The sequence below is a fragment of the Ensifer adhaerens genome (assembly GCF_002007205.1).
Lineage (GTDB): Bacteria > Pseudomonadota > Alphaproteobacteria > Rhizobiales > Rhizobiaceae > Ensifer > Ensifer adhaerens_D.
In genome coordinates, this window is the sequence record NZ_LAZS01000003.1 from 1 (window position 1) to 56,218 (window position 56,218).

Annotated in this window: 55 protein-coding genes (1 of these 55 cut by a window edge); 31 read left to right on the forward strand and 24 right to left on the reverse strand. The window is 63.0% G+C overall.

What is annotated here, in order from left to right; translation table 11 throughout:
- The first annotated feature begins 276 nt into the window (after positions 1-276).
- On the forward strand, positions 277-1,005 hold the full coding sequence (locus tag XB14_RS01945; RefSeq protein ID WP_077959946.1) for a hypothetical protein: 729 nt from the start codon (positions 277-279) through the stop codon (positions 1,003-1,005).
- Between the two features lie 315 nt (positions 1,006-1,320).
- Here XB14_RS01945 and XB14_RS01950 read toward each other — a convergent pair whose 3' ends face one another.
- Positions 1,321-1,920, reverse strand: a complete 600-nt coding sequence (locus XB14_RS01950) for a TetR/AcrR family transcriptional regulator (protein ID WP_077959947.1) — start codon at positions 1,918-1,920, stop codon at positions 1,321-1,323.
- A 97-nt stretch (positions 1,921-2,017) separates the two neighbouring features.
- Here XB14_RS01950 and XB14_RS01955 point away from each other — a divergent pair, with 97 nt between their 5' ends.
- A complete protein-coding gene (locus XB14_RS01955; RefSeq protein WP_077959948.1) occupies positions 2,018-2,806 on the forward strand; it encodes an SDR family NAD(P)-dependent oxidoreductase in 789 nt (262 codons plus the stop codon).
- A 244-nt stretch (positions 2,807-3,050) separates the two neighbouring features.
- The gene (locus XB14_RS01960) at positions 3,051-3,980 is read left to right on the forward strand and encodes an aldo/keto reductase (RefSeq protein ID WP_077959949.1); all 930 of its coding nucleotides are present in this window, start codon (positions 3,051-3,053) and stop codon (positions 3,978-3,980) included.
- An 86-nt stretch (positions 3,981-4,066) separates the two neighbouring features.
- Here the strand turns inward: XB14_RS01960 and XB14_RS01965 are convergent, their stop codons facing one another.
- The 13 genes from XB14_RS01965 to XB14_RS02025 all read right to left on the reverse strand — a co-directional run bounded on the left by XB14_RS01965 (position 4,067) and on the right by XB14_RS02025 (position 18,589).
- On the reverse strand, positions 4,067-6,628 hold the full coding sequence (locus XB14_RS01965; RefSeq protein ID WP_077959950.1) for a GcvT family protein: 2,562 nt from the start codon (positions 6,626-6,628) through the stop codon (positions 4,067-4,069).
- 317 nt (positions 6,629-6,945) lie between these two features.
- The gene (locus XB14_RS01970; RefSeq protein WP_077959951.1) at positions 6,946-7,326 is read right to left on the reverse strand and encodes a cytochrome C oxidase subunit IV family protein; all 381 of its coding nucleotides are present in this window, start codon (positions 7,324-7,326) and stop codon (positions 6,946-6,948) included.
- Between the two features lie 3 nt (positions 7,327-7,329).
- On the reverse strand, positions 7,330-8,052 hold the full coding sequence (locus tag XB14_RS01975) for a heme-copper oxidase subunit III family protein (protein ID WP_077959952.1): 723 nt from the start codon (positions 8,050-8,052) through the stop codon (positions 7,330-7,332).
- A gap of 12 nt (positions 8,053-8,064) precedes the next feature.
- Positions 8,065-8,769 (reverse strand): cytochrome c oxidase subunit 3, encoded by a 705-nt coding sequence (locus XB14_RS01980; protein WP_077959953.1) that lies wholly within the window; start codon positions 8,767-8,769, stop codon positions 8,065-8,067.
- Positions 8,766-10,541 (reverse strand): cytochrome c oxidase subunit I, encoded by a 1,776-nt coding sequence (gene ctaD, locus XB14_RS01985; protein WP_077959954.1) that lies wholly within the window; start codon positions 10,539-10,541, stop codon positions 8,766-8,768. Before ctaD ends, XB14_RS01980 begins: the two co-directional genes overlap by 4 nt.
- A 155-nt stretch (positions 10,542-10,696) precedes the next feature.
- Positions 10,697-11,539 (reverse strand): cytochrome c oxidase subunit II, encoded by an 843-nt coding sequence (locus XB14_RS01990; protein ID WP_077959955.1) that lies wholly within the window; start codon positions 11,537-11,539, stop codon positions 10,697-10,699.
- Between the two features lie 238 nt (positions 11,540-11,777).
- Positions 11,778-12,164 carry a c-type cytochrome gene (locus tag XB14_RS01995; protein ID WP_077959956.1) on the reverse strand — a complete coding sequence of 129 codons (387 nt, stop codon included), beginning with the start codon at positions 12,162-12,164 and terminating at the stop codon, positions 11,778-11,780.
- A gap of 205 nt (positions 12,165-12,369) precedes the next feature.
- Positions 12,370-13,437, reverse strand: coding sequence for an ABC transporter ATP-binding protein (locus XB14_RS02000; protein WP_077959957.1), 1,068 nt, complete (start codon positions 13,435-13,437; stop codon positions 12,370-12,372).
- 11 nt (positions 13,438-13,448) lie between these two features.
- Positions 13,449-14,282, reverse strand: coding sequence for a carbohydrate ABC transporter permease (locus XB14_RS02005; RefSeq protein ID WP_077959958.1), 834 nt, complete (start codon positions 14,280-14,282; stop codon positions 13,449-13,451).
- A 5-nt stretch (positions 14,283-14,287) separates the two neighbouring features.
- Positions 14,288-15,223 (reverse strand): carbohydrate ABC transporter permease, encoded by a 936-nt coding sequence (locus XB14_RS02010; RefSeq protein ID WP_077959959.1) that lies wholly within the window; start codon positions 15,221-15,223, stop codon positions 14,288-14,290.
- Positions 15,224-15,371: 148 nt separating this feature from the next.
- Positions 15,372-16,634, reverse strand: a complete 1,263-nt coding sequence (locus XB14_RS02015) for an ABC transporter substrate-binding protein (RefSeq protein ID WP_077959960.1) — start codon at positions 16,632-16,634, stop codon at positions 15,372-15,374.
- A gap of 69 nt (positions 16,635-16,703) precedes the next feature.
- Complete coding sequence (locus tag XB14_RS02020) at positions 16,704-17,876, reverse strand: PLP-dependent transferase (RefSeq protein ID WP_077959961.1); 1,173 nt, start codon at positions 17,874-17,876, stop codon at positions 16,704-16,706.
- The gene (locus XB14_RS02025) at positions 17,873-18,589 is read right to left on the reverse strand and encodes a FadR/GntR family transcriptional regulator (protein ID WP_077959962.1); all 717 of its coding nucleotides are present in this window, start codon (positions 18,587-18,589) and stop codon (positions 17,873-17,875) included. Before XB14_RS02025 ends, XB14_RS02020 begins: the two co-directional genes overlap by 4 nt.
- Before the next feature lie 145 nt (positions 18,590-18,734).
- On the opposite strand from XB14_RS02025, the gene XB14_RS02030 reads away from it, so the two are divergent.
- The gene (locus XB14_RS02030) at positions 18,735-18,992 is read left to right on the forward strand and encodes a hypothetical protein (protein ID WP_143348189.1); all 258 of its coding nucleotides are present in this window, start codon (positions 18,735-18,737) and stop codon (positions 18,990-18,992) included.
- Positions 18,993-19,071: 79 nt separating this feature from the next.
- On the opposite strand, the gene XB14_RS02035 is transcribed toward XB14_RS02030, so the two are convergent.
- Together XB14_RS02035 and XB14_RS02040 are read right to left on the reverse strand one after the other, a co-directional pair.
- Positions 19,072-20,175 (reverse strand): M24 family metallopeptidase, encoded by a 1,104-nt coding sequence (locus tag XB14_RS02035; protein ID WP_077959964.1) that lies wholly within the window; start codon positions 20,173-20,175, stop codon positions 19,072-19,074.
- Positions 20,176-20,506: 331 nt separating this feature from the next.
- Positions 20,507-21,199 (reverse strand): GntR family transcriptional regulator, encoded by a 693-nt coding sequence (locus XB14_RS02040; RefSeq protein ID WP_077960036.1) that lies wholly within the window; start codon positions 21,197-21,199, stop codon positions 20,507-20,509.
- Positions 21,200-21,371: 172 nt separating this feature from the next.
- Between XB14_RS02040 and XB14_RS02045 the strand changes: the two genes are divergently transcribed.
- From XB14_RS02045 to XB14_RS33040, 4 genes are all read left to right on the forward strand, one after another.
- Positions 21,372-22,739, forward strand: a complete 1,368-nt coding sequence (locus XB14_RS02045) for a glutamine synthetase family protein (protein ID WP_077959965.1) — start codon at positions 21,372-21,374, stop codon at positions 22,737-22,739.
- Positions 22,736-24,049: an NAD(P)/FAD-dependent oxidoreductase gene (locus XB14_RS02050; protein ID WP_077959966.1), complete on the forward strand. Its 1,314-nt coding sequence runs from the start codon at positions 22,736-22,738 to the stop codon at positions 24,047-24,049. The genes XB14_RS02045 and XB14_RS02050 overlap by 4 nt, the downstream gene beginning before the upstream one ends.
- A gap of 257 nt (positions 24,050-24,306) precedes the next feature.
- A complete protein-coding gene (locus XB14_RS02055; protein ID WP_077959967.1) occupies positions 24,307-25,221 on the forward strand; it encodes a transglutaminase-like domain-containing protein in 915 nt (304 codons plus the stop codon).
- A 134-nt stretch (positions 25,222-25,355) separates the two neighbouring features.
- Positions 25,356-25,505 carry a hypothetical protein gene (locus XB14_RS33040; RefSeq protein WP_179119510.1) on the forward strand — a complete coding sequence of 50 codons (150 nt, stop codon included), beginning with the start codon at positions 25,356-25,358 and terminating at the stop codon, positions 25,503-25,505.
- A gap of 10 nt (positions 25,506-25,515) precedes the next feature.
- On the opposite strand, the gene XB14_RS02060 is transcribed toward XB14_RS33040, so the two are convergent.
- Together XB14_RS02060 and XB14_RS02065 are read right to left on the reverse strand one after the other, a co-directional pair.
- Positions 25,516-25,908, reverse strand: coding sequence for a YybH family protein (locus XB14_RS02060; protein ID WP_077959968.1), 393 nt, complete (start codon positions 25,906-25,908; stop codon positions 25,516-25,518).
- A 43-nt stretch (positions 25,909-25,951) separates the two neighbouring features.
- Positions 25,952-26,569 carry a TetR/AcrR family transcriptional regulator gene (locus tag XB14_RS02065; RefSeq protein WP_077959969.1) on the reverse strand — a complete coding sequence of 206 codons (618 nt, stop codon included), beginning with the start codon at positions 26,567-26,569 and terminating at the stop codon, positions 25,952-25,954.
- A gap of 118 nt (positions 26,570-26,687) precedes the next feature.
- Between XB14_RS02065 and XB14_RS02070 the strand changes: the two genes are divergently transcribed.
- The 7 genes from XB14_RS02070 (at position 26,688) to XB14_RS02100 (ending at position 33,918) form a co-directional block, all read left to right on the forward strand.
- A complete protein-coding gene (locus XB14_RS02070; protein WP_077960037.1) occupies positions 26,688-27,782 on the forward strand; it encodes a polyamine ABC transporter substrate-binding protein in 1,095 nt (364 codons plus the stop codon).
- Between the two features lie 107 nt (positions 27,783-27,889).
- Positions 27,890-28,774 (forward strand): ABC transporter permease, encoded by an 885-nt coding sequence (locus tag XB14_RS02075; RefSeq protein ID WP_077959970.1) that lies wholly within the window; start codon positions 27,890-27,892, stop codon positions 28,772-28,774.
- A 2-nt stretch (positions 28,775-28,776) separates the two neighbouring features.
- Positions 28,777-29,568: an ABC transporter permease gene (locus tag XB14_RS02080; protein ID WP_077959971.1), complete on the forward strand. Its 792-nt coding sequence runs from the start codon at positions 28,777-28,779 to the stop codon at positions 29,566-29,568.
- Positions 29,565-30,659, forward strand: a complete 1,095-nt coding sequence (locus tag XB14_RS02085; protein WP_077959972.1) for an ABC transporter ATP-binding protein — start codon at positions 29,565-29,567, stop codon at positions 30,657-30,659. The genes XB14_RS02080 and XB14_RS02085 overlap by 4 nt, the downstream gene beginning before the upstream one ends.
- A gap of 10 nt (positions 30,660-30,669) precedes the next feature.
- Positions 30,670-31,404 (forward strand): MBL fold metallo-hydrolase, encoded by a 735-nt coding sequence (locus XB14_RS02090; protein WP_077959973.1) that lies wholly within the window; start codon positions 30,670-30,672, stop codon positions 31,402-31,404.
- Between the two features lie 16 nt (positions 31,405-31,420).
- Positions 31,421-32,854, forward strand: coding sequence for an aldehyde dehydrogenase family protein (locus tag XB14_RS02095; RefSeq protein ID WP_077959974.1), 1,434 nt, complete (start codon positions 31,421-31,423; stop codon positions 32,852-32,854).
- A 218-nt stretch (positions 32,855-33,072) separates the two neighbouring features.
- Positions 33,073-33,918: a DMT family transporter gene (locus tag XB14_RS02100; protein ID WP_077959975.1), complete on the forward strand. Its 846-nt coding sequence runs from the start codon at positions 33,073-33,075 to the stop codon at positions 33,916-33,918.
- A gap of 24 nt (positions 33,919-33,942) precedes the next feature.
- Here the strand turns inward: XB14_RS02100 and XB14_RS02105 are convergent, their stop codons facing one another.
- Positions 33,943-35,121 (reverse strand): aminotransferase, encoded by a 1,179-nt coding sequence (locus XB14_RS02105; RefSeq protein WP_077959976.1) that lies wholly within the window; start codon positions 35,119-35,121, stop codon positions 33,943-33,945.
- 75 nt (positions 35,122-35,196) lie between these two features.
- A complete protein-coding gene (locus XB14_RS02110; protein ID WP_077959977.1) occupies positions 35,197-36,243 on the reverse strand; it encodes a LysR substrate-binding domain-containing protein in 1,047 nt (348 codons plus the stop codon).
- A gap of 224 nt (positions 36,244-36,467) precedes the next feature.
- Here XB14_RS02110 and speB point away from each other — a divergent pair, with 224 nt between their 5' ends.
- The 11 genes from speB (at position 36,468) to XB14_RS02165 (ending at position 46,412) form a co-directional block, all read left to right on the forward strand.
- Positions 36,468-37,529, forward strand: a complete 1,062-nt coding sequence (gene speB / locus XB14_RS02115; RefSeq protein WP_077959978.1) for an agmatinase — start codon at positions 36,468-36,470, stop codon at positions 37,527-37,529.
- A 92-nt stretch (positions 37,530-37,621) separates the two neighbouring features.
- On the forward strand, positions 37,622-38,416 hold the full coding sequence (locus XB14_RS02120; protein ID WP_077959979.1) for a transporter substrate-binding domain-containing protein: 795 nt from the start codon (positions 37,622-37,624) through the stop codon (positions 38,414-38,416).
- 61 nt (positions 38,417-38,477) lie between these two features.
- Complete coding sequence (locus tag XB14_RS02125; RefSeq protein WP_077959980.1) at positions 38,478-39,146, forward strand: amino acid ABC transporter permease; 669 nt, start codon at positions 38,478-38,480, stop codon at positions 39,144-39,146.
- Entirely contained in the window at positions 39,143-39,790 is a 648-nt protein-coding gene (locus XB14_RS02130) for an amino acid ABC transporter permease (RefSeq protein ID WP_077959981.1), read from the forward strand. The genes XB14_RS02125 and XB14_RS02130 overlap by 4 nt, the downstream gene beginning before the upstream one ends.
- Positions 39,791-39,863: 73 nt before the next feature.
- Complete coding sequence (locus tag XB14_RS02135) at positions 39,864-40,943, forward strand: ABC transporter substrate-binding protein (RefSeq protein WP_077959982.1); 1,080 nt, start codon at positions 39,864-39,866, stop codon at positions 40,941-40,943.
- 119 nt (positions 40,944-41,062) lie between these two features.
- Positions 41,063-42,100 (forward strand): ABC transporter ATP-binding protein, encoded by a 1,038-nt coding sequence (locus XB14_RS02140; protein WP_077959983.1) that lies wholly within the window; start codon positions 41,063-41,065, stop codon positions 42,098-42,100.
- A complete protein-coding gene (locus tag XB14_RS02145) occupies positions 42,097-42,951 on the forward strand; it encodes an ABC transporter permease (RefSeq protein WP_077959984.1) in 855 nt (284 codons plus the stop codon). The genes XB14_RS02140 and XB14_RS02145 overlap by 4 nt, the downstream gene beginning before the upstream one ends.
- Positions 42,948-43,748 (forward strand): ABC transporter permease, encoded by an 801-nt coding sequence (locus XB14_RS02150; RefSeq protein WP_077959985.1) that lies wholly within the window; start codon positions 42,948-42,950, stop codon positions 43,746-43,748. The genes XB14_RS02145 and XB14_RS02150 overlap by 4 nt, the downstream gene beginning before the upstream one ends.
- On the forward strand, positions 43,745-44,524 hold the full coding sequence (locus tag XB14_RS02155; RefSeq protein ID WP_077959986.1) for a carbon-nitrogen hydrolase family protein: 780 nt from the start codon (positions 43,745-43,747) through the stop codon (positions 44,522-44,524). Before XB14_RS02150 ends, XB14_RS02155 begins: the two co-directional genes overlap by 4 nt.
- 185 nt (positions 44,525-44,709) lie before the next feature.
- Entirely contained in the window at positions 44,710-45,663 is a 954-nt protein-coding gene (locus tag XB14_RS02160; protein WP_077959987.1) for a ring-cleaving dioxygenase, read from the forward strand.
- Positions 45,664-45,848: 185 nt separating this feature from the next.
- Positions 45,849-46,412 carry an NADPH-dependent FMN reductase gene (locus tag XB14_RS02165; RefSeq protein ID WP_077959988.1) on the forward strand — a complete coding sequence of 188 codons (564 nt, stop codon included), beginning with the start codon at positions 45,849-45,851 and terminating at the stop codon, positions 46,410-46,412.
- 125 nt (positions 46,413-46,537) lie between these two features.
- Here XB14_RS02165 and XB14_RS02170 read toward each other — a convergent pair whose 3' ends face one another.
- Positions 46,538-48,094, reverse strand: a complete 1,557-nt coding sequence (locus tag XB14_RS02170; protein ID WP_077959989.1) for a VOC family protein — start codon at positions 48,092-48,094, stop codon at positions 46,538-46,540.
- A 92-nt stretch (positions 48,095-48,186) separates the two neighbouring features.
- Positions 48,187-49,044, reverse strand: coding sequence for an SDR family NAD(P)-dependent oxidoreductase (locus XB14_RS02175; RefSeq protein ID WP_077959990.1), 858 nt, complete (start codon positions 49,042-49,044; stop codon positions 48,187-48,189).
- A gap of 181 nt (positions 49,045-49,225) precedes the next feature.
- Between XB14_RS02175 and XB14_RS02180 the strand changes: the two genes are divergently transcribed.
- Positions 49,226-49,981, forward strand: a complete 756-nt coding sequence (locus XB14_RS02180) for a Crp/Fnr family transcriptional regulator (protein ID WP_077960038.1) — start codon at positions 49,226-49,228, stop codon at positions 49,979-49,981.
- Positions 49,982-50,044: 63 nt separating this feature from the next.
- On the opposite strand, the gene XB14_RS02185 is transcribed toward XB14_RS02180, so the two are convergent.
- Positions 50,045-50,557, reverse strand: a complete 513-nt coding sequence (locus XB14_RS02185; RefSeq protein ID WP_077959991.1) for a Dps family protein — start codon at positions 50,555-50,557, stop codon at positions 50,045-50,047.
- A gap of 264 nt (positions 50,558-50,821) precedes the next feature.
- Between XB14_RS02185 and XB14_RS02190 the strand changes: the two genes are divergently transcribed.
- On the forward strand, positions 50,822-51,208 hold the full coding sequence (locus XB14_RS02190; RefSeq protein WP_077960039.1) for a response regulator: 387 nt from the start codon (positions 50,822-50,824) through the stop codon (positions 51,206-51,208).
- 31 nt (positions 51,209-51,239) lie between these two features.
- Here the strand turns inward: XB14_RS02190 and cysQ are convergent, their stop codons facing one another.
- On the reverse strand, positions 51,240-52,016 hold the full coding sequence (gene cysQ / locus XB14_RS02195; RefSeq protein WP_077959992.1) for a 3'(2'),5'-bisphosphate nucleotidase CysQ: 777 nt from the start codon (positions 52,014-52,016) through the stop codon (positions 51,240-51,242).
- Between the two features lie 213 nt (positions 52,017-52,229).
- On the opposite strand from cysQ, the gene XB14_RS02200 reads away from it, so the two are divergent.
- The 3 genes from XB14_RS02200 to XB14_RS02210 all read left to right on the forward strand — a co-directional run.
- On the forward strand, positions 52,230-53,480 hold the full coding sequence (locus tag XB14_RS02200) for a sarcosine oxidase subunit beta family protein (RefSeq protein ID WP_077959993.1): 1,251 nt from the start codon (positions 52,230-52,232) through the stop codon (positions 53,478-53,480).
- 73 nt (positions 53,481-53,553) lie between these two features.
- Positions 53,554-53,832, forward strand: coding sequence for a sarcosine oxidase subunit delta (locus XB14_RS02205; RefSeq protein WP_077959994.1), 279 nt, complete (start codon positions 53,554-53,556; stop codon positions 53,830-53,832).
- Positions 53,829-56,218, forward strand: partial view of a sarcosine oxidase subunit alpha family protein gene (locus XB14_RS02210; RefSeq protein ID WP_077959995.1) — the 5' portion only. Its footprint extends 568 nt past the window's final position; the window shows 2,390 of its 2,958 coding nt (coding positions 1-2,390); it begins with the start codon at positions 53,829-53,831; its stop codon lies beyond the right edge, outside the window. Before XB14_RS02205 ends, XB14_RS02210 begins: the two co-directional genes overlap by 4 nt.

Sequence of the window (56,218 nt, forward strand, 5' to 3'; positions counted from 1 at the left end):
CACGTTGGTCGCGCGCGCATCCCCCACATCGCCACCGCAGCAGTAAGTTGCTCCGCAGACGCCGGCTTAAAATTAGACCGTGTTGGCCGGCGCCGCTGCCCCTGGGAGAAGGAGCGGCGGGCGTGCGACTTGCGCCGTCGCGCGGTGTTACCCGTTTATTAACATATACAATCGATAGTTGCTTTCATCCTTGATTCCCGCAATAGCATGAGGCTGTTCGCACCAATTCGGCAGGCAGGTGCAGAAAGCGCAGCCATTGCCGCGGAGACAACACGGGTGACCACGATATCGCCGACGTCAAACGTTGCCCTGGAGATCCTCAGGCGGACCGCTGAGCCTGAGGAAAAAGCGGGGTCCACCGACAGCGCGAGCGGCATCCTCCAGGTCGCGAACGGCGTTTCCGCCGAGCCTGGCAAGGCGACCAAGCAAGCGCTCGGTGCGGTCAGCACCAGCATGCTGGAGCACACGGCAAGGTCCGACGCCTTTATCGGCCAGGCGCTGGAAATGGTGAATTCCGATCGCTTCAAAGCCAGCGATCCCAATGTCAGGGCGACGCTGAAGGAAATCCTCACCCAGCAGGGCGAGATTTTCGCGGGCCGGGTCGAAGCGGAACTGCTAAACGATCCCGATCTCAAGCATGAAGAGGCCATTGCTCTCGCGCTGACAGCGACGGTGCGCGGCAACCGCAGCCGTTTTGCCGAAACCGAGATCGTGCTCGGCTATGATCTGAAAATCGCGGCCGACCAGCTGCATTATGTTGCCGATGCCGAGGGCCATAGCTCCGGCCAGTCCCTGGCGGACGCCGCGAGCGAAGCGCGCATCGGTCTCGACATCGCACGCGGGGCGCGGATCAACGCGAAGGGCGATGCCGCGCTGGCGGAGGCCCTCAAGGCGGAGGCGGAGGCCGAGAAAATCTACAAGCGCACGCAACAGTCATTGAACGATTGGAACAGTTTCTGGACGAAGAAATTCGGCTGGGCGGACGGGCCGGTGACCGCGCGATAGAGCAACGCCGTTCGACGGTCAGATGAGGCGCGAGTGACGGGTCGCGGGGTACACCGTGTTTCCGTTTCCTCCAGGAAACGCGCCCCAACGGCCCGTTTCGGCGCGGTGCGTCCGCCACCCAACAACGCCCGCATTCCGCAGAGAAATCGCTCCGGGGCAGCTCCCACCGGCCAGGACATCCCGGCTGCGCGAGGATGCGCCTAAACGCGTCGCCATGCTTCGGTTCTGCCCTTGCGTTCTGAGCTTTCGGTTTGTCGCAGCCGCGACCGCAAGGTCGTCGTGGAATTTTCAGCGGCATGGCCCAGCTTTCCGCTCCTAGCCTTCTGCGCGGGCATTTTTCCCGGAAGGGCTGTGGCTTGCGGAGCCTTTGGGGTCGCGGTCGGTAAGCCACGCCCGTGTCTCGTCGAGGATCTCGGCCGACAGATCGGGATCGTCGGTCATCCTTGCCAGGATGAGCGCACCGATCATCGCGGCGGAACTGCCGATCGCGGCGCGGCGCCTCTGTTCGTCATCCGAGCCCGGCGCGATCTTGCCGAAGCGGACGAACTGGCGCTTGAGGACGCCGGTCATTTCCGACCGTGCAGCTCCCGGTTGGCGGCTCACGTCCGACGCCAGGGCTGCAAGCGGGCAGCCGTGGCCATAATCGTCGCGATGTTCCGGCGAAAGATAACGTCGCGCGACGGATGACAGGTCCACGGACAGAGGCTCGGTCTCTCCCTGCAGAGCGGCGAGCGTCTGTGCGATCAGATCCTCCTTGGAGGTGAAGTAGCCGTAAAAGCCACCATGGGTGAGGCCCGCCGCCTTCATGACATCGGTGACGGTAACGGACTCGAAGCCGCGTTCCCTAAACAGCCGGCCGGCCGCCTCCAGAATTGTCCGTTTGTTCTCTTCGACCTGCTTCCGGCTCACGCGCATCATCGTCTCCTGAAATTTCGATTGACATTATACATGATATCCATCATATATCCAAATACATGACGATCATCATTAATAATCTGAAGGAGCACGATCGATGAGCAGGAAGCCTAAAGTCCTTGTAACCGGTGCCTCTACCGGTATTGGTGCCGTCTATGCGGAGCGATTTGCGCATCGCGGCCATGATCTCGTTCTGGTCGCACGCAACACGGAGCGGCTCGACACTCTCGCCGCGCGCCTCAGGAACGAAACCGGCGTTGCCGTGGATGTCGTGCCGGCCGATCTGACGGACGGGCAGGACCTCGCCAAGGTCGAACAGCGCCTGCGCGAAGACCGGAGCATCGGGGTGCTGGTCAACAATGCTGGCACGTCTATCCCCCGCGGCTTTCTTCAGCAGCAGAACGAGGACATCTCGAAGCTGATCGCGCTCAACATCACGGCTGTGACCAGGCTTGCACATGCGGCGGCGCCGGGTTTTGCTGAGAGAGGCGAGGGGGCGATCATCAACATCGCGTCGGTCGTCGGGCTTGCGCCTGAGATGGGTGCAACCGTCTATGGGGCGACCAAGGCCTTCGTGCTGTTCCTCTCGCAGGGACTGAATGTCGAGCTCGCGGACAGGGGCGTCTATGTGCAGGCGGTTCTGCCCGCGGCGACGCGCACCGAAATCTGGGACCATGCCGGCGTCGATGTCGACACGCTTGCCGGCGTCATGGAGGTCGGCGATCTGGTCGATGCGGCGCTGGTCGGCTACGACCGGCGCGAGCTCGTGACGATCCCGCCGCTGCCGGATGCCGACCAGTGGAACGCGCTCGATGCGGCACGTCTGGCAATGCTGCCCAATTTTTCGCAGTCGCTGCCGGCGGAGCGCTATCGCTCGGCGGCCTGAGCCGTCCGCGCGCGGGAGCGGGCGATCGGCGTCCGCTCCGAAATCACGCGCTCACGGGAAGCCCGATGCTTGGACATTTGTCCGCTCGAGTTCCGTCAGCCGCATCGTCGATCAGCGACCGCGCCTAAACATTTGCCAAGCGTGGTCGGGCTGCTAGAGATTGAGGATCAAAGATTCGCAATGCCGGCCGCTCCCGTCCGCGTGCGAAGATCCTCCCTCGAAACGACGTTGATGGTGCGAACCGATGAAAAGATTCAATCTGGGACCAACCGACCTTTCCGTTTCCTCTGCCGTGCTCGGGATGATGCGGATTGCCGATCTCAGCGATGGCGCCATAGCCCGGCTTTACGGCAAGGCGAGGGACGTGGGCATCAATGTCTTCGACCATGCGGATATCTATGGCGGCGAGCTGAACGCCTGCGAGCGCCGCTTCGGCGATGCGCTACGGCTGAAGCCTGCCGAGCGCGAACAGATCGTCGTGCAGAGTAAATGCGGGATCCGGCGCGGCTATTTCGATTTTTCCAGGGAGCACATCCTGCAGTCGGTCGAGCGGTCGCTGGCGGCGCTGAAGACCGACTATCTCGATCTTCTCTTGCTGCATCGTCCGGATGCGCTGGTGGAACCGGAGGAGGTGGCACAGGCCTTCGACAAGTTGCAGGCGGCGGGCAAGGTACGTAATTTCGGCGTCTCGAACCACACCCCGCGGCAGATCGATCTCCTGAAGACGGCGGTGCGCCAGCCGCTGGTCGCCAACCAGATCCAGCTCAGCATCGCCCATGCCCCCTCCGTCGCCTTCGGCATTGCCGCCAACATGGCAGGCCTCGAGCAATCGATCGACCGCGACGGGGAAGTGGTCGTCTATTCGCGCATCAACCGCATGACGCTGCAGGCCTGGTCGCCGTTCCAGCAGGGTTTCTTCGGCGGTGTCTTCGTCGGCGACGAGACGAATTTCCCGGAGCTCAACCGGGTGCTGGACGAACTCGCGGGCAAGTACGGGGTATCGGCTTCCGCGATCGCCTATGCCTGGATCGCCCGCCATCCGGCCAACATTCAGGTGGTGCTTGGAACGACAAGTCCCGAGCGTTTGGCCGATATCGCGCCGGGCGCCGACATCACGCTGTCGCGCGAGGATTGGTATCGTCTCTTCACGGCGGCAGGACACGTTCTGCCCTGACCGCACGCGCTTGATGTTCCAATCAGAAGAAAGGCCCGCTCGGATCCGAGCGGGCCTTTCGTTTTTGAACGTCGTGCGCCGGCTGATCAGGTGCGCGGCTTCAGGTTCTCGGGGTCGTAGAGCGGCTTGTAGCCGATACCGACGACTTCGACCGGATAGGTTTCGGCGAAGTACTCGACGTTGAGCTTGCGGCCGACCTGGCAATGGGACCATGGCAAGTAGGCAAGCGCGATGTTCTTGCCGATCGTCGGGCCAAAGGCGATCGACGTGGTGTAGGAGCGGCGGCCGAGTTCGTCGACCAGAACCTTGCCGGTTTCCGGATCGATGACCGGCAGGGTGCCGACCGGATAGCGCTTGACGCCATTCCTGTCGGTGTTCTCGGTCAGCACCAGCGTGCAGAGCATGGCCGGCTGGTGCTCACGCGCCTTGTACTCGAGGTGCTTGGCCCTACCGCGGAAGTCGACGTCCTTGACCTTCGGGCGGGCAAGATCCGCCTCGATCAGGTTGTACTGGGTGAGAAGATCGGCGTTCTGCAGGCGCAGGCTCTTTTCCATGCGGCGCGAGTTCGCATAGGTTTCGACGCCGAAGGCCATGACGCCGGTCGAGCGCAGAGCGTCCCAGACGGCGAGACCGTCCTCGTACTTCATGTGCAGTTCCCAGCCCTGCTCGCCGACATAGGAGATGCGGAAGGCGGTGACCTTTTTGCCGGCGACCTCGATCGGCTTGATCGCGGCGAAGGCGAAGTTCTCGATGTCGAGACCCGAGGGATCGGCAACCACCTTCTTGAGCGTCTCACGGGCGTTGGGACCCCAGATGCCGATCGTGATGAACTTTTCCGAGACGTCGGTGATGGTGACGTCGAGGCCGCGGTCCTCGGCGACACGACGCATATATTGGAAGTCGCGCGGACCGGCGTCGGCGCCGTTGACGAGGCGGCAGCGGTCGGCCATGCGGAAGACGGTGAAGTCGGCCCGCACCATGCCCTCGTCGTCGAGGAAGTGGGTGTAGATGCCCTTGCCGATGTTGCCGTCACCGCCGATCTTGGCAGCGCAGAGCCACTCGAGAAGCTCGACATGGTCAGGGCCTTCGATGTCGACCATGTGGAAATGCGAGAGGTTGACGATGCCGCAATCCTCGCTCATGGCCAGATGCTCGGCGTTGGAGACGCGCCAGAAATGGCGGCTGTCCCACTCGTTCTCGCGCACCGGAACGCGGTCGCCGTACTTCTCCAGCAAGTGCTCGTTGGCGGCGTAGCCGTGGGCGCGCTCCCAGCCGCCGAGTTCCATGAAATAGCCGCCGAGTTCCTTCTCGCGTTCGTAGAAGGGCGAGCGCTTGACGTTGCGGCCCGTCGCATAGGGCTCGCGCGTGTGCACGGCCGGGTAATAGATCTTCTGCGCCGCCTCGAAGCAGCGGCCCTCGATGAATTTTTCCTCGAGCTGGTGCGGATAGAAGCGGGAATAGTCGATCGAGGCGTGGTCGATTTCGGTGCGCCCGTCCGTCATCCAGTCGGCGATCAACTTGCCGTAGCCGGGGCCGTCCTTCACCCAGATGGCCACACAGTACCAGAGGCCGCGCACCTTCTGGCTCTCGCCGCAGGAGGGGCCGCCGGCGGCCGAGACCTGCAAGAGGCCGTTGAAGGAATGGCCTTCATTGTAGCCGAGCTCGCCGAGGATCGGTGTCAGTTCCATGGCGCGCTCGAGCGGCTCGATGATCTGCTCCATGTCGAGGTCGCGCTGCGAGGGCGACAGGCGCGCCTCGTGCTTTTCGAGAATGTTGCGCGGATGGCAGAGGCGCGGATTCGTGGTCTCGTAATAGCCCCACTCGATCTGGCCGCCCTCGGTGGTCTTCGGGTCGCCGGTGTCGCGCATGTAGGCCGAGTTGCCCTGGTCACGCAAAAGCGGGAAGCCGATCTCCTTGCCGGTGCCTTCGAATTCGTTGTACGGGCCGAAGAAGGTGAGCGGATGGTCGACCGGCATGACCGGCAGGTCCTCTCCGACCATTTCGGCGATGAGGCGGCCCCAGATGCCGGCGCAGACGATGACATGATCGGCCATGATCGTGCCGCGATGGGTGACGACACCCTTGATGCGGCCGTTCTCGACGATCAGCGACTTCGCCGGCGTGTTGCCGAAGACCTGCAGCTTGCCGGATTTTTCGGCCGCATCGACGAGCTTGCCGGCAACCGTCTGCGACCGCGGGATGACGAGGCCGGCATCCGGGTCGAACATGCCGCCCATGACCTGATCTTCCTCGATCAGCGGAAACATCTTCTTGATTTCGGCCGGCGAAACATAGTGGGCGCGGGTGCCGAAGGCCTTGGCGGAGGAGAGCTTGCGCTTGATCTCTTCCATCCAGACGTCGTCGCCGGTGCGCGCAACTTCCAGGCCGCCGATGCGGGCGTAGTGGCCCATCTTCTCGAAGAAATCGATGGAGTACTGCGTCGTCCAAACCGAGAGGTAATCGTGGCTGGTGGTGTAGCAGAAGTCGGAGGCGTGCGCCGTCGAGCCGATATCGGTCGGGACACCCGACTTGTCGATGCCGACGATATCGTCCCAGCCGCGCTCGATCAGGTGATGCGCGATCGAGGCGCCCACGATGCCACCCAGCCCGATGATTACGACCTTCGCCTTTTGCGGAAACTCTGCCATTGATTGCGACCCTAGTTGGATTGGAAGCCGGATTTTAAGGCGTGATACATCACGACTAGAGCCTGTCTACGACATAATCATCAAACTGCACGACCAGAGCCGGGCAATCTTTTGGTCGCGCAACGAGAGCTATCGAGACGGTCATGCCACTGATTTCGTGAGAAAAAGCCCAAAGGATGTTCGATGCGACTTCCTTTAGCATAGGCAGCACGCGGCCGTATCGGAATGCGTCATCGCGTCGGGAAAGAATGTCCGACCTTAGGCTTTGTCCAAGGACGACAGTCAGCGGGTATGTCGCATGTCTTGGGCACCACGTCCTAAGGTGCGGCGCCGAAGAAGGTCAGGCGACTGAAGAGCACGTAGTTTGATTCCGAGACCATCAGGGCAACGAACACCAGCACCAGGAGCGGCGGCAACAGGATCGCGTAGATCAGCGCCAACCGCTCCCAGGCCATGTGCATGAAGATCGCGACGATGAGCCCTGCCTTCAGCATCATGAAGATCAGGATCAGCGACCATCTGAGATAGCCCTGCAGCCCGACGTAATCGACGAGGTATGAGAAGGTGCTGAGCACGAAAAGCAGGATCCAGACGGCCAGGTAGAGGCCAATCGGGTGCTGCTGGTGCGTTTGTGCCGGTGCTTGTGTTTGGGCTTGCGGTGCTGCGTGGGTGTGTACCGTCGTTTCTGTCATGGCCATGCCTCACCACAGATAGAAGAATGCGAAGATGAAGACCCAGACGAGGTCGACGAAATGCCAGTAGAGGCCGGTGATTTCGACGATCTCGTATTGTCCTTTGCGGCTCGTGAAGAAGCCGGCTTTGCCGGTGTCGAAGTCGCCGCGCCAGACCTTGCGGGCGATGATCAGCAGGAAGATGACGCCGATCGTGACGTGAGTGCCGTGGAAGCCGGTGATCATGAAGAAGGTCGAGCCGAATTGGGGAGCACCCCAGGGGTTGCCCCAGGGCCGCACGCCCTCGCTGATCAGTTTGGTCCATTCGAAGGCCTGCATGCCGACGAAGGTGGCGCCGAACAGGGCGGTTATCAGCATGAGAAGCGCGGTTTTCCGGCGGTCGTGGCGATAGCCGTAATTGACAGCCATCGCCATCGTGCCGCTGGAGGTGATCAGCACGAAGGTCATGATCGCGATCAGGATCAGCGGCACGTCCGAGCCGCCAATATGCAGCGCGAAGACTTCACTTGGATTGGGCCACGGCACAGCGGTCGACATGCGCGCCGACATATAGGCGATGAGGAAGCAGCCGAAGACGAAGGTGTCGCTCAAGAGGAAGATCCACATCATCGCCTTGCCCCAGGAGACGTTCTTGAACGTCCGCTGGTCGGAGGCCCAGTCGGAGGCGAAACCGGCAAGGCCCGCGGGGCGGTGGAGCGGCTCTCTGACAGGCGAATGTGTCTCGGCGGACATGCCTTGGCTCCTTCAAGTCAAGAGGGACCGGCAGAGCTCGACGAAGTCGTTGGCCCAGCCGGAAAAGAGCGCGAAAAGCACCAGCCATACGGCCAGCATGAAGTGCCAGTAGGTGGCGCAGAGCGTGATCGACAGCACGGCCTTTTCGCCCATCGGGCCGGCGCGCGTTTTCACGATCACCCGCGTGAGCGCGATGAGCCCACCGAGGATGTGCAGGCCATGCATGCCGGAGATCATGTAGAAGAAACTGTTGGCCGGATTGTCGGCGAGGACAAAACCGGCGTCCGTAAGCTCGCGCCAGGCGAAGACCTGGCCGGCGAGGAAGGCGAGACCGGTTGCAAGGGCGGCGATCAGCGCCGTGCGGCTTGCCTCGTCACGGTGCTGGTCGGCCGTTGCCCGCGCCGCATGGAGAAGCAGGCTGCCGAGAGCGAGAATGGCGGTGTTAAGCCACAGGATCTTCGGCATTGGCGTCGACCACCAGTCGGTGGAGGCCATGCGCATGAAATAGGCGCTGATGAAGAGCGAAAAGAGCGCGGCGACGACGGCCAGAAAGACGCCAAGACCGATTTTCGCGGGCGCCATGGGAGGCCGGTCGTGTGGGCGGAGGTCGTGGGCGTGGCCGACCTCCAGCCACGGTTTCGAGAACAGCCGCTGTCGGCTGAGCCACCAGCCGGCGATCGCGAAAATCACCGCCAGGAAGGCGAGCGTGACGTTCATGAGGCCCCCTCCGGCGCATGGCTCGTTGCGCCCGGCTGGTTCTGCGGAATGAAGTCTTCCGCCGCTCCGGGCACGCTGTAGTCATAGGGCCAGCGATAGACGACCGGCAGTTCCTTCCAGTTGCCGTGGCGCGGCGGCGTCTCCGGCGTCTGCCATTCGAGCGTCGTTGCCCGCCAGGGGTTGCCGCCGGCCTCGCGGCCGTGGCGGATGCTCCAGATGAGATTGAAGAGGAAGACGATCTGGGCGGCGCCGACGATCAGCGCCATGATGGTGATGAACTCGTTGAGCGTATGGGCGGAAGCCGGCACGAAGGCGGTCTCGCCCATCTCATAGTAGCGGCGCGGCATGCCGATCAGCCCGAGATAGTGCATCGGGAAGAAGATCAGATAGGCACCGACGAAGGTGACCCAGAAATGGAGCTGCCCCATCGCCTCGTTGAGCATACGGCCGGTGATCTTCGGATACCAATGGTAGATCGCGCCGAAGATGACGAGGATCGGCGCGACGCCCATGACCATGTGGAAATGGGCGACGACGAACATCGTGTCGGAGAGCGGCACGTCGACGACGACATTGCCGAGGAAGAGGCCCGTCAGCCCGCCATTGACGAAGGTGACGATGAAGGCGAGCGCAAACAGCATCGGCAGCGACAGGTGGATGTCGCCGCGCCAGAGGGTCAGCACCCAGTTATAGACCTTGATCGCCGTCGGCACGGCGATGATCAGCGTCGTCGTGGCGAAGAAGAAGCCGAAATAGGGGTTCATGCCGCTGACATACATGTGGTGCGCCCAGACAATGAAGGAGAGCGCGCCGATGATGACGATCGCCCAGACCATCATGCGGTAGCCGAAGATGTTCTTGCGGGCGTGGGTGCTGATCAGATCCGACACGATGCCGAAGGCGGGCAGTGCGACGATATAGACCTCCGGATGACCGAAGAACCAGAAGAGGTGCTGGAACAGGATCGGGCTGCCGCCACCATGCTGCAACTGTTCGCCCATCTCGACGATCGCCGGCATGAAGAAGCTGGTGCCGAGTATACGGTCGAACAGCATCATGACGCAGGCGACGAAGAGGGCGGGGAAGGCGAGCAGTGCCATCACTGTGGCCGTGAAGATCCCCCAGACGGTAAGCGGCATGCGCATCAGCGTCATGCCGCGCGTGCGGCCCTGCAGCACGGTGACGACATAGTTGAGCCCACCCATGGTGAAGCCGATGACGAAGAGAATGAGTGACGACAGCATCAGCACGATGCCCCAGTCATTGCCTCCCGGCGTGCCCGACATCACCGCCTGTGGTGGATAGAGCGTCCAGCCGGCGCCGGTCGGCCCGCCGGGGGCAAAGAAGCTTGCGACCAGCACCAGCACGGCAAGCAGGTAGAGCCAGTAGCTCAGCATGTTGGCATAGGGGAAGACCATGTCGCGCGCGCCGAGCATCAGCGGGATCAGGTAGTTGCCAAAGCCGCCGAGGAACAGCGCGGTCAGGAGATAGATCACCATGATCATGCCGTGCATGGTGATGAACTGGTAGTAGCGCTCGGCATCGATGAAGGCGAAGGCGCCGGGAAAGCCGAGCTGCAGCCGCATCAGCCAGGAGAGGACGAGCGCGACCATGCCGATCGCGATCGCGGTCGAGGCATATTGCACGGCGATGATCTTGGCATCCTGGCTGAAGACATAGCGCGTCCACCAGCTATGCGGATGATAAAGCTCCACGTCCTCCACTTCCGCGGGGCCAATCTGTTCGCCCGTGCCATGCCGGATATCGACCATCTGCGAGAACCTCCCAACACCGGATCATCTCGATCCAACGCTTGAAACACGCAATTCCGGACGTCGAACGATGGAATTGCTTTCGCTCACGAGCGGGATGCAGGCGGAAAACCGCGCACACTTACCTTATCCCGCTTTGGCCGTCGGGGCGCCTCCTATTGCGCCGGGGCGGCATTTCCTGCCTGCGCCGTTTCCTTCGTTCCTGCCTTCGCCTGCAATTGCTGGAACGTCGTCTGTTGCGAAAGCCAGGTCTGGTAGTCGGCCGCATTGTCGACGATGACCGTGCCGCGCATCTGCGGATGGCCGGTGCCGCAGAGTTCGGCGCAAAGCACCTCGAACGTGCCGGTGCGCGTCGGCGTCAGCCAGAAATAGGTGACCATGCCCGGCACCATGTCCATCTTGGCGCGGAATTCCGGCACGTAGAAATCATGCAGCACGTCGACCGAGCGTAGCAGCATCTTCACCGGCTTGCCGACCTCCAGGTGCAGCTCGCCGCCTTCGATGACGACGTCGTCGAGGGCTGCCGCGTCGTTGCGGTTGAGACCGAGCGAGTTTTCCGGGGTGATGTCGCGGGTCTCGGAGGTTCCGAGCTTGCCGTCGGCGCCGGGCAGCCGGAAACTCCACAACCATTGCTGGCCGACGACTTCCACTTCCGCTGCACCGTCAGGCACGGTGACGAACTGATGCCAGACGAAAAGACCGGGGGTCAGCATGGCCGCGACGCCGAGCGTGGTGCCACCCGCGAGCCACCCCTCGAGCTTCCTGTTTTCCGGTTCATAGGCCGCCCGGTTTCCCGGGCGATGGCGAAAACGAAGGACGCAATAGGCCATGAAAAGCACGACGGCGACGAAGACGACGCCGGTAATCCAGAAGGTAATGATCAGCGTATTGTCTATGTAATTCCAGTTGGACGCGATCGGCGTCCACCACCAAGGGCTCAACAGATGGAACAACACCGACCCGACGGCCACCAAAACCAGAACAACTACCACGGCCATTTCTGTCCCTCCTCGCCGCTGGCGGCTGTGGGCATGAATACGCAATCCGTAGAGCCTGCTGCATGTTCGCTTTAATCGCAGCCGATCAAAGAAAAACATGCAGGAATTCAAAGTTCTACAGCGACCTTTGCGCGTCCGATAAGACGCGCGGCGCTGTACCTGCAATTATTGCACGAACGTCGAATAGTCGCAATTCGCCGCCTCCGTGCGGGCGACGGTTGCCTTTAGTCTTCGCAGGCTACTGCGAATACTGCTTCAGATAGGCGATAAGATCAGAGATCTGCGTGTCGTCCTTCAACCCCGCAAAGGCCATCTTGGTGCCCTTGATCTTGGTCCGGGGATTTTGAAGGTAATCGCGTAGATGGGCCTCGTCCCAGACGAGGCCAGCCTTGCCGGCATTGATCATCGCCGGGGAGTAGCTGAAGTCGGCATGGGTGCCGGCCGTTCGCCCGAACAGATGGTTGAGCGACGGCCCAACCTTGTTGGTATCGCTGTCAGCCACGTGGCAGACGGCGCATTTCTTGAAGACGGTGGCTCCGGCTGCGGCATCGCCCTCTTGCGCGAGGGTCGCGAGCGGACAGAGCATCGTTGTCGAAAAGGCAAGGGCAACAACAAGTTCTCGCATGACACTTCCTCAAAATCGCCGGGCGCAGGCAAGGAAGGCTATCGTCAATCTGTCGTTTTGGCGGTGCTTGCTTCTCTTAATTTGGCGCCACGGGCGGTTGATACTTGCGACACCGAAACGGTACGCCTCGTCCTCAGGAAGTCAACCGCCGCGGCCGGCAGGTCGCCGGCCGCGCCTAAATTTTCACCAGAGATGGTGACGGCGATCAGACGCGATTGCCGTCGGCGTTGAAGAAATGCAGGCGCTCGACCGGCAGGCGCACCGGAAGCGTGCCCGACGCGTTCAGGAACTTTCGGTCGTTGGTAAAGGCCTTGAAGCCGGCGCGGCCGAAGGAAAGATGCAGGATGATGCCGAAACCCGTCGGCTCGACCAGGTCGACATTGGCGTTCAGCGCATCCGGACCATCGACGCCGATCTCGACATGCTCCGGGCGGATGCCGAGCGTCGCCTTGGCGCCGCCGACCAGGGCGGGATGCGGCTCAGCCGGGATGGTGACGCCGCCTTCCGTCTCGAAGCGCGGGGCGGTGCCGTTCAGGTAGGTGCCCTCGAAGAAATTCATGCCGGGCGAGCCGATGAAGCCGGCAACGAAGAGATTGGCGGGGCGGTCGTAGAGATCGAGCGGGCTGCCGACCTGCTGCACGAAGCCGCCGTTCATGGCAACGATCCGGTCGGCGAGCGTCATCGCCTCGATCTGGTCGTGGGTGACGTAGATCGAGGTGGCGCCGAGGTCCTTGTGCAGCTTCTTGATTTCGGCGCGCATCTGTTCGCGCAGGCGCGCGTCGAGGTTCGACAGCGGCTCGTCGAAGAGAAAGGCTTTCGGCTCGCGCACAATGGCGCGGCCCATGGCGACGCGCTGGCGCTGACCGCCGGAGAGCGCACGCGGCCGGCGCTCCAGCAGCGGGTCGAGGCCGAGCTTGGCGGCAGCACTTGAGACGACGCTTGCGATCTTCTCCTTCGCGGTTTTGCGGAGCCTCAGGCTGTAGCTCATGTTCTTGGCGACCGACATGTGCGGATAGAGCGCGTAGGACTGGAACACCATGGCGATGTCGCGGTCCTTCGGTGCCAGTTCGTTGACGCGTTTTCCGGCAATGCGGATCTCGCCCGAGGTGACGCTTTCAAGCCCGGCGATCATGCGCAGAAGCGTGGACTTGCCGCAGCCGGAGGGGCCGACGAGCACGACGAATTCGCCGTCGCCGATCTTCAGGTCGACATCGTGCAGGACCGGGTGGATGCCGTAGGATTTCTGGATATTGGCGATATCGATGGAAGCCATGAGAACAATCCTCAGCCTTTGACCGCGCCGGCCGTGAGGCCCTGGACGAGATAACGTTGAATGAGCAGGAAGAAGAGGCAGGCGGGGATGAGCGCGAGCACGCCGGCGGCCATCATCTGCCCGAAGTCGACGGAGAACTTCGACACGAAGGACAGAAGCCCGACGGGGAAGGTCGCCTGGTCGTTGCCGGAGATCAGCATCAGCGAAAAAAGAAGCTCGCTCCAGGCGGCGGTGAAGACGAAGCCGAGGGTGGCGGCAATGCCGGGCAGCGTCAGCGGCAGGATGATCTGGCGGAAGGCGACGAATTGGGTCGCGCCGTCGATCATCGCAGCTTCCTCCAGATCCTTCGGAATGCCGTCGAAGAAGGACTGCATCAGGAAGGTGGCAAACGGCACGTTGAAGGCGGTGTAGACGATGACGAGGCCGGTCAGGCTGTTGGTCAGGCCGAGCGGCGACAGGATCTTGAAGATCGGCGCCACCAGCATCACCAGCGGAAACATCTGCGTCAGAAGCATCAGCGCCACCAGCCAGTACTTGCCGCGGAAATTGAAGCGCGACAGCGCATAGCCCGAGAGCGAGGCAAGGACAGTGACGATGACGGCGGTCGAGCCGGAAACGATCAGGCTGTTCTTGAAGAACACCGGAAAGGCGCTGTGGCGCAGCACGAAATCGAAATGCTCCAGGCTGGCGCGCGACGGCCACATTCGAATGCCTTCGGAATAGAGCAGGTCGTTCGGAGTGACTGCGACCTTCAGCAGCCAGTAGAGCGGGAAGAGCGCAAAGGCGATATAGGCGAGAATGGCCAGCCGGTGTGCGATCGTGAGGAGAAGAGGTTTGGCGCGCATCGGTCTCAATCCTTGCTCAAGAGCCATTGCCGCAGGATGACGATCAGCATCGAATAGGCGAGCAGCAGTGCCAGAAGCACGAGCGCGATCGCCGAGGCGTAGCCGAAATCCAGCCGCTTGAAGGCCTGGGTGAAGATGTAGCTGGCGACGATCTGGGTGCGATCGGCCGGCCCGCCGTTGGTCATGACGATGATCAGGTCGGCGAAGTTCGAGATCCAGACGGTGCGCAACAGGATGGTGATGGCAATGGTCGGCGCGAGGAAAGGCAGCGTGATCGAGAGAAAGCGCTGAACCGGACCGGCGCCGTCGATGCTGGCGGCCTCGTAGAGGTCGCGGGGGATCGCCTGAAGGGCGGCAAGCAGGGTGATGGCGAAGAAGGGAATGCCCCACCAGACATTGGCGACGATCGGTCCCCACATGGCAAGCTGCGGGTCGGAGAGGATGTTGTGTGGCTCGCTCATGATGCCGAGGCCGAAGAGCCAATGCGGCAGAGGGCCGACGACCGGATTGAACAGCCAGGCCCAGTTGAGGCCGGCAAGGAAACTCGGCACCGCCCACGGAAGAAAAACGAGCGCCTGGGCGAGGCCGCGGCCGTAGAACGGCTTGTCGAGCAGCAGCGCGAGGATCAGGCCGAAGACGAACTGGAAGAACACCGATGCGCCCGTCCACCAGAGGGTATTGCGAAGCGCCCGGTAGAAGGCCTGATCCTCGGAGAGCGCCCGGAAATGATCAAGCCCGATATAGGCACCGGAAAACGGGTTCAGGAGCTGGATATCGCGGAAGGCATAGGAAACGCCAAGCACCAGCGGCACCAGCATCACCGTGACGATCAGGATCAGGGCCGGCGCGCTATAGAGATAGGGTGCGGCGGCATCGGCGATGCGCTTCTTCAGCGGCGTCCTGCTTTTAGGCAGGCCGCTTTGTCGGGCGACGTAGGTCATCGATCGAAATATCCCCTGTGCGGTCGCCGGTTTCTTCGACGTACCTCGTTTTCGTATGCAAGAGCGGAGTACGGGCGGAGACCGCGCACGCGTCATTCCGCTTGAGATCATGAGGGCCGATGGCGGCGAACCGCCACCGGCCAAAGGCTTACTTCTTGCTGGCGAGGAACTTCTGCTGCGCCTTGGTCAGGTAGTCGGCCCACTGGTCGGCGAGTTGCTGCGGCGTGATATCGCCGAGCAGGGCTTCCTGGGTCGTCTTGATGGCGAGCGAATCCTTGAAGAAGGCGAATTCCTCGAGGTAGGTCGGCATGACCGTCAACACGACGTCCTTGTCGGCGAGTTCGTCGAACCAGCCCTTGAACTGAGCGCTGGCATAGAAGGGATCCTTCTCGGCGGACTTGTGTACCGGAAGCGCCCCCGTACGCTTGTTCCACTCGATGTTGCCTTCCGGCCCTTCGAGCGTCTCGATCAGCTTCCAGGAGAGGTCCTTGTTCTGGCTTGCCGACAGCATCGACCAGCCGGCAAAGCCGATGGTGGTAAACGCCTTTCCGCTCGGGCCCTTCGGCATGGTGGTGACGCCGAAGTCTTCCGACTTCATGCGTTCGGCAATGGCGATCAGCGCGTCCGGATCCTGGTCGAGGAAGGCGCAGGTGCCGCTGTAGAAGCCGGCGACGATTTCGTTGAAGCCCCAGTTGACGCTGTCCTTCGGCGCCAGGCCCTTTTTGTAGAGGTCGATCACCCAGGTCAGACCCTTGACCCAGCCTTCGCTGTTCATGGTCGAGGTGCCGTCCTCGTTGAAGAAGGTGTTGCTGCCGGCCATGGTCGCGCCGAACATTACCCAGCCGTTGAGTCCACCAGGTCCGCCGCGCAGGCAGTAGCCGGATTTGCCCGGAAGCTTGGAGACGGCTTCGGACGCCTTGACGAAGTCGTCCATGGTCTTCGGCGGCTCGTTGATGCCGGCTTCCGACAAGAGCTTCTTGTTGTAGAACATGGCGCGCAGGTAGAAGCCGTAGGGCAGCATATAGGCGGTGTCGTTGACGTCGCGGCCGAGTTCGAGCGCGCGCTCGGTGAGGCCACCGGTGTGTTCCCATTTGGCGAGGTAGGGTTCGAGGCTTTCGAGCATGCCGTTGTTGGCATAGAGCGACAGCCAGGTGTCGGGCATTTCCATCACGTCAGGCAACTCGCCGGCCGAGACCATGGTGGCGAACTTCTGGAAGGCTTCGCCCCAGGGCAGCGAGATGATCTCGACCGTCGTGCCGGGGTTGGCAGCTTCGAACTTGGCGACGATCGACTTCAGCGTCTCGGTGCGCTCAGGGCTGGTGATGACCTCGACCAGCTTCAGCTTGGTATCGGCCAGTGCGCTTCCAGCCATCAGGGTGGCAAGAAGCGCGGCAGTGATCAGTTTCTTCATTTCTGTTCCCTCTTTTCTTCGTTGGTTTTGGTTCAAAGTGGGTAGAGCGGGATCTCAATCCCGCTCCTGTCAGCCAATCGAAGCGACGGCGAGCGCCGCTTCGAGATCGCTCCAGAGGGCCTCCGTTCCCTCCAGGCCGACATGGAGCCGTACCGACCGCGGCGAGATGCCGAAGGCGGCCGCGGAATTGGGCCGGGCTTTCTGCGACAGCACGACTTCGCCCGGCACGATGAGGCTTTCATGTCCGCCCCAGGAGACGCCGAGCTTGAAGAGTTCGAGATGATCGGCGAAGCGCCTGACGTCGACGCCCTCGCGGAAGATGAAGGAGAAGAGGCCCGACGTGCCGGAGAGCCCGGGCGGCAGCGTGTTGCCGAGCCCGGGGTGGCAGACTTTTTCGACCAGCGGGTGGGCCTGCAACCGGCGTGCGACTTCAAGCGCCGAACGCTCGTGCGACTTCATGCGGATCGGCAGCGTGCGCAGGCCGCGGATCAGCAGCCAGGCATCGAAGGGCGAAAGCTTGCCGCCGAGATAGGGGTAGGCCTCCGAGCGGATGCGGCCGATCAGTTCCTTGGAACCGGTGACGACGCCGGCGACGACGTCCGAGTGGCCGCCGAGATACTTCGAAGCCGAATGAATGACGAGGTCGACGCCGAGCGCGATCGGCTGCTGGAAGATCGGGCTTGCCCAGCTGTTGTCGATCGCGGTGATGATGCCCTGGTCTTTGGCAAGCCGCGCAAGGGAGGCGACGTCGTGGGTGTCCATCACCCAGCTCGTCGGGCTTTCCATGTAGAAGAGCTTGGCTCCGGGCAGCGCTTTCGCGACCGCTTCCTCGTCGCGGCCGTCGACATAGGTCACCTCGATCTTCATGCGCTTCAGATGCGTGCCGAAGAGGCGGAAGGCGTCGGGATAGACATGGTTGACGGCAACGATCCGGTCGCCCGGCTCGACAAAAGAAAGCACGGTCGACGAGATCGCCGACATGCCGCTGGCAAAGCCGATCGCATCCTCGCCGCCTTCCAGCTTCGCCAGCATCTCCTCGAACATGCGCACGGTCGGGTTGAGGCCGCGAGTATAGATCGGCCGCACGCGCTCGCCTTTGTAGGAGGCGACCATGTCGTCATAGTCTTTGAAGGTGAAGAGCGAGGTCTGCACGATCGGCGGCACGACGGCATCGAAGGCGTGGCCTTCGTCATGCGCGACGATCAGCGAGGCGTGGTCGAACGGATCGAGGCCGTTGGTCATTTGGACATTTCCTTGATGTCTTCCTCGACGATCGCGAGGATTTTCAGCGTTTCTTCGCGCGCGGTGTCAGGGTCCTGAGCGGCGATCGCGTTGAAGAGAGTGCGGTGGAACGGGAAGGAACGACGGGCGAAATCCGTGCGATCGAAAGGATGGTCCCAGAAGCGTTCGAAGGCCTCGCGCATCTGTTCGAGCAACTGCCGGAACAGGGGATTATGGGTGGCATCGTAGATCGCCAGGTGAAAGGCGAGGTCCTCCGGACCCGATGTGCCCTTGGCGATGTGCACGCGCTCCATCTCGTTGAGCTTGATTTCGATGACCTCGAGGTCTTCGTCGGTGCGCCGGCGGGCGGCGACCATGTTGGCCTCGACCTCGATGCCGCGGCGCACTTCGAGCGTCATCAACAGCACGTCGCGCAGGTGCGCAGTGTCGAGGGTGAGCGGCATATGGACGGTCGCGCCCGAGATCGTGCGCAAGAGATAGGTGCCGCTGCCCTTGCGCGCTTCGACCACGCCGAGCGCCTGGAAGTGGCGGATGACCTCGCGGATGGTGGAGCGCCCGACGGCAAGCGCTGTCATCAGTTCGCGTTCTGCCGGCAGACGGTCGCCGGGTTTCAGGCCTGAATGCTGGACGTAGTCGGCGAGCGCGGCAATGACCTGCTGCGCCCGGTCGGCGGGCGGCAATGGCAGAAGCGCTGCTCTGGCTTGTTCAGTCATTCAGCCTCCCCCTCGGCGCCAAATTGGTCTGACATCTGATCAATATGATCAAGGCAAAGGAGGTGGTCAAGCGAGAACTTATAAAGCCCCGCGTCGGTTGACCTCTCCGTGGGCAGGCGTAGACAGGGAGGCAAGGAGCTTGAAGATGTTGAAATCAGGAACTGTGTTTGCCGTCGCCATGGTCGGCGCGTTCTTTGCTTTGGTGGCGGTCGTGGGCGACGCGGAAGCGCAGATGCGCACTCGAAAGGGCGAGTACTATGAGGGGATCCAGCGCAAGCCCTATGGCTACTACTGGATCTGGCCGCCGGTCGAACAGCGGGAGCCGGGATACAGGCAACGTCCCGGCAAGGATGGTCCGGCCGGCAACATGACGACGAAACCCCGCAAGCGGCCGACCCAATAAGCTTGCTGTGCTGCCAAGCGAACCGGCCAAAGAGTTGCGGCGCCCGAGGGCGCCGCAACATTCATCAGACCTGGGTTGATCAGGCCTTGGCGACGTGAACGTCGCGGGAAAGCGACGAGAGAACCTCCGGCCCGTTTTCACGCAGGATGACGATGTCTTCGAGGCGGATGCCGAAGCGGCCGGGAAGATAGATGCCGGGCTCGATCGAGAAGACCATGCCTTCTTCCAGCACGGTTTCAGACGTCGCGGTGATGTAAGGCGGCTCGTGGCCGTCGATGCCCATGCCATGGCCGGTGCGGTGGACGAAGTACTCGCCATAACCGGCATCCGAGATCACCTTGCGGGCGGCAGCGTCGACATCCTTGGCAAGCACGCCGGGACGGGCGGCTTTCAGCGCCGCTTGCACGGCCCTTTCGACGATGGTGTGGATCTGGCCGTAACCTTCGGGCGCGCGGCCGACGACCGCCATGCGGGTAATGTCGCTCGGGAAGCCCTGCTTGCGGCCGCCGATATCGATGACGACGGCATCGCCTTCCTCGATCACCCGCTCGCTCGCCGAATGATGCGGGAAGGCGCCGTTGCCGCCGGCGCCGACGATCCAGAAGGCCGGTGCCGCATCTTCGGACGCGAAGTGCCCGCGGATCTCGGCGGCCAGTTCCTTCTCGGTCATGCCGGGGCGGATCTTCGCAAACGCTGCCTGCATGGCGCGGTCGGCGATACCGGCGTTCATCTTCAGAAGCGTGTATTCGCTTTTGTCCTTGCGCATGCGGAGCGCGCCGAGCGTCGCCGGGGTGAACTCGCGCGCGGTATCGGCGGGCAGCGCATCGATCAAGAGCAGCGCGAAATCGGCGCGCATGGTTTCGTCGAGAACGACGCGGCCGGGGGCTTCAGCACCGACATCGGCAAGGGCGGAAGCCAGCGCTTCGGTCGGGCCAGCGTCATCCGCCCAATTGCGGAAAGCGATGTCAGTGTGCTCGCGCGTGCCTTCGGCGTTGAGCGCCGGCATCAGAAAGGCTTCCTTTTCAGTGCCGATCAAAAGCAGGCAGGGGCGTTCGTCCGGATGTGGATGATAGCCGATCAGCCAATCCATGTGCGATCCCGGCGCCAGCGCGACGAGGCCGACACAGCTTTCGGCCATCTTGCGGCGGAGCGCTGCAAAACGGCTGTTGGTGAGTTCCGACATGATGTTTCCAGTTCTGGTTTGAGGAATGAAATGCGCTCACCGCTGGCGCACAGAGATGTGTGCGCTCATCGGCAGACGATTGGGTGGCCGAAGGGGCCGGCAGGAAGCAGTGTTTACGGGGAATGCTTGGGACCGGCGCAGGTGCTGCCCCGGGACGTCGCTCTTTGGCTCTTCAAGCGGACTCCTCCCCCTCGAATGCACAAGCACAGGGCCGGGAGGCTGATCTTTTCCCCGTCGCTATGCGTCTGTATTTGCACGACTTTGGTGCCGCGTCGTAGCGTTGTCAATACGGAATTTTAGTCACACTAAAATTTATGGCGCCGACGATTGCTCAAGCGGCCAGCCGTAGAAGGCGTGCGACAGCCTGCTGGTCGAAGCCACCGATGCCTTCGCGGATATCGGCGGCGATCGCGTCGGCAACGGCACCCTCGTCCCGGCGCCTCAGCGCGTCGATCGCCTCGCGATGCCGGTCGACCACATAGAGCTCGGTAACGTGTTCCATGGCGATGCCGAGGATGGGGCCGAGCTGCAGCCAGACGCTCTCGATCAGCGGCATGGCGACTGGATCGGGGTTGGCGGTGTAGATCATGCGGTGGAACGCCTGGTTGGCAATTAGCGCCGCCACTTTGTCACCCCCACGGATCTCCGTCTCGATGCTGTCGTCGATCGCCGCGATCTTCTCGATCTGGCGCTCGGAAAGATGGGTGATGGCCCGGCGGGCGGCATGGCTTTCGAGCGCGATGCGCAGCGAGATCAGTTCCTCGAAACGGGCGGGCGTGATGTGCGGCACGACGATGCGGCGGTTTTCGAGGAATTGCAGCGCGCCGATGGAGGTGAGCTGGCGCAGTGCCTCGCGCACCGGCGTCGGGCTGCTTTCCAGTGCTTCGGCGAGCCCGCGGATGGTGACGGAGGTGCCGGGGCGGAAGGCGCCGACCATGATCGCCTGGCGCAGCCGGTTGAAGGCGTAGTCATGCGTGGTCATGCCGTCGGGTCGCGCAAGTGGCGGTAAGACGAGGGGTTTCAAGAGCGCAAGTCCTTCTGCCAGATCATCGCGGAAGAGGGCGCGCGCGGAATCCGCATACACTTTCCTTCGTCCCGCTCTAGGTCAAACGTCTGATAGCATTGCTCACGCTTGACTCCAATTCCTGAATTATGTCAACTTTCTGAAAATGTGATCACAAAAAGAGATTTGCGATATGTCGCTCGACGCGGAAGATCCCAGCGCATTCAAGGCATGGCTCGAGCAGAACGGGCCGATCGAAAGCATCCAGGCTGTCGTCTGCGACCTCAACGGTATCATGCGGGGCAAACGCGTGCCGGTGGAACAGGCGGGCAAGGTGCTCGGCGGCGGCATCCGCATGCCGCTCTCGATCGTCGGCGTCGACGTCTGGGGCGAGGACATCATCAACAGCGAGCAGGTGTTTGCGAGCGGCGACCGCGACGGCATCTGCGGCGTCACCGGCCGCGGCGCGCTGCCGGTCAACTGGACTTCGCGGCCGAGTGCCCTGGTGCCGCTCTGGCTGCAGCTCGAGGACGGCAAGCCGTTTCTGGCCGATCCGCGCCAGGCACTGGCGGCGGTCGTGCGCGAATACCAGGAGCTCGGTCTTCGTCCCGTCGTCGCGACCGAGCTGGAGTTCTATCTGATCGATCCTGAGCCCGACAGCGCGGTGCCGCCGATCTCGCCCTATACCGGCAAGCGGCTCGATTCCGACGCGATCCTCTCCATCGACGAGCTCGACGATTTCGGCGAGTTCTTCTCCGACGTCTACAAGGAATGCGCCCGGCAGAACGTGCCGGCCGATGCGGCGATCGCCGAGAACGGCATCGGCCAGTTCGAGATCAATCTGCTCCACACCGACGATCCCTTGAAGGCGGCCGACGATGCCATCTTCTTCAAGCGCATCGTCAAGGGTGTGGCCCGCAAACACGGGCTCGCGGCAACCTTCATGGCCAAGCCCTACGGCACCCGTTCGGGCAATGGCCTGCATATCCATTTCAGCCTGCTCGACGGGGAGGGCAACAACGTCTTCAACGATGGCAGCGACGAAGGCTCGTCGATCCTCAAGAACGCTGTTGCCGGCCTGTTGCGTGGCATGGCGGAGACGACGCTGCTGTTTGCGCCGCATTTCAATTCGTATCGCCGGCTGCGGCCGGATACGCATGCGCCGACGGCTGTGTGCTGGGGCTACGAGAACCGCACCTCGGCGATCCGCATCCCCGGCGGCAATCCCGCCGCGCGCCGCATCGAGCATCGCGTTGCCGGTGCGGATGCCAATCCCTATCTGGTCATCGCCGCGATCCTCGGTGCCGCCTTGGTCGGCATCCGCAACAAGTGGAAGCCGCCGGCGCCGGTTTCGGGTCGGGCCTATGCAGCGGAGAAACTGCCCAAAATTCCCTCGGAATGGGGGCAGGCGGTCGATAGCTTCGAGGCAGGACCGATTGCCGCCGAAATCTTCGATCCCGTGCTGCGCTCGATGCTGATCGCCTGCAAACGCCAGGAGATCGCGGGCTTTGCCGAGCAGGTCACGGACTACGAATTCAGCGCCTATCTGGAAATCGTCTGATGCTTACCAAACAGAAATCCTATGCCGGTGACGGCCGCTATCCGACCAGCTACTACGCCGCTTCGCGCAACATCATCCGCACGCCCGTCCGGCTTCAGGGCCGGGTCGAAACTGATGTCTGCGTCGTCGGTGCCGGCTATTCCGGCCTGTCGACGGCGATCCACCTGGCCGAAAAAGGCTACAAGGTCGTCGTTATCGAGGGCGCGCAGGTCGGTTGGGGTGCCTCGGGCCGCAATGGTGGCCAGGTCGTCAACGGCCTCAACGCCAGCCTGTCGACGATCCAGCGCCGTTATGGCGACGATGCCGCGCGCTTCATCGGCGGGCTGGTGCAGGAGGGCGGCAAGATCATCCGCCGGCTCGTCAGCCAATATCAGATCGACTGTGACCTGAAGCCCGGCAACATCTATGCCGCCTATACGCCGGCGCATATGAAGGAACTGGAGGCCAAGCAGGCGCTCTGGCGCAAATATGGCATGGATGATCACCAGCTTCTCGACCGCGAGGCGCTCGCCAAGCTCGTCAGATCGGATGCCTATTGCGGCGGCATGCTCGATACGACTGGCGGCCACATGCATCCGCTCAATCTCGTGCTCGGCGAGGCGCGCGCCTTCGAAAGCATAGGCGGCACGATCTACGAACAGTCGCCGGTGACGCGGGTCGATCACGAGGCGGCGCGGCCAACCGTCTACACTGAGAGCGGCGAGGTTTCCGCGCGCATCGTCGTGCTCTGCGGCAATGCCTATCTCGGCGACGCGGTGCCGAAGCTCGTCTCGCGGGTCATGCCGGTCTCGACGCAGATGATCACGACGGCACCGCTCGGCGAGGAATTGGCCCATTCCCTGATCCCGAGCGACATGTGCGTCGAGGACGTGCGCTACATTCTCGATTACTTCCGGCTCTCGGCCGACAAGCGCATGATCTTCGGCGGCGGCACCGTCTATGGCGGAACAGACCCGGCCGACGTCGTTGCCAAGCTGAAGCCCAATCTCGAAAAGGTGTTCCCGGAGCTGAAAGGCGTGAAGATCGACTATGCCTGGAGCGGCAACTTCGCTCTCTCCTTCACCCGCGTGCCGCAGATGGGGCGCATCGGCAGTAATACCTATTTCGCCCACGGCTACAGTGGGCATGGTGTGACGGGGTCGCATCTCTTCGGACGCACGCTCGCCGAGGCGATCGATGGCGACAGCACCCGCTACGACGTCTTCGAAAGGCTGCCCTGGTATCCGTTCCCGGGCGGGCGCATGTTCCGGGCGCAATATTCGACGATCGGTTCCTGGTGGTACCAGTTCAAGGATGCTGTCGGGCTGTAGGCCGGACGCACAGCATCGCAGTCGCAGGGAACCCGTGCGGGGCGAGCGGCGTTTTGGCGACGATCGAGATATCGTCGCGCTGCCCGATGCGCTAGTATCGGGCTTGACGTCGGCCCGCCCGGTTACGGGCGGGTCTGCAGATTTGCTGGCACTGGGACCGATTGCGGTCCCTACGACGGATACCAAGGGGGCGCCGCGCTTTTGGCGGGGCAGGGCAGGCGGGAAGGATTGCTTCCCGTCGAACTTGGAGGTCTGAGATGTTCGTGCGCTTTGGCTATGAAATCGGCATTCGCTGTCCACAACCAACACCGATGATGACCTACCTTTCCGTGGTGAAGGAACGACGGCCGGGGCTTCGCCGCGAGCATGGGCCATTGCCATCTCCCTTGGTGACGATGGAAGAGATTACCGACCCGCACGGCAATGGCTGCCTGCGGATGACCGTGCCTGAGGGAGACTTCAAGCTCACCTACGACGCGGTCATCGAAGACGATGGCAGGCTCGATGCCTCCGATCCGCTGGCTGATGCGGTGCCGGTGGAAACCCTGCCGCCGGCAACGCTGCCCTATCTGGCGGCCAGCCGCTATTGCGAGACGGACCGGCTGGGCGCGCTCGCCTGGCGGCTCTTCGGCGACGTGCCGGCCGGCTGGGACCGGGTGCAGGCGATATGCGACTATGTGCATGAGCGGCTGGTCTTCAGCTACGGCTATGCCCAGGCAATGCGCACGGCGCTCGAGACGCACGAGGATCGCGTCGGCGTCAGCCGCGACTACGCCCATCTGGCGATCACCTTCTGTCGCTGCATGAACATGCCGGCGCGCTATGTGAACGGGTACATGGCCGACATACCGGAAAGCGAAAATCCGGCGCCGATGGATTTCAACGCCTGGTTCGAGGTCTTCCTCGGCGACCGCTGGCATACGTTCGACGCCAAGAACAACCAGCGGCGAGCCGGGCGGATAGCGGTCGCCCGTGGCCGCGATGCAGCCGACATTCCGCTGATCCAGACCTTCGGCAAGCACGAACTGACAGCCTTTACCGTCTGGACCTGCGTCGAGGCTGACAGCGCACTCAAGGGTTCTCACCGCGCCTCCGATGTCTCGCTCCTGACCCCGTGGTTCAGCGAGACCTGGTCGAAACACCTGCAGGACCGCGACCGCAATCGGCATTGACGACGACGTCCCGCCGAACCGATTTTTTACGACATACGCATTTAGCGAAAAATAATATCTATAAACTCAATCGAGAATATAGGAGAACAGAGGAAAGCGGGTTACGGTCCGCGAACGAGAAACGGAGAGACGCGATGAACGCTTCGAGACCGATGATCCAGACCCGGTACGCGCTTTATGCATCTGCACCTCAGCGCCGGTCGCTCGTCCATCTGGTCCCGCATGCGATTGCCATCGTTGCGGCCTTTTCCTTTGTGAGCGCCGTCGTCTTTGGCGCCTTCTGACCTCTCGATATCAGCCGTGGCGCGACAGATGCTCGTGCACGGCCATCCATTCCCCTGACACCGTCCGCTTGAAAACGATCGTCTCGCGCTCGTCCGCCATTGCCCGCGAGCCGTTGAATTCCAGGTCAGTCTCGACACGGTGGGTAAAGACCGCGACATCGCCCACCGTCTGAACATGCCGTTCACTCGACCGGCAGGCGCGTACGCGAAAGCCATCCCGCTCCTCCCAAAGCGACCATTCCGCCTCGTATTCCGCCCGGCTTTTCAGTGGCCGGTCGAGCGTGTGGAAGATGAAGGTGGCATCGGGTGAAAAGGCCGAGAAATAGGCGGCACGGTCGTGCCGGGCAAAAGCATCGACAAGGCGGTCGGCAGCGGCGAGCACCGCCTGTTCGAGATCTGACATCAGGTTCCCTTGGTGTGTTCGTGGAGGGTACGTTTCGTGACCGTCAGCGCGCTGCGATCAGCGTCGCCAGCGGCCGGTTCTGGCGTGAAACCCGCGCCTTCAGATCGTCAAGCGTCATCGGCTCGCGCTTGGCGAACTCGGTGAACATCGTGTTGAGATTGTTGAAGAACATCTCGCCGACCGCCTCGGCATCGATGTCGATCGCGACGACGCCCTTGCCCTTCAGCTTGAGGATCAGGGTCGAGACCTGCTCGCAGAGCCGGCCGTCAAGTTCGGTATAGCGTTTGCTGAACGGGCTTTCCGGCTGCTGGATGGCGATCGCCATGGCGGTGCGCCACATCTCCTTGCTCAGATAATAGAGCGAGTGGTCGTAATAGACGCCGATCAAGGCATCGAGCGCGCCCATGACCGAAGCGGGCGGGGTTTCGACGATCGCCCGTCCCGCGGCAAGCACTTCCTCGACTTCCATCGAGACGGTCGCAAGCAGGATATCGCCCTTGTTTTCATAGTAGTTGTAGAAGGTTCCGACCGAGATCTCGGCGCGCTCGGCAATGTCCTCGATGCGCGCGCTGTCATAGCCGACGTCGCGAAAGAGCGCGGCGGCGGCATCGAGAATACGCCGGTTCCGATCGGCCTTTTGCCGTGCGCGCAGTCCCGTCATCTGATGTTTCCCCGAATTATGAATTGGTTCAAAATTGAGATTGACTTAAAAAATGAATTCATTCAATCTTTTTTTGAAGACGCCGAAACGAGCGTCAAAACAAGAGGGCAACAGCATGATGCAGTCAGTTCGTGACGGTGCGCGCCTGCGCCGTTTTTTCTCCTCCACGGCCGCAATCGCGATCGCCGCGCTTTCCACAGTCGCAGCGCCCGCACCCGCTTTCGCCCAGGAAGAGCTCAATGCGCTCGTCTGGTGCGACCACACCGATCCTGCGCTTCTGGAACCCTTCGAGAAGGCCAATGACGTGAAGGTCAACGTCAAGGTCTATGAGGGCACCGGGGCAGGGCTGTCGATCCTCGATCAGTCGCAGCCGGGCGACTGGGACGTGCTCGTCATCGACGGCGTCGATGTGCACCGGGCCATCGATCTCGACCTGCTCGCCGAAATGCCGGCCGATGCGCTGCCGACGGCAGACATCTTCCCGGAAGTGCGCATGGAGGCGAACAACACCAAGGACGGCAAGACCTACGCCGTCACCGAGAAGTTCGGCTACAACACGATTTCCTACGACAAAACCAAGGTCGACCCGAAGGACATGCAGGACCTGTCGGTCATCTGGTCGGACAAGTACAAGGGCCGCATCGCGCTCTATGACTACTATCTGCCGATGATCGGCCTCGTCGGGCTTGGTCTCGGCAAGAAGACCTCCGAGCTCACCGAAGCCGACATGCCGGCGATCAAGGAAAAGCTCGCGGCGATGCGGGCCGTGTCGAAGCAGGTGAGCGACGTCGTCTCCTCGCAAACGGCACTTGCGACCGGCGAAGTCGACATCCTCGTCGGCGGCGGCGAGTGGATCACCGCGGTTCTCTCGGCCGACAAGCCGAGCCTCGACTGGACCATTCCCGAGCAGGGTGCCGTGCGCTGGGCTCAGTCGATCGGCGTCATGAAGGATTCGACCAAGCAGGATCTGGCGCTGAAGTTCGTCCAGTACATCTTAAGCCCCGAGGGCCAGGCGCGGCTTGCGACCTCGTCCTGCTACTGGGCGATGCCGGCCAATGCCAAGGCGGGCGAGCACATGAACGACCAGCAGAAGACGGCACTGCGCTTCAACGAGCAGGCCGAATACCTGAAGAAGACGCAGCTCTATCCGATCCCGTCGGCCGAACTCGACCAGCAGTTCCAGGACGCCTGGACGGAAATGCTGCAGCAGTAACGACGAGGGCGGGCGCGGCTAGCGCTGCGCCCGCCTGACCTTCGTTGTGGGCCGCTGCGGCGGCGCAAGGGCAAACCATGCCCGCAAACCTTGAGCCCGGGATAGCCATGGCAGACGCCGGAACCTTGACATCCGCGACAGCGCTTGAAGATGCGGACCGGCGCAAGGCCTGGGGCTTCGTCGCCCCGGCGCTGCTCTGGACCATCGCCTTCTTCGTCGTGCCCTTCGCCTTCATGGGGGCGATGAGCCTCTGGAAGCGGGAAGGGCGGGATCTCGTCCGCGTCTGGAACCTCGACAACTACGCGCGCTTCTTTTCCGAAAACGCGCTGTTCCAGGGGCTCGTCAACTCGCTGGAAATCACCGTCATCGTCACCGTGATCTCGGTGCTGCTCGCCTATCCGCTTGCCTGGATCATCGCCGAGCGGGTGCCGAAGCGGCTCCAGCGCATGGCGCTGATCCTGGCGATCCTGCCGTTCTGGACCTCCTACGTGGTGCGCTCCTATTCCTGGCTGCTGGTGCTGTCGAAGAACGGCGTGATCAACCAGCTGTTCATGAACGTCGGCCTGATCTCGGAGCCATTGCAGCTTGCCAGTACCCGCACGGCGACGGTGATCGGCTTCGTGCACTTCTTCGTCATGCTCCTGACGCTGACGATCTATTCCAACCTGATCCAGCTTTCTCCGAACTACCGCCGCGCGGCCGCCGATCTCGGCGCCAATGCCTTCCAGACCTTCTGGCACGTGGTGCTGCCGCTGACGCTGCCCGGCATCATGACCGGCGCGTTCCTCACCTTCGTGCTCTGCATCGGCGACTATGTCACGCCGCAGATCCTTGGCGGCAACAACGAGCTGGTTCTGCCGCAGATCATCATGCTGCAGCTCGGCCGCCGGGCGGATTTCCCGATGGCGGCGGCGCTGTCGATCGTGCTGATGCTGGCCGTCACCGTCGCCTATCTCGCCTGCGCCCGCTGGCTGAAGATCGAGAGGGCCTGACCATGCTGCGCCAGATCTCCGCAAGCGTTCTCTCCTGGACCTATCTCGTCTTCGTCTACGCCTTCATCTTCCTGCCGGTTGCCGTGCTGGTGCTCTTCTCGTTTCAGGATGGCCGCCTTCCGGTTCCGCCGTTCAACGGTTTTTCGCTGCAATGGTACGAGGCGGTCTTCGCCGACCGCAAGCTGATGGCGGCACTCGGCAACTCGATGGTCGTGGCACTCATCTCCTCGGTCATCTCGGTGCTGCTCGGGTTCCTCGCGGCCTATGCGCTGGCGCGCTACAAGCTGCCGGGCTCGGCGTTGCAGCGCGGCCTGCTGATCGCGCCGATGACGGTCAGCTACCTGATCATCGCGCTCGGTCTCCTGTCGCTGATGAATGCGCTGCATATCCCGCTGTCGCTGTTGACCGTCTGCATCGGTCATGTGGTGATCAACCTGCCGCTCTGCTTTGCCATCATCTATGCCTCGATGGGCGATCATCACATCAACATCGAGCGGGCGGCGCGCGACCTTGGCGCCAACGACTTCAAGGTGATGGCTCTGGTGACGGCGCCGATGCTGATGCCGTCGATCCTCGCTGCCTTCTTCCTCTCCGTCACCTTCAGCTGGGACGAGTTCATCATCGCCTTCCTGCTGTCCCGCTTCGACGTGACGCTGCCTGTCGAGATCTGGAGCATGCTGCGCTCCGGCCTCAACCCCAAGACCAATGCCATCGGCTCGCTGGTGTTCCTCGCCTCCGTCGCCGTACTCCTCTTCCTCGAGCTTTCCCTGTTCGGAAGGACGAAAAAACAATGACCGCTTCCGTCACCATCGAAAACGTCAGCAAGATCTTCGGCGCCTTCACGGCACTGGATAACGTGTCGCTGGATATCCGGGCCGGCGAGTTCATCGTGCTGCTCGGGCCGTCCGGCTGCGGCAAGACCACGCTTTTGTCGATCCTTGGCGGCTTTCAGTCGCCCAGCGCCGGCCGGGTGACGATCGCCGGGCAGGACATGACCTATGTGGCGCCGGCCAAGCGCCCGACGACGACGATGTTCCAGGACTATGCGCTGTTCCCGCATATGCGCCTCGTCGACAATGTCGGCTTTGGGCTCAGAATGCGCGGCCTTGCCAAGGCCGAGCGCGACGAAAAGGCGCTTGGTTTCCTCGATCTCGTCGGGCTGAAGGCATCGGCCGGCAAAAGGCCGCATGAGCTTTCAGGCGGCCAGCGCCAGCGTGTAGCACTCGCCCGCGCGCTGGCCGTCGATCCGGACGTGCTTCTGCTCGACGAACCGCTCGGCGCGCTCGATCTCAAGCTCCGGCGCCAGATGCAGGATGAGCTGAAGGCCATCCAGAAGCGGGTCGGCACGACCTTCGTGCACGTCACCCACGACCAGGAGGAGGCGATGGCCATCGCCGACCGCATCGTGGTGATGAACCAGGGCCGGATCGAGGATTTCGGCCCCCCGTCGGAGATTTACATGCGGCCGCGCTCGCTGTTTTCGGCGGGCTTCATGGGCGAGGTCAACTTCGTCTCCGGTCGCGTCGCGGCGACAGATGCAAACTCCGCTCGCGTCGAGACGGCACTCGGCAGCCTCGCGCTGCCGGCCGGCAATTTCACCGCATCCTCGCCGAAGGCGGGCGACCGCATCACGCTCACCATTCGGCCGGAGCACTTCCGTGCCGACGACCGGGCGGAAGGACCGACCGTGGCGCTCGGCGAGGCACGTGTCGCCGGCAGCGCCTTCTTCGGCACGCATTATCGCTGCCATCTGCAGCCCTGCGCCACGGACAGCCGTGCGCTGGTGGCGCATCTGCCGCAATCGGCAAGCGTGCGCGAAGGCGAGATCGTGCCACTTGCCGTGCGCGCAGCCGACGTCGTAGCCTTGCCCGCCACAGGCGGATAAGCGTAGCACCATGCAGAGAATTGCTCCCAAGGACTGGTATCGCGTCAGGCGGCTCGACGACGACGTCACCGCGATTGACGAGCCCTATATCCAGGAATTCTACCGCTGCAACATCTGGCACGTGCGTGGTCGCGATCGTGACATGCTGGTCGATAGCGGCATGGGTGTGGTGTCGCTTCGGCAATGGGTGCCGCTCGTCACCGAGCGGGCCTTGGACGCCGTCGCCAGCCATACGCATTTCGACCATATCGGCTGCCATCATGAGTTCGACTGCCGCTGCGTGCACGTTGCCGAGGCGGAACTTCTCGCCCATCCGACGCGCAAGAACACGCTGGCCGATCCTTATGTTGCCGACGAGATCTTCGATGCGCTGCCACCGGAGCCGTATCTCTCCACCACCTATGCGGTAAAGGCGGCGCCGGCGACGCGGCTGTTGGAAGACGGCGACCATATCGATCTCGGCGACCGGGTGTTCGAGGTGATCCACACGCCGGGCCATTCGCCGGGCGGCATCGCGCTCTTCGAGGCGAAGACCGGCATCCTGTTCTCCGGCGACATTCTCTATGACGGGCCGCTGATCGAGGACACCTACCATTCCAATGCCGACGACTATCTGGCGTCGATGGAACGGCTGCTGAAGATACCCGCACGTATCGTTCACGGCGGACATTTTCCGAGCTTTTCGGGCGAGCGTTATCGCACGCTGATCCGCAACTGGCTCGCGGAAAAACAAAAGACAAACTGACGGGAAGGAGGAGCGAATGCTCGACAAACGCAAGTTCTACATCAACGGCGCCTGGGTGGATCCCATCGTTGCCAACGACCTCGAAGTCCTCAACCCGGCGACGGAAAAGCCGGTTGCCGTGATCTCGATGGGCACGGCCGCGGACATCGACCGCGCCGTGGCCGCCGCCAAGAAGGCCTTTGCCACCTATAGCCAGACCAGCGTCGAGGAACGCCTGGCGCTGCTCGAAAAGCTGCTCGCCGTCTACAAGCGTCGCTATGACGAGATGGTCGACACCATCACCATGGAACTCGGCGCGCCGAAGACCATGACCCGCGAACAGCAGGCCGATGTCGGCGTCGGTCACCTGCAGGGCTTCATCGATGCGCTGAAGCGGCTGAAGAGCCGCGACCGGCTGCCGAACGGTGACGTCATCCTGCGCGAGCCGATCGGTGTCTGCGGCCTGATCACGCCGTGGAACTGGCCGATCAACCAGATCGCGCTGAAAGTGGTGCCGGCGCTTGCGACCGGCTCGACCTGCATCCTGAAGCCGAGCGAATTCACGCCGCTCAACGCCATGCTCTATGCCGAGATGATCGATGAGGCGGGCTTCCCGGCCGGCGTCTTCAACCTCGTCAATGGCGATGGCATCAACGCCGGTGCTGCTCTTTCGAAGCACCGCGACATCGACATGATGTCGTTTACCGGCTCGACCCGGGCCGGCATTGCCGTCAGCAAGGATGCGGCCGAGACGGTCAAGCGCGTGACGCTGGAACTCGGCGGCAAGTCGCCGAACATCGTCTTTGCCGATGCCGATCTCGAAGACCGCGTCACCGGCAGCGTGCTCGAATGCTTCAACAATTCCGGCCAGTCCTGCGACGCGCCGACCCGCATGCTGGTCGAGCGTAGCGTTTACGACCAGGTGGTCGAGATCGCCAAGCGCGTCGGCCGTGAAGCAAAGGTGGGTGACCCCACGCAGGAAGGCGGCCATATCGGGCCGCTCGTCAGCCACATCCAGTTCGGCCGCGTGCAGGCGCTGATCGAGGCAGGCATTGCCGAAGGTGCGCGGCTGCTCGTCGGCGGTGCCGGCAAGCCCGAGGGCTTCGAGACCGGTTACTTCGTCAAGCCGACGATCTTTGCCGACGTCAACAACGACATGCGCATCGCCCGTGAGGAGGTCTTCGGACCGGTGCTCGCGATCATCCCCTTCGATACCGAGGAGGAAGCGATCGCTGTTGCCAACGACACCAACTACGGTCTTGCCGCCTACGTACAGACGGGTGACCCGAAACGTGCGGAGCGTGTTGCCGCGCGCCTGCGCGCCGGCATGGTGCATATCAATGGCGGACCGCACCGCTACGGCAGCCCGTTCGGCGGCTACAAGCAGTCGGGCAACGGTCGTGAAGGTGGCATGTTCGGCCTTGAGGACTTCCTCGAAGTGAAGACCGTTCACGTTCCCGACGCTGCCTGACAACTGAGTTATCGCGTCGGTCAGACGGAGAAATCGGCGGCCGCCCTGTTTGTGCAGGGCGGCCGCTATTGTTCGGGTGGGCGATTTATTGCGACTGTCGCCGATGTCGGTCTTCTGTTAGCTGCCTTGTCGAGGGCGCGACGATCGCCCGCCAGCAGAATAGCGACATTGCCGTGACCCCAGCACCCGCCACCGGTTCCTCCCACAATCGCCTTGCCATGGCCGCACTTCTGATCGGCGGCGCTGCGATCGGCGGCTCGCCGATCTTCGTGCGGCTGTCGGAGGTGGGGCCGATGGCGACCGCCTTCTGGCGCGTGGCGCTGGCCTTGATCCCGCTTCTCGCCTGGACCTGGTTCCGCCCCGAGGGCGCCGGCGGGCGGCGACCGGAAAAGCTCTCGGAATATGCGCTTCTGATCCTGCCCGGCGTGTTCCTGGCGATCGATCTTGCCGCCTGGCATTATGCGCTGACCAAAACATCGGTTGCCAACGCCACGCTGCTGGCAAACCTCGCTCCTGTGTTCGTGACGCTTGCCAGCTGGCTGCTTTTCCGCGCCCGCATCAGCGTCATCTTTGCCATTGGGCTCGTGACGGCGGTCGTTGGCGTCATCACCCTCAAGGGAGGGCCGATGGCGCTTGGTGACGGCAATTTGCTGGGCGACGGCGTCGCCGTTGTCGCCGCGATGTTCTATGCCGGATACATCCTGGCGATCGGCCGGCTGCGCAGCCTGTTCAGCACCATCAGGATCATGGTCTGGAGTACGGCCTCGGCTGCCATCTGCATGCTGCCGATCGTGCTCTTGTCGGAGCCGACGCTGTTGCCGCCGACCGCCTTCGGCTGGGCGATGCTGTTCGGTCTTGCCTTCGTCAGCCATGCCGGCGGGCAGGTGGCGATCACCTATGCGCTTGCCTATCTGCCGCCCGCTTTTTCCTCGTTGACGCTGCTCTTGCAGCCGGTGGTGGCGGCAATCCTCGCCTGGATCGTGCTTGCCGAGCCCGTCGGCCTGATGCAGGCGATCGGCGGCGCGATCGTACTTGTCGGCATCCTGATCGCGCGGCGCGGGTAACGCCGCGCGCTTGGGCCGATGTGATCAGAGGCCCGGTGGCGTAAAGTTTGCCAGGCGCTCCTCGAGCTTGCGGATCGTATCGGCGTCGGCGTTTGCAAAGGCAAAGCGCAGGTAGTTCTCCTGGCCCTCGCCGAAATAGTCGCCCGGCAGGCAGACGACGCCGGCAAGCTTTGCCAGCTTCTCGGCGATGAACTGCGAGTCGATGTCGGGGAAGGGGTGGCGGACATAGGCGAAATAGGCGCCGACCGCCTGCAGCTTCCACTTCGGCAGGCGGCTCATCACATCGCGCAGCGCATCGGCGCGTGCGGCAATCTCGGCGCGGTTGGCCTGGCGCCACTCGACAAGCGCCGGGATGGCCTTGGCAACGGCGGCCTGGGCCGAACGCGGCGCGCAGATCTGCAAATTGTCCATGATCTTCGTCACCTGTTCGATGACCTTGGGGCCGGCGGTGATCGCGCCGAGGCGATGGCCGGGAATGCAGAAGGATTTGGAGAAGCTGTAGAGGCCAATGAAGCTGTCCTGCCAGCCTTCGCTCGCCAGAAGCCCATGCGGCGCGACCGATGCATCGGGCAGGAAGTCGCGATAGGTTTCGTCAAGGATCAGCCAGACGCCCTTGGCACGGCAGACCTCGTGAATACGGGAGAGCAGCTCCGGCGGATAGACGGCGCCGGTCGGGTTGTTGGGCGAGACGAGCGCGAGCGCGCGGATGCCGGGATGAAGTGCTGCGGCGATCGCATCGACCTCGGGCAGGAAGCCGGCGCCGGCGTCACAGGGCACGAGCTCGACGTTGATGCCGAGCATCGACAGCGTCGTTTCCTGGTTGAAGTAGTAGGGGTTGGTCATCAGGATCGTATCATCAGCACCGGCAATCGCCATTGCCGCGCAGATGAAGGCCTGGTTGCAGCCCGAGGTGATGTGAATGTTGTCGGCGGTGACCGCAGCACCATAGAGCCCGGCGACGTGGCCGGCATAGGCGTCGCGCAGTTCCGCTTCACCCTCGATCGCGCCGTAACCGGTATAGGCGGTGGAGGCAGCGGCTTCGCCGAGCCATGCCAACATGTCCGGGTGGGCGGGATAGCCGGGCACCGCCTGCGACAGGTCGATCAGCGGACCACGGGAGCCGTCGTAGGATTTCGCCCAGGCCAGCACCGAAGGCACGGGCGGCGGCGAGAGCTTTTCGACGAGCGGGTTGAAATGCGGCATGGCGGGTGTTCCTGCGTTAGATAGTTTCAAGCGGGATGCGGGCGGAAAACCGTATACACTTTTCCTCATCCCGCTTCAGGCCTTGGCTTTACGTTTCTGCGGACGATCGGTCCGGCGGTCACGACTTGGCGCCGAGACCGGCTGAAAGCCGTTCTTGTCCGATTTACGATCTGTCGGTTCGGATTTCGAGGTGCGGCTGCGAATAATCGTGCGCGCCGAGGTCTGCAGTTCCGGCATCGGGTCGCTTTCGAGTGTCGCGAACATCCAGTCGATGAAGATGCGCACGATCGGTGCGGCCAAAACCTCGTTGCGGCAGGCGACGAAGAAGGCGTCGTTGGCAGGCACCGTCAGGTCGAAGGGGGCGATCAATTCGCCGCGAGCGATCAGGCTGCCGGCGGTAATGGTGTCGCCGAGCGCCACGCCCTGGTTGTGCAGCGCCGCTTCGGTCGAAAGCCGCGCGTCGCTCATGAAATGCTGCCGCCCGCGCTGCACGTCGCTGGCATCGGCTGCGGCCAGCCATGTGTTCCATTCGCGGCCGTCGTCACCGTGCAGCATCACGTGGTCGCGCAGGTCGCGCACTGAGCGCAAGGGCCGCATGTTGAGCAGCGTCGGGCTCACCACCGGGAAGAGTTCGAGCCGGCTCCAGAGCTTGGCCCAGGCGCCCGACCAGTTGCCGTCGCCATAGATCAGGCAGACGTCGACATCGGGCGAATGCAGATAGGCCTCGTCATTGGAGGCGATCAGCGTCAGGCGCACGTCCGGATAGTGCTCCGTGAAGAGATGCAGCCGCGGGATCAGCCAGAAGGAAAGCAGCGCCGGGACGCAGGTGATGCGGAGTTCGCCGCTCGTCGTCGGCCGCGTCATCGCCGCGGTCGCCGCGGCGATCTCGGCAAAGGCGTGGGTGACGGCCGGCAGCAGCAACGCGCCTTGCGGCGTCAGCTTCAGCCGCTTGCCGCCGCGTTCGAACAGGGCAGCCTTCACCGAGAGTTCAAGTGCGCGGATCTGGTGGCTGATCGCTCCGTGGGTGACGTTGAGTTCACGCGCGGCTGCCGAAACGGAGCCCCGCCGCGCTGTCGCTTCGAAGGCACGCAAGGGGTTGAGAGGAGGCAGGCGGCTGGACAAATCGAGACGTTCCGGCGGTTGCTGTCATGTGAATTTTTCTCACACGAAACGCTATAACAATGTCAATTGATTTTCTAGGGGAATTGCCGCCTAATATTCATCAACAAAGGCGAAAACGCCTGGGGAACATGAACGCGCCGGACGAGCCGGCCCCTTCCACGGACAGTTATCTGTGGCGCCCTTGCGCGCATGCCTCAGGCTATGGAAGACGGAGGATTGAATCGATGGCCTGGAACGACAACAAGCTTGCCGAACTGAAGGCGAAATACGGCGAAAGCCATGGCGGCGAGCTGTTCGATCCGACTTTCCGCAAGGTCGCCGACAAGATCTTCAACAAGAGCGGCACGCGTCTCGCGCCCTATTCCGGTATCCCGACCTTCCTGACGGCGCCGCACATGCCCGTCGATGCCGAAAACCCGGATTTCGGCAATCTGCAGGTGGCGATCGTCGGCATTCCCATGGATCTCGGCGTCACCAACCGCCCGGGCTCGCGCTTCGGACCGCGGGCGCTGCGCTCGATCGAACGCATCGGCCCCTACAACCACGTGCTCGGCTGCACGCCGGTACAGGAGCTGCGGGTTGCCGATATCGGCGACGTGCCGTTCCAGAGCCGCTACCGGTTGGAACTCAGCCATGAGGACATCGAGAAGCGCATCAACCAGATCGTCGATGCCGGCGTGCTGCCGCTGTCGGTCGGCGGCGACCACTCGATCACCCACCCGATCCTCAAAGCGATCGGCAAGAAGCGCCCGGTCGGTATGATCCACATCGACGCGCATTGCGACACCGGCGGCGCCTACGACCTCACCAAGTTCCACCATGGCGGCCCGTTCCGCAACGCGGTGCTCGACGGTGTGCTCGACCCGACCCGTGTGGTGCAGATCGGCATTCGCGGCTCGGCCGAATATCTCTGGGAGTTCTCCTACGAGTCCGGCATGACCGTCATCCACGCCGAGGAAGTGACCGGCCTCGGCATTCCCGCGATCATCGAGAAAGCGAAGAAGATCGTCGGCGACGGCCCGACCTATCTGTCCTTCGACATCGACAGCCTCGATCCGTCCTTCGCACCGGGTACCGGCACGCCTGAGGTCGGCGGTCTGACGACCCGCGAAGTGCTGGAATTGATCCGCGGCCTCAAGGGCATCAACCTCGTCGGCGGCGACGTCGTCGAAGTGGCGCCGCAATATGACTCGACCACCAATACGGCCCATGCGGGTGCGCAGGTGCTGTTCGAGATCCTGAGCCTCATGGTCTTCAGCCCGGCGATCAGGGGCAAGTCCGCCTGACGCAAGGCAACAGGTTCGTCGGCTGCCGGACCGGAAACGGCGGCCGACCACCAGACTGCACAATCACAAAGCTTCCGGGTAGGGGAATTCCAATGACGATCCATTCGAAACTGAAGACAGCCTTTGCCGCCGCCCTGATGCTGGGGGCTGCCGCCGGCGTCGCCAAGGCCGACGCGCTCGCCGACATCAAGTCCGCCGGCCAGATCAATGTCGGCATCTTCTCCGACTTCCCGCCGTTCTCCTCGGCCAGCGCCGATATGAGCATCAAGGGTTATGACGTCGACGTGGCCCAGCAGATCGCCGACAATCTCGGCGTCAAGCTCAACCTCGTCAGCGTCACCGGCCAGAACCGCATTCCCTATCTCAACGACAAGCGCGTCGACATCCTGATGAGCGTCGGCTTTTCCAAGGAGCGTGCGGAAGTCATCGACTTCGCCGCTGCCTACGCGCCTTACTACATCGCCGTCATCGGCCCGGCGGAACTGAAGGTCGCCGGCAAGGAAGACCTTGCGGAGAAGACCATCGCGGTCAACCGCGGCACGCTCGAAGACACCTCGCTCACCGAGGCGGCACCGGCCAATGCCGACATCCAGCGCTTCGACAACTACAATGCTGTCATCCAGGCCTTCATCTCCGGCCAGACCCAGCTGATGGTCGTCGGCAACGACGTTGGCGCCCAGGTGCTCTCCCGCCAGGAGGCGCTGAAGCCGGAGCAGAAGTTCCAGCTTCTGACGTCGCCGTCGCATATCGGCCTCAACAAGAACGAAGAGGGGCTGAAGGCGGCGGTCAACGACGTGGTCGCCAAGATGCTCGCCGACGGCAAGTTGAACGCGAGTTCGGAAGCATGGCTGAAGACCCCGCTCAACCCCGAGAACCTCAAGGACTAAGAGAGCTTGATGGAGGCGGGGAGCGATACTCCCTGCTTCTCTCTTGAGGAAGGTTGCGACGATGGGTTACGGCCTCAGCTTCGGTTGGCTCAAGGACGCCGCGGGCGCGATTGCCCATGGCGCGGCCATGACCGTGTTCCTGATTGCCTGCACGACGGTGCTCGGCATCCTGATCAGCATTCTCTTCGCCGCCGCCCGCCGCAGCCGCTATGGCGTCTTGCGCAAGGCGGTGGCCGTCTATGTCGAAGTCATCAGGAACACACCGTTCCTGGTGCAGCTGTTCTTCATCTTCTTCGGGCTGCCGAGCCTCGGGATAAGGCTCGATCCGATCGTTGCCGCAATCCTGGCGATGACGCTGAACATGGCGGCCTATACGACCGAGATTGTCGGGGCCGGGCTCGATGCGGTGCCGAAGGGTCAGAGCGAAGCGGCGTTCGCGCTCGGGCTCAAGCCCCGGCAGGTCTTCGTCAAGATCATCCTGCCGCAGGCGCTGAAGGTGATCTTTCCGGCGCTCACCAGCCAGGTGATCATCATGATGCTGGAATCGGCGGTCGTATCGCAGATCGCGGTGCGCGAACTCGCCCATGAGGCCGACCTTCTGCAGGCGCGGACCTTCCGCTCGTTCGAAACCTATTTCGTCGTCACCTTGATCTATCTCGGCCTGTCGATGGCGGTCCGGCGGCTGTTCGTCGCCGGCGGGCGCCGCGTGCTTGGAGCGGGCGTGTCATGATCGAATTCACCTTCTGGGACATTCTGCGCAACCTGATCTTCGCCAGCCGATGGACCGTGCTCCTGTCGGCTGTCGCCTTTGCCGGCGGTGCAGCGGTCGGGCTTGCCATCCTCGCCGCGCGCATCTCCGAACGCCGGTCGCTGCGCCGCTTCGGTTCCGGCTATATCGCGCTTTTCCAGGGCACACCGCTGCTGATGCAGTTGTTCCTGATGTTCTTCGGCCTGCCGATGCTCGGCTTTCGCATCGAGCCGTGGACGGCGGCAGCCCTCGGATTGACCTTCTACGCCAGCGCCTATCTCGCCGAGATCTGGCGCGGCGGGGTGGAAGCGCTGCCGCGTGGGCAATGGGACGCGGGGGCGAGCCTTGGGCTTCACCGCCTGCAGGAACTGCGGCTCGTCATCCTGCCGCAGGCCTTCGCCATCACCCGGCCGGCCGCCGTCGGCTTCCTCGTGCAGTTGATCAAGAGCACGGCGCTGACCTCGATCATCGGCTTCGAGGAGCTTCTCAGAACCGCGAATGCGATCAATAATGCAACCTTCGAACCTTTCACGGTCTATGGGCTGGTCGCGGTGATCTTCTTCCTGCTGTGTTACCCGCTGACGCAATATTCGCGCATGCTGGAGCGCAAAACAGCCGCGCACTGAGACTGAAAATGTGCAAGAAATCAAACAGAACAGGGAACAAGGCGGATCACCGCCGAAACAAAGGAGAACGAGAATGATCACCACTTCCATCAAGCGGCGCACGCTGCTCGGTGCCGGTCTCGCCGGCGCCTCCATGCTGGCGATGCCGTCGATCCTGCGCGCGCAGGACAAGTCGCTGAAGGTCGGCGTCTACGGCGGCTACTTCAAGGATTCGTTCGACAAGAACATCTTCCCGGAATTCACCAAGGCGACCGGCATTGCCGTCGAGTCGATCGCGGAACCGACCGGTGAAGCCTGGCTCGTCCAGCTCGAACAGGCCGCCCGCGCCGGCCAGGCGCCGGCCGACGTCTCGATGATGTCGCAGGTGGCCATGCTGAAGGGCCAGTCGACCGATCTCTGGACGCCGCTCGACACCGCCAAGATCAAGAACGCCTCGAACCTGCTTGACCGCTTCGTCAACAAGTATCCTGACGGTCGCATCGCCGGTATCGGCGCGGTTTCCTGGTACATCACGCTGGTGACCAACACCGATGTCTACAAGGAAGCGCCGACCTCCTGGACCGCCTTCTGGGATCCGGCGAACGCCGACAAGCTCGGCCTTCTGGCGCTCGTCTCCAACTCGTTCCTGCTCGAAGTGACGGCCAAGACGTTCTTCGGAGGCACCAATGCGCTCGACACCGAAGAAGGCCTCTTGAAGGCGTTCGACAAGCTGGCCGAAGTCAAGCCGAACGTCCGGCTCTGGTACCGCGACGAGGCTCAGTTCGAACAGTCGCTGAAGTCGGGCGAAATCCCGATGGGCCAGTACTATCACGACGTGACGGGACTTGCCGCGGCCGATGGCCATCCTGTGCGTTCCACCTTCCCGAAGGAAGGCGGCATTCAGGATTCCGGTTGCTGGGCACTGTCGCGTGCCTCGCAGAAGTCGGAGGAAGCGCATATCTTCATCGACTACATGTGCCAGCCCTCGATCCAGGCGACGCTGTCGCGCAAGGTCGGAACGTCGCCGACCGTCAAGCGCGAGGTTACGGATCTGACCGACAAGGAATTCGCAGCCGTCTCGTCCGACATCGAGCCGATCGTTCCGCGCTACGATCTCTACCAGACCAAGTCGGATTGGCTGAACCAGAAGTGGACCGAGCTGATCGTCGGCTGATCCGGCCAGCTCCCCGGCCTCCGGGGAGAGCCACAAATCTAACGACGGGGAGGGGCTTTTGCCGCTCCCCGCCCGAAACCCTCCCATGAGGCGGAGGGGACCATCCTCGCGGAGACACAATGTCCGGACTTGCCCTTCAAAACGTCGTCAAGGAATTCGGAGCCTTCAGGGCCGTCAACAATGTCGACCTGACGGTGCCGCACGGCACCTTCGTCTGCATGCTCGGACCATCCGGCTGCGGCAAGACCACGCTGCTTCGGATGATCGCCGGTCTCGACCTGCCGACCGGCGGTGCGATCCGGCTCGACGGCGAGGACATTACCCGGCTTCCGACGCACAAGCGCAATCTCGGCATGGTGTTCCAGTCGCTGGCGCTGTTTCCGCACCTGACTGTCGGCGAGAACATCGCCTATCCCCTGCGCATCCGCGGTGCGGCAAAAGAAGACCAGAAAAAGCGCGTCGACGAGCTTCTCGCGATGATCCATCTTTCCGGCTATGCCGACCGGCCGGTCGCCAAGCTCTCGGGGGGCCAGCGCCAGCGCGTGGCGATCGCGCGCGCGCTGTCGATCTCGCCGAAACTGTTCCTGCTCGACGAGCCGCTGTCGGCGCTCGACGCCAAGCTGCGCGAGGCGATGCAGGTGGAACTGCGCCAGCTTCAGCAGAAGCTCGGCATCACCACCATCGTCGTCACCCACGACCAGCGCGAAGCGATGACCATGGCCGACACCGTCGTCGTCATGAGCGGCGGCGAGATCCGCCAGGCCGCTTCGCCGATCGAAATCTATCGCCGCCCGGCCGACAGTTTCGTCGCCGACTTCATCGGCCAGACAAACCTGCTTGAGGTTCAGGCTGACAGCGCCGGCCGCGCCGAGGTTCTGGGGCAGGCGATACCCGGTCTCGCCCTGCCGGCGGGCGCCAACAAGGGCACGCTCTCGGTGCGTCCCGAGGACGTGCATCTGACCGCGCCCGGCGCCGGTGCGCTGACGGGCAAGGTCACTTTCGTCCGCGATCTCGGCGGCACGATCGAAACCTTCGTCGATATCGCCGGCCACCAGATCGTCGCCGTCTCAACGCCGCGCGCCCGCCCGGATGTCACCGTTGGCCAGGAGGTCGGTATTGCGCTCACTCCTGATGTCTGCGTGGTGCTGAAGAAATGAGACGCGAACCGCCCCAGAGCCTTGGCGACTACCTGCCGCTCCTCTTTCCCGCAGCGATGCTGACGATCTTCTTCGTCGTGCCCTTCGGCACGATGATCGCCGTCAGCTTCTTCCAGCGCCAGCAGGGCGGCTTCTATACGCCGGCCTTCGTCTTCGACAATTACGCCCGCTTCCTATCGGTCTTCTTCGGCGGCGTGCTCGGCTTCTCGCTGATGCTCGCCATCATCGTTGCCATCTGCTGCGTCGTGCTCGCCTTGCCCTTCACCTATATGCTGACGCGCATGGCGCGGAAGGTACAGGTCGTGTGGCTGGTGGCGCTCCTGTCGATCCTGTCGCTCTCGGAAGTCATCATCGGCTTTGCCTGGTCGACGCTGTTTTCGCGCACGGCAGGGATCACCAACATCCTCGTTGCGCTCGGCATCATGGAGCAGGCCAAGGCCTTGACGCCGAGCTTCGGCGCGGTCTTGACCGGCATGGTCTATCAGGCCTTCCCCTATACGGTGCTGGTGCTTTTCCCGGCGCTCGTGCGCCTCGATCCGACGCTGACGGAAGCGGCCCGCACACTCGGCGCCTCGCCGCTTCGCGCCTTCTTCACCGTCGTCGTGCCGGCGCTGCGCAACACGATTACCGCGACCCTGATCATGGTCTTCATCTTCGCGCTCGGCTCCTATCTGCTGCCGCAGCTTCTCGGCCGGCCGCAACACTGGACGCTCTCGGTGCTGATCACCGACCAGGCGATCTACCAGTCGAACATGCCGTTTGCCGCCGCCATGGCCGTGTTCCTCGTGCTCGTCACGCTCGGCCTCGTAGCGCTCACCGTGATTGCCGGACGCAAGGGAGAAGCGGCATGACCTCGATGTTCCGCAAGGTCTATTTCTTCCTGATCGGCCTGTTCCTGTCCTTGCCGCTGATCGTCGTCGCCGGCGTTTCGGTCAACCAGAAACAGACGCTCGCCTTTCCGCCACAGGGCTTTTCGCTCTCCTGGTATGGCGAGATCTTCCTCAATCCGGAATGGCGCAACGCCCTTTTCGCCTCGGTGACGCTGGCCGTGCTTTCGGCGGCGCTTGCCGTCGCCATCGCCCTGCCGCTCTCCTGGTTCCTGTGGCGGCGCATTGCTCCCTGGGCCAACATCTTCCAGCTTCTCGGTGTCGCGCCGTTTACGCTGCCGCCGGTCATCACCGCGCTCGGCATGCTCACCTTCTGGGCGACCGTCGGCTTCTATGGCCAGCCGTGGACGGCCGTCGTCAGCCACGCGATCTTCTTCGTGACGCTGCCGCTGGTGACACTGTCGCTCGGCTTCACCTCGATCGACCGTTCTCTGGTCGAGGCCGCCTCGACCATGGGGGCCGACGAGCGCACGATCTTCCGCACTGTCGTGCTGCCGCTGATCCTGCCTTACATCGTGTCGGGCTATGCCTTCGCCTTCGTGCTGTCGCTCAACGAATACATCGTTGCCTACATGACCGTCGGCTTCACGATGGAAACGCTGCCGATCAAGATCTTCAACGCGCTGCGCTACGGCTATACGCCGACCATGGCTTCGGTGACGGTGCTCTTCGTTACGACCGCCGCGGTCATCTTCAGCCTCGTCGCCCGCTTCGGCGACCTGCCGAAGCTGCTCGGCGCTATGTCATCGGATGGAAAATGATGAAGCTCGCCGCCCTCCAGATGCAATCGGCGGCGGGTGACGTCGTCGCCAATCTCGACCGCATCGCCCGTGCCGCGGCGGAAGCTGCAGGACAAGGAGCGACGCTGCTCTTGACGCCCGAGCTCGGCGTCACCGGCTACGGCGCCGGGGAAGCCTTAACGGCGCTCGCCGAAGCGCCGGACGGCGCGATCGTTCAGCGCCTCAAGGCGATTTCCGCTGAGACCGGCATCGCGCTCATCGCCGGCTTTGCCGAGCGCGACGGCAACGACGTCTATAACAGCGCCGTCTATGTCGATGGCGATACGGCGCCGGTCGTCTATCGCAAGTCGCATCTCTACGGCGACTATGAGCGTTCGATCTTCAAGGCGCCGGAGCCTTCGACCCGGCTCTTCCAGCATCGCGGCGTCACCTGCGGCATGCTGATCTGTTACGATGTCGAGTTTCCGGAAAACGTCCGACGGCTGGCCCTGGCAGGCGCGGAAGCCGTGCTGGTGCCGACGGCATTGCCGGCGGGCTGGTCCGGCTCCTTCATCGCCGAGCACATGATCCAGACGCGCGCCTTCGAGAACCAGGTATTCGTCGCCTATATCAACCATTGTGGTTCAGACCCGCTGTTTTCCTTTGCCGGGCTGTCGCGCATTGCAGCACCCGACGGGCAGGTGCTTGGCAAGGCGGGACCGGGGCAGGAAGCCGTGCTTCTCGTCGACATCGACCCCAAGGCCTATGCGATCTCCCGCCTTGAAAACACCTATCTCGGTGATCTGAATAGGCGTTGAGCCTCTGCCGATCGACCACGCCGCATTGGTCGCGGCCGCTTTGAGAACGGTGCGGGTTCAGGAACAGGTTCGCCTGGCGATTGTTCATTCGGTGAGAACGTTCCGTTCCTTATTGATCCACTGTCGGAAACGATAGGCCATCCCATATTGGGCTCAACAGCAATGCCAACGCATTGGAGGCAATCATGAGCTTGCAACTGACTGGGATCCACCACCTCACGGCAATCACCGCAAACGCGCCGGAGAACCTGCGCTTCTACACCGAAGTGCTCGGGCTTCGGCTGGTCAAAAAGACCGTCAACCAGGACGACACCACCGCCTACCATCTCTTCTATGCCGACGGGCGCGCCACGCCCGGCACGGACTTGACCTTCTTCGACTGGCCGGTCGGGCCGGAAGGGCGCGGCACGCACAGCATTTCGCGCACGGGCCTGAGGGTCGGCAGCGCCGAAACCGTTCGCTGGTGGAAGGACCGCTTCGACGAACTCAAGGTCACGAGTGGAGAGGTCACCGAGATCGATGGCCGCACCTCGCTTGATTTCGAGGATGCCGAAGGCCAACGTTTCCGGCTGGTCGACGACGGCGGGCTTGCGCCCTCGCACCCCTGGGAAAAGAGCCCGGTGCCGGCCGAGCGCCAGATCAAGGGCCTCGGACCGATCACCATCAGCGTGCCTGACGTCACGAACACCGAACTCGTCCTGACGCATGTGATGAACATGAGCAAGGCCCGCACCTATCCGTCGCCGGACGGCGAGGGGGAAGTCAACGTCTTCACCATGGGCGAGGGCGGTCCTGCGGCCGAACTGCACGTGGCCGTCCAACCGGGATTGCCGATCGCGCGTCAGGGCGCCGGTGCCGTGCACCACGTCGCCTTCCGGGCGCCTGATAATGCGGCGCTGACGGAGTGGACGGAACGGCTCAACGGCTTCCGTTTGCCGTCGAGCGGCGAGGTCGAGCGCTACTATTTCCGTTCGCTCTACTTCCGCGAACCGAATGGCGTTCTCTTCGAGATCGCGACCGATGGTCCCGGTTTCGCGGTCGACGAACCGATGGAAACGCTTGGCGAGAGCCTGTCGCTGCCGCCGTTCCTGGAGCCAAAGCGGGCCCAGATCGAGGCCCGGCTGAAGCCGCTCGTCTAACAGTCTGGTCGGAAGCAAAAGCCGGGGTTCGTCCCCGGCTTTTTTGTCTCTATCCCCCTGATCCCGTTGGACATCGGTTTGCCGCGGACCCATCATGACTGTGTTGCGTTATCTATAGCTGCCGCATCCCGCCTCGCCCATCGAGGCGTGCGCGCGGGGACCTGGAATATTAAGGAGCAGATCTTATGACGAAAATCCTCGGCATTTCCGGGAGCCTGCGCAAGGCGTCGTTCAACACCGGCCTGATGCGGGCGGCCGCGGAAAATCTGCCCGACGGCGTCGAATTCGACACCGCGACGCTGCACGGCGTTCCGCTCTATGACGGCGACGTCGAGAAGGAGAGTGGCATCCCCGACGCCGTGACGGCGCTGAAGCAAAAGGTGATGGCCGCCGATGGCGTCATCCTGTTCACGCCGGAATATAACAATTCCATCCCCGGCGTATTCAAGAACGCGATCGATTGGCTAAGCCGGCCGCCCTCCGATATCGCCAAGGTGTTTCGCGGTCGGCCTTTTGCGCTTGCCGGCGCTTCACCCGGCAACTTTGGCACGATCCTCAGCCAGAACGGCTGGCTGCCGGTCATGCGTACGCTCGGCGCCGAGCTCTGGTCGGGCAAGCGGCTGATGCTGCCCAAGGCGGACACGCTTTTCGATGTAGCGGGGACGCTGACGGATACGGACGCCCGCGACCGGTTGGCGGCCTTCGTCAAGGCGTTTGCGGATTATGCAGGGGCGGCAAAGAACGTTTGAGGCGAGGGCGGCGTAAGGGCCGCATTGCGCAGAGTGGCCGTGGGGGGACGCTCGGGTCAAGCCCGAGCATGACGGAGAGAGGAGGCGGCTGTTTCGATCCTCAGGGATGCGAAGCCGCCGGCCCCTTAGGGGCCTTTTTCCACCAGCCACTGCTGAATGGCCGCGATATCCGGCGCGCCGATCTCGTGGCCCATATCGAGCTCGACAGCCGTCAGATCCATACCCGTGCGTGACAGCTCCGCCTGCAGTCGTGGTGAGAATTCGCCATAGCTGTCGTGTTTGCCCGTCAACAGCAGCACCTTGGTGCCCGAGAGCTCCGGCGGTGGAACGTCATCGAGGACCAGTATCGAGCGCATCAGCACGACGTTGCGGATGAGCCCTGGATGCAGCAGCATCAGGGCCACCAGAAGGTTGGCGCCGTTGGAGTAGCCGATGAAGACGGTCTTATCGAGATCCATGCGATAGCCGTCGCGGGCACCCTCGACGAACGCAGCAAAGGCCTCGGCTTCCGACCGCACGTCCTTCTGGTCGAAGGTCGTCGGTGAATAGCGCCGGAACCAGCGCGGCGTTCCCTCCTCGTTCGACCGGCCGCGAATGCCGACAAGCGTCGCCTGCCTGTCGACCTGATGGGCGAGGTGGAGAAGCTGCGTTTCGTTGGCGCCGCTTCCGTGCAAGAGCATGAAGGTGCGGTCATCCAGTACGTCAGGGTGATAGAAGCGGTGCACGAAGGGCAGGTCGCGCTCGGTCAGCCGCGGTTCTCCCGGCAGGGCGAACTGCGGCATGGCCAGCAGCATTTCTTCGCGTGCGGCGCTGAAATGCGCCGGCACGAAGAGTTCTGTGCCGAGCGTTTCCTTCGGTTCGTCCACCATGAAGCCGGGCTTGTCGCTGGCCAGTTCGTAGAGCGACCCACCGGGTTCGCGGACGTAGAGCGAATAGAAGTATTTGCGGTCATGCGCATTGATCGCGCCCGCGCCATCCCGTTGCAGGTCCTCGTGCACCCGTTCCACGGCGGCCCGCTCGGACGCGCGGAAGGCGATGTGATCGATCGTTCCGGTTCCGGGCGCAGACGTCCAGAAGCCGCTCGCATTGCGCACGTCGATGGTGTCGCCGGAGTCGGAGGTGAGCCGGCGGATCGCGTCGGTCGCGCCGGTTTCCGTATAGCCGAAATGGGACGTCAGGAAGCGAACGGATTCCTCCGGCTTTTCGGTAAGGATCGTGGCGCCGCGCAGGCGACGGATCGCGTCTTGCTCGGGGATATCGCGCGTGCTCCATGGGGCCGCACCCGAAACCGCCTCGGTGCCGACGAGCTTGACGATGACGCCGTCCGGATCCTTGAGCCGCAGCACCGGCTCGCCGAACTCCTGCGCCGGCCCTGATGTCGCGATGTTGAACTGCAGCGCGCGGGTCAGCCAGAAGCCGATGCTCTCCGGCCGGATCCCGAAGGCGATCTCGCTCGGCTGGCCGTGACCCACCCGGCCGCGGCCGCCGTCCTCCCACATCAGGAAGGTGACGAGCGATCCGGGCGAACCCTCGGCGTCGCCGTAGAAGAGGTGCAACTGGTTGGCGTCCTCATAGCCGCCCGTGCGCTTGACGAGGCGCAAGCCAAGAAAGCCGACATAGAAGTCGACGTTGGCCTGGACCTTCCGGGCAATCAGGGTGATGTGATGGATGCCGCTCGTCATTCTTAGTCCCTCATTATCGTCGTCCCACAAAACACGATGTGTCCGGCCAGCACCAGAAGGGTCGCCGAGAACGCAGTGTCAACGTAGGAGGATCAATCGCCATCCTTGTCGAGGAATGCCTTGAAGGCATCCGCATATTTCGGATGCCAGCGAGACAGCGGCGGCCGGTTCTCGACGATGTCGCCGGCGGCCCAGAGGATACGCCGTTCGTCGGTGGCACGGGGCACGTCGTTATCCGGGCAGAGAATGTAGAAGTCGCCGCGCGCCAGGCTTTCCATCATGAAGCCGACCGTCTGTTCCGACGTCCAGGCGCCGGCGGGCTTTTCCGTGCGGCCACCGGCCGTCAGCCCGGTGTAGACGAAACCGGGGATCAGCAGGTGCGCGTGGACCTGGCTTCCGGCGGTGTTGCGCAGCTCGTGCTCCAGCGCCTCGGTAAAGACCTTCACGCCCGCCTTGGAGACGTTGTAGGCCGGGTCGCCGGGCGGCGTGGTGATGCCCTGTTTGGAGCCGGTATTGATGATGATGGCCGGTTTGCCGTGGGCGATCATCCGGGATGCAAAGACGCGCGAACCGTTGATGACGCCCCAGAGATTGACTCCGAGCGTCGCCTCCCAGGCGGCCAAGGGGCCTGATATCGCGCTGCCGGGCTGGATGCCGGCATTGTTCATGAGCACATGCACGTCGCCGAACCGCTCGCGCGCGCCCCGTTCAAGTGCTTCGAGGTCTTCGAGGCGGGAGACATCCGTGGGGATTGCCGTGACGTGCTTGCCGCTGCCGGGCGAGGCGGCTGCGACCTCGGCGGCTGCCTTTTCCAGCTTCTCGCCTGCGAGGTCGGCGAGCACGACGTGCATGCCGAGCGAGGCGAAGTGGCGTGCCGCAGCAAAACCGATGCCGGAGGCAGCACCTGTGACGACGGCGAGATTGTTCGGGGCGAAGGCAGGGTGCGACATGACGAAACTCCTGTAGCGGGATCGCGTGCAAGAGATAGGGCGCATGGCGCCGGCTGTCCATTGTTGCAGCAGTGATAGCGTCAATGAAAAACCTAGCGTTTTCAAGACTGTCCCTTGTCGCTTGGGGCGTCGGCGCTAGTTGCAGTTGTTGAACGGCTGGATGCATGCCGCGGATGGAACGATGAACGAAACGACGACCCGCAACGAAAAGCGCACCCCGTGCGAAAACTGTCCCTTGCGAAAGCTCGACCATTTTCGCGCTTTCACCAACGAGGAACTGGCCTTCGTTTCGCAGTTCAAGACCGGCGAACTTGCGGTCGATGGCGGTGCGACCATTCTCGTCGAGGGCTCGCACAGCGCCCACCTCTTCACAGTGCTTTCCGGCTGGGGCTTTCGCTACAAGATGCTCGACGATGGCCGCCGCCAGATCCTCAATTATGTGATGCCCGGCGATCTGATCGGGCTGCAGGGTAGCCTGATGGGCGAAATGCAGCACTCGATCGAAGCGCTGTCGCCGGTCACCCTCTGCGTTTTCGAACGCGGCAAACTCAACCGCCTGTTCGCCAACTATCCCGACCTTGCCTATGATCTGACCTGGATCGCGGCGCGCGAGGAGCGCATTCTGGACGAAAATCTTCTGAGCATCGGCCGCCGATCCGCGCTGGAACGGGCCGCCTATCTCATCGCCTTCCTCTACCAGAGGGCGGAGGTGCTCGACCTCTTCAACAACAGCCGCGTCGCCATTCCGATCAGCCAGCAGCACGTGGCCGACACGCTGGGCCTTTCGATCGTTCACACCAACAAGACGCTGAAGAAGCTTTCCGAACGGGGCCTGATCCGCTGGGCGGAGAAGGGCTGCAATGTCCGAGACATCGACGGACTGCTCGCGATCTCAGGCTGGGAAGGGCTTCGCGAACCCAAGCGGCCGTTCATCTGACGTGCCCTGTCGAAGCCGATCGATGCGGCGCCGCGGCCGCATCGATTTCAAGGTGCGGGGAGATCAGGCGGCAACGATCGCCCGCAGCATCCACAGGGCCTTTTCATGGAAGTCGAGCCGTTCCGTTAGCATGTCCGTGGTGACGAGGTCACCATTGTCGTCTGCCTTGATGCCGGCGTCGCGCATGCGTCGGGCCGCTGCTTCATGGTCAGCGATCAGGTCGGCCACCATCTCGGCCGCCGTCGTGTGGTTGACCGAGGCGGCGCTGGGGGCGAAGGTTTTTGCTTCGGCGAGCTTCGCCGGCGCGAGGTGGCCAAGCGCGCGGATGCGCTCGGCAATGATGTCGGTCGCCTTGAACAGCGCGTTATAGTGCTCTTCGGTCAGTTCGTGCAGCGGCTTGAACAGGGGGCCGACGACGTTCCAGTGGTAGATGTGGCTCTTGATCACCAGCTTGTAGGTGTCGGCGAGGATATCGGAAAGCGCGGTGGCCATCTGCTGGCGATAGGTTTTCGTCAGGCCGATGTCGAATTCTTCGTCCCTGACCTTGGGCTTCAGCACGGCGGCAGTCTGTTTCATTCTTCTGCTCCAGTTCTGTCTCGGGAATGTCGAGCGGATGCGGCCGGGGCCACGCCGCATGAGTTGAACGCCGCGACGAAACGGTTGTTCCCGATCCCATCGTGACGCGCACATGTCTTTTTTAAATGCCAGGCAGGCCATTGGAGCCTAAGCTCAGCCGTTCCGTTGCCTCAGCGGAGATTCCGGGACTCTGGACGGCATTCCGCCTGGAAATGCGCCTACAGCGACGATGACTGCCGTCGCTGTGCGTGAAAAATGGAGTGCATTGACATGGCCGAGCTTCCTCCGTCCGTCCGGACGGTCCTCGTTCTCGAGGACAACTTCATCATCGCCATGGACGTCGAGGAAATCCTCGCTTCTCTCGGAATATTGCACGTTACGATCGCCGGAAATGCGAACCAGGCATTGGAACTCCTAGCGCTCCAGGCCTTCGATTTCGCGATCCTTGACGTCAATCTCGGCGATCACACGAGCTTCGTCGTCGCCGATGCCTTGATTGCCCGCGGCATGCCGTTCGGCTTTACCAGCGGCTACGGCGATCCCGAGCATTTCCCGACTTATCTCAGGCACGTTCCGCGGATCGACAAGCCCTTCAACGAGAAAACGATCGGCCAGTTGATCGCTGCAGGATCCGAGCCGAGAGACGCTTAGGCACCCGCGCGTCCCGCGCGAAGCGACGCGTTCATGGCTTGCCGCGCGAGACGAACCAGGGATTGGCGAAGTCGCTGTCGTCTTTCTGGTTGCGCTTGCCGTAGGTCAGCGGCGTGCCGTCCATCGTCAGCGTTTCGCCGCCCGCGGCCCTGAGGATCGCGTCGCCTGCGGCAGTATCCCATTCCATCGTCCGGCTGAAGCGCGGATAGACGTCGGCCACGCCCTCGGCGAGCAGGCAGAATTTCAAGGACGAGCCGACCGTCCGGTAATCGGCGATGCCGTGTTTTTCGAGGTAGTCGATCGTCTCGGCGCTGTTGTGCCAGCGGCTGGCGAGCCCCACCATGCGATCCCCGCAGCTGCGGCAGCCGATGATCGTTTCTTCGGTCAGGCGAAAGCTGCCATCAATAACCGACTTTACCGCCTTGCCATGGTGTGCCGCATAGAGAATGCCAAGCGCCGGGGCGTAGACGACGCCCGCGACGGGCGCGCCGTTTTCGATCAGCGCGATGTTGACGGTGAAGTCGTCGTTGCGGCTGATGAATTCCTTGGTGCCGTCGAGCGGATCGACAAGGAAAAACGACTTGCCTGAAATCTCCGGCACGAAGCCGGCGGACACCGCCTCTTCGGCGACCACGGGGATGTCCGGGAAGGCGGAGGCGAGGTCCGCCAGGATGATGCGTTCGGCCGTCGTATCGGCATCGGTGACCGGTGAACAGTCGGGCTTGTGGGTGACCTCCGGCCCGGCATTGTAGATGTCGAGAATGGCCCGACCCGCCGCTATTGCCGATTGTTGCAGTATCTCCAGCATTCGCCCTGTCTTTCGGTACGTCATCAGGCCCATAGCATATTGAGTGGAAGAATATAGCCATGCTTTTGACATGGCGGGCGGCTCTTACGCTTGGCCGCAGGTCATCTGCCGAGCCGGGTGTCTCAAGGTTTTTTGCACCTGCGACAGGCTTGCGTCTTTGCTTCCGCCCTTCGGCTGTGCAAATGTGCCGCCGCAACTCACCTGGATGCCTTCATGCGTTATTCCGCATTCTCGATCGTCAGGAACGCCCTTTCCGGAAACCTGAACTGGAAGCCGCAATGGCGCCAACCGCAACCGAAATCCCACTATGACGTGATCATCATCGGCGGCGGCGGCCATGGGCTTGCGACCGCCTATTATCTCGCCAAGGAATTCGGCGTGAAGAATGTCGCGGTGCTGGAGAAGGGTTATCTCGGTTCCGGCAATGTCGGCCGCAACACGACGATCGTGCGCTCCAATTACATGCTGCCCGGCAACGAGCCTTTCTACGAGTTTTCGATGAAGCTTTGGGAAGGGCTGGAGCAGGATCTCAACTACAATGTAATGCTGTCGCAGCGCGGCGTCATCATGCTCTACCACAGCGACGCCCAGCGCGACGCCTATGTTCGTCGCGGCAACGCCATGTGGATGGAAGGTGTGGCGGCCGAGCTGATCGAGCGCGAGCAGTTGAAGAAGATGATCCCCTTCCTCAACTACGACCACGCCCGCTATCCGATCCTCGGGGGCCTGTTGCAGCGCCGCGCCGGCACGGCGCGGCACGACGCCGTCGCTTGGGGTTATGCCCGCGGCGCCGACCGGCACGGCGTCGACATCATCGAACATTGCGAAGTAACCGGCATTCGCCGCGAAAACGGCATCGTCACCGGCGTCGAAACGACGAAGGGCTTCATCGGCTGCGGCAAGCTGGCGCTGGCGGCGGCCGGCAATTCCTCGCGCGTCGGTGAAATGGCCGATCTGAAGCTGCCGCTCGAAAGCCATGTGCTGCAGGCTTTCGTCACCGAAGGGCTGAAGCCCTGCATCGACCATGTGATCGTCTATGGCGGCGGCCATTTCTATATCTCGCAATCGGACAAGGGCGGCCTCGTCTTCGGTGCCGAGATCGACGGTTACTCGTCCTATGCCCAGCGCGGCAATCTCGCGACCGCCGAGCACGTGATGGAGGAGGGGGTGACGATGATCCCGGGTCTCGCGCGCGTGCGGGTGCTTCGGGCCTGGGGCGGCGTCATGGACATGAGCATGGACGGCTCGCCGATCATCGACCGCACCTCGATCGACAATCTCTATCTGAACTGCGGTTGGTGCTATGGCGGCTTCAAGGCGACGCCGGCGTCCGGTTACTGTTTCGCCCACCTGATCGCCAGGAACGACACCCATCCGGTGGCGCGCGCCTTGAGGCTCGACCGCTTCGCCCGCGGCTATGCCGTCGACGAGGCCGGTGCCGGGCCGCAGCCCAACCTTCACTGACACTGCGCGGCCGCTCGCCGGCCCGCATGGAATGAACAGGAAGCCGACCCGCGGCTTCAGGACACGGAAGACCATGGCAAGCCTGATCACCTGCCCGCATTGCGGACTGCGACCGAAGGAAGAATTCGCGATCCGCGGCGACGCTTCGCGCGGACGCCCCGAACCGATGGATTCGGACGAGGCCTGGCACGACTATGTCTATGTGCGCGCCAACCCGCGCGGCCGCACCCTGGAACATTGGCATCATGTTGCCGGCTGTCGCCGTTTCCTCGTGGTCGAGCGTGATACGGCCACACACGAGGTCTATTCCGTCGTCGATGCGGCCGAGTTTGCGCGGAGGGCCGCGCAATGACGGGCTATCGTCTTTCCTCCGGCGGCCTCGTCGATCGCAGCAAGACGCTGAGCTTCACCTTCGATGGGCGGCCGTTGCGCGGCTTTGCCGGAGATACACTGGCTTCGGCGCTGCTTGCCAACGACCAGCTGCTCATCGGGCGCAGCTTCAAGTACCATCGGCCGCGCGGCATCGTCAGCGCCGGGCCTTCCGAGCCGAACGCGCTCGTCACCATCGGTTCCGATGCGCGCACCGACCCGAATACCAAGGCGACCGTGACGGAACTCTATGGCGGGTTGACCGCCAAAAGCCAGAACCGCTGGCCGTCGCTCGGCTTCGACGTCGGCGCCGTCAACGGCATGCTGTCGCCCTTCCTCGGCGCCGGCTTCTACTACAAGACCTTCATGTGGCCGAAGCAGTTCTGGGAGCGGGTCTACGAACCCTTCATCCGCCGCGCCGCCGGCCTCGGCCGCGCAGTGCTGGAACGTGATCCGGAGACCTATGAGAAGTCCTGGGCCTTCTGTGATTTGCTCGTCGTCGGTGCCGGTCCCGCCGGCCTGATGGCGGCGCTGACCGCCGGCCGCGCCGGCCTTCGGGTCATCGTCGCCGACGAGGATTTCCGGCTCGGCGGCTCCCTGCTTGCGACCGGCGAGACCGTCGACGGCGCGCCGGCATCGGTCTTTGCCGACCGCACCGTCGCCGAACTGCAAGCGCTGCCCAACGTCACTCTGCTTTCGCGCACCACGGTCTTCGGCTGGTATGACGACAACGTCTTCGGTGCGGTTGAACGCGTGCAGAAACACATCGCTGAACCGTCTTCGAAGCTCGTGAGCGAGCGTGTCTGGCGCATCGTTGCCAAGCGCGCGCTGATGGCAACCGGTGCCGAGGAACGCCCGCTGGTGTTCGGCGGCAATGATAGGCCCGGCGTGATGATGGCGGGAGCCATGACCACCTATGCCGAGCGCTATGGTGTGGCCGCCGGCAAGCAGATCACGATCTTTACCAGCGGCAGCGCCGGTTACCGCACGGCGCGGGCCCTTGCGTCCAAGGGCGTCGCCATCGCGGCGATCGTCGACGCCCGAGCGGAATCCGCCGATCAGGCGCCTGATGGCATCCGGGTCATCCGCTCGGCTTCCGTCGTCGACACCAAGGGCCGGCAGCGCCTCAAGGGCATCGTCGTCGAACGCTCCGGCTTCGAGGAACTGATCGTCTGCGATGCGCTGGGGATGTCCGGTGGCTTTAGCCCGGTGGTGCATCTTGCCTGCCAGCGCGGCGCAAGACCGGTCTGGTCGGAGGAATTGAAGGCCTTCGTCGCACCCGATGTCGGTGGCGGCCTGCGTGCCGTCGGCGCTGCAAACGGTGTCTACACGCTCTCGAGCTGCCTGTCCGATGGTGCGGAGAAGGCCGCAGCGATTGCGGCCGACCTCGGTTTCAGAGCCAGCTCGGCCGCAGCACCGGTCGTCGATGGCGAAGAGGCCACGTCCTTTTCAGCGCTCTGGTATGTGCCCGGCGCCAAGTCGAAGGCTTTTGTCGATTTCCAGAACGACGTGCATGCAAAGGACCTCGGTCTCGCACTGCGCGAAGGCTTCGGCCATGTGGAGCACGCCAAGCGCTACACCACCAGTGGCATGGCGACCGACCAGGGCAAGCTTTCCAACATCAACGCCGTCGGCATTCTCGCCGGTATGCGCGGCGTCAGTCCGGCCGACGTCGGTACCACGACGTTCAGGCCGTTCTACACGCCGGTCTCCTTCGGTGCGCTTGCCGGTGCGGCCCGCGACGAGCATGCGGCGCCGGCGCGAAAGTCGCCGCTGCATGGCTGGGCGATGAAAAACGGCGCGACCTTCATCGAGGCGGGGCTCTGGCATCGCTCCGCCTGGTTCCCGCGCGCCGGCGAAAAGACCTGGCGCGACAGCGTCGATCGCGAAGTACTGAACGTGCGGGCCAATGTCGGCCTCTGTGACGTCTCGACGCTCGGCAAGATCGAGGTTTTCGGCCCGGATGCGGCGGAGTTTCTAAACCGGCTCTATTGCAACCCGGTCCTGAAGTTGCCTGTCGGCAAGGCGCGCTATGGGCTGATGTTGCGTGAGGATGGGGTCGTCTTCGACGACGGCACGGTGAGCCGGTTCGACGAGGAGCATTTCTTCGTGACCACGACGACGGCGATGGCGGGCCCGGTCATGGCGCATATGGAATATTGCGCCCAGACGCTCTGGCCGGACCTCGAAGTCCGTTTCACCTCGTCGACCGACCAATGGGCGCAGATGGCGATCGCCGGTCCGAAGGCGCGGGCGGTGCTGCAGCAGATTGTCGACGGCGACATTTCCGACGACGCTTTCCCGTTCCTTTCGGTCCGAAAGATTGCTCTGAAAAGCGGCGTGTCAGCGCGGCTCTTCCGCATCTCCTT

Excerpts from the sequence above, each read along its gene's own strand:
- XB14_RS02020 (WP_077959961.1), bottom strand. The coding sequence starts at position 17,876 with ATGACCAACGGCCTCGATCCGTTCGACCACGCCTCGCTGATCGTCGCG.
- XB14_RS02065 (WP_077959969.1), bottom strand. The coding sequence starts at position 26,569 with ATGACGGGACTGCGCGCACGGCAAAAGGCCGATCGGAACCGGCGTATT.
- XB14_RS02000 (WP_077959957.1), bottom strand. The coding sequence starts at position 13,437 with ATGGCTTCCATCGATATCGCCAATATCCAGAAATCCTACGGCATCCAC.
- XB14_RS01970 (WP_077959951.1), bottom strand. The coding sequence starts at position 7,326 with ATGGCCATGACAGAAACGACGGTACACACCCACGCAGCACCGCAAGCC.
- XB14_RS02060 (WP_077959968.1), bottom strand. The coding sequence starts at position 25,908 with ATGTCAGATCTCGAACAGGCGGTGCTCGCCGCTGCCGACCGCCTTGTC.
- XB14_RS01980 (WP_077959953.1), bottom strand. The coding sequence starts at position 8,769 with ATGAACGTCACGCTCGCCTTCCTGGCGGTGATTTTCGCGATCGCCGGC.
- XB14_RS02145 (WP_077959984.1), top strand. The coding sequence starts at position 42,097 with ATGAGACGCGAACCGCCCCAGAGCCTTGGCGACTACCTGCCGCTCCTC.
- XB14_RS02185 (WP_077959991.1), bottom strand. The coding sequence starts at position 50,557 with ATGAAACAGACTGCCGCCGTGCTGAAGCCCAAGGTCAGGGACGAAGAA.
- XB14_RS02075 (WP_077959970.1), top strand. The coding sequence starts at position 27,890 with ATGGCAGACGCCGGAACCTTGACATCCGCGACAGCGCTTGAAGATGCG.
- XB14_RS02155 (WP_077959986.1), top strand. The coding sequence starts at position 43,745 with ATGATGAAGCTCGCCGCCCTCCAGATGCAATCGGCGGCGGGTGACGTC.
- XB14_RS02105 (WP_077959976.1), bottom strand. The coding sequence starts at position 35,121 with ATGCCGCATTTCAACCCGCTCGTCGAAAAGCTCTCGCCGCCGCCCGTG.
- XB14_RS02175 (WP_077959990.1), bottom strand. The coding sequence starts at position 49,044 with ATGTCGCACCCTGCCTTCGCCCCGAACAATCTCGCCGTCGTCACAGGT.
- XB14_RS02150 (WP_077959985.1), top strand. The coding sequence starts at position 42,948 with ATGACCTCGATGTTCCGCAAGGTCTATTTCTTCCTGATCGGCCTGTTC.
- XB14_RS01955 (WP_077959948.1), top strand. The coding sequence starts at position 2,018 with ATGAGCAGGAAGCCTAAAGTCCTTGTAACCGGTGCCTCTACCGGTATT.
- XB14_RS02030 (WP_143348189.1), top strand. The coding sequence starts at position 18,735 with ATGTTGAAATCAGGAACTGTGTTTGCCGTCGCCATGGTCGGCGCGTTC.
- XB14_RS02070 (WP_077960037.1), top strand. The coding sequence starts at position 26,688 with ATGCAGTCAGTTCGTGACGGTGCGCGCCTGCGCCGTTTTTTCTCCTCC.
- XB14_RS02120 (WP_077959979.1), top strand. The coding sequence starts at position 37,622 with ATGACGATCCATTCGAAACTGAAGACAGCCTTTGCCGCCGCCCTGATG.
- XB14_RS02205 (WP_077959994.1), top strand. The coding sequence starts at position 53,554 with ATGGCAAGCCTGATCACCTGCCCGCATTGCGGACTGCGACCGAAGGAA.
- XB14_RS02080 (WP_077959971.1), top strand. The coding sequence starts at position 28,777 with ATGCTGCGCCAGATCTCCGCAAGCGTTCTCTCCTGGACCTATCTCGTC.
- XB14_RS02095 (WP_077959974.1), top strand. The coding sequence starts at position 31,421 with ATGCTCGACAAACGCAAGTTCTACATCAACGGCGCCTGGGTGGATCCC.
- XB14_RS02125 (WP_077959980.1), top strand. The coding sequence starts at position 38,478 with ATGGGTTACGGCCTCAGCTTCGGTTGGCTCAAGGACGCCGCGGGCGCG.
- XB14_RS02085 (WP_077959972.1), top strand. The coding sequence starts at position 29,565 with ATGACCGCTTCCGTCACCATCGAAAACGTCAGCAAGATCTTCGGCGCC.
- XB14_RS02045 (WP_077959965.1), top strand. The coding sequence starts at position 21,372 with ATGTCGCTCGACGCGGAAGATCCCAGCGCATTCAAGGCATGGCTCGAG.
- speB (WP_077959978.1), top strand. The coding sequence starts at position 36,468 with ATGGCCTGGAACGACAACAAGCTTGCCGAACTGAAGGCGAAATACGGC.
- XB14_RS02200 (WP_077959993.1), top strand. The coding sequence starts at position 52,230 with ATGCGTTATTCCGCATTCTCGATCGTCAGGAACGCCCTTTCCGGAAAC.
- XB14_RS02025 (WP_077959962.1), bottom strand. The coding sequence starts at position 18,589 with ATGACTGAACAAGCCAGAGCAGCGCTTCTGCCATTGCCGCCCGCCGAC.
- XB14_RS02165 (WP_077959988.1), top strand. The coding sequence starts at position 45,849 with ATGACGAAAATCCTCGGCATTTCCGGGAGCCTGCGCAAGGCGTCGTTC.
- XB14_RS01950 (WP_077959947.1), bottom strand. The coding sequence starts at position 1,920 with ATGCGCGTGAGCCGGAAGCAGGTCGAAGAGAACAAACGGACAATTCTG.
- XB14_RS01975 (WP_077959952.1), bottom strand. The coding sequence starts at position 8,052 with ATGTCCGCCGAGACACATTCGCCTGTCAGAGAGCCGCTCCACCGCCCC.
- XB14_RS02010 (WP_077959959.1), bottom strand. The coding sequence starts at position 15,223 with ATGACCTACGTCGCCCGACAAAGCGGCCTGCCTAAAAGCAGGACGCCG.
- XB14_RS02140 (WP_077959983.1), top strand. The coding sequence starts at position 41,063 with ATGTCCGGACTTGCCCTTCAAAACGTCGTCAAGGAATTCGGAGCCTTC.
- XB14_RS02135 (WP_077959982.1), top strand. The coding sequence starts at position 39,864 with ATGATCACCACTTCCATCAAGCGGCGCACGCTGCTCGGTGCCGGTCTC.
- ctaD (WP_077959954.1), bottom strand. The coding sequence starts at position 10,541 with ATGGTCGATATCCGGCATGGCACGGGCGAACAGATTGGCCCCGCGGAA.
- XB14_RS02170 (WP_077959989.1), bottom strand. The coding sequence starts at position 48,094 with ATGACGAGCGGCATCCATCACATCACCCTGATTGCCCGGAAGGTCCAG.
- XB14_RS01995 (WP_077959956.1), bottom strand. The coding sequence starts at position 12,164 with ATGCGAGAACTTGTTGTTGCCCTTGCCTTTTCGACAACGATGCTCTGT.
- XB14_RS01990 (WP_077959955.1), bottom strand. The coding sequence starts at position 11,539 with ATGGCCGTGGTAGTTGTTCTGGTTTTGGTGGCCGTCGGGTCGGTGTTG.
- XB14_RS02035 (WP_077959964.1), bottom strand. The coding sequence starts at position 20,175 with ATGTCGGAACTCACCAACAGCCGTTTTGCAGCGCTCCGCCGCAAGATG.
- XB14_RS02005 (WP_077959958.1), bottom strand. The coding sequence starts at position 14,282 with ATGCGCGCCAAACCTCTTCTCCTCACGATCGCACACCGGCTGGCCATT.
- XB14_RS02160 (WP_077959987.1), top strand. The coding sequence starts at position 44,710 with ATGAGCTTGCAACTGACTGGGATCCACCACCTCACGGCAATCACCGCA.
- XB14_RS02130 (WP_077959981.1), top strand. The coding sequence starts at position 39,143 with ATGATCGAATTCACCTTCTGGGACATTCTGCGCAACCTGATCTTCGCC.
- XB14_RS33040 (WP_179119510.1), top strand. The coding sequence starts at position 25,356 with ATGAACGCTTCGAGACCGATGATCCAGACCCGGTACGCGCTTTATGCA.
- XB14_RS02180 (WP_077960038.1), top strand. The coding sequence starts at position 49,226 with ATGAACGAAACGACGACCCGCAACGAAAAGCGCACCCCGTGCGAAAAC.
- XB14_RS02055 (WP_077959967.1), top strand. The coding sequence starts at position 24,307 with ATGTTCGTGCGCTTTGGCTATGAAATCGGCATTCGCTGTCCACAACCA.
- XB14_RS01960 (WP_077959949.1), top strand. The coding sequence starts at position 3,051 with ATGAAAAGATTCAATCTGGGACCAACCGACCTTTCCGTTTCCTCTGCC.
- XB14_RS02015 (WP_077959960.1), bottom strand. The coding sequence starts at position 16,634 with ATGAAGAAACTGATCACTGCCGCGCTTCTTGCCACCCTGATGGCTGGA.
- cysQ (WP_077959992.1), bottom strand. The coding sequence starts at position 52,016 with ATGCTGGAGATACTGCAACAATCGGCAATAGCGGCGGGTCGGGCCATT.
- XB14_RS01965 (WP_077959950.1), bottom strand. The coding sequence starts at position 6,628 with ATGGCAGAGTTTCCGCAAAAGGCGAAGGTCGTAATCATCGGGCTGGGT.
- XB14_RS02100 (WP_077959975.1), top strand. The coding sequence starts at position 33,073 with ATGGCCGCACTTCTGATCGGCGGCGCTGCGATCGGCGGCTCGCCGATC.
- XB14_RS02090 (WP_077959973.1), top strand. The coding sequence starts at position 30,670 with ATGCAGAGAATTGCTCCCAAGGACTGGTATCGCGTCAGGCGGCTCGAC.